Origin of the sequence: Ochrobactrum sp. RH2CCR150 (assembly GCA_014138095.1) — a bacterium.
Lineage (GTDB): Bacteria > Pseudomonadota > Alphaproteobacteria > Rhizobiales > Rhizobiaceae > Brucella > Brucella gambitense.
The window spans coordinates 1-56,176 of record JACGXE010000021.1 but is presented as its reverse complement, the minus strand read 5'-3'; the positions used below and the strand labels follow the sequence as shown (position 1 = coordinate 56,176).

The following is a 56,176-nucleotide window of genomic DNA, read 5'->3' as shown; positions in this document are numbered from 1 at the left end:
TTCAGGTCCTGAAGGAAAAGGACAAGGAGGCCACCAGCACATCGTACATGTGGGCCTATCGCAGCGGCGAGGACAGTGACGAGCCAATCGTATTGCTCGACTATCGGCCGGGGCGCGGCCAGATCCACCCGCAGACCTTCCTTGGTGACTACCGCGGCATACTGGTGAGCGATGGCTACACAGCCTGGCGCACATTGAATGGCGCAACCCATGTGGGATGCATGGCTCACTCCAGGCGGCGCTTCGTTGATGCCCTCAAGGCGAGAAAGAATGGCGGAGGCCCGCCGGAGCAGGCTCTCAGGTTCTTCGAGCAGCTCTACCGGATCGAAAGGCAGGCGCGCGAGATAAAGCCCGACGCCGGTGAAACGCAGGCAGAGTGCATTTACCGCTTCCGGCAACAGCACAGCTTGCCTGTCCTGAACGCTCTAAAGACTTGGCTCGATAACATCGCGCCGAAGGTCGTACCGGATACCAAGCTCGGCGATGCTGTGTCCTACACCCTGAACCAATGGGATTACCTGACGCGTTACACCAGCGACGGCAGGATGCCGATCGATAACAATATTCTGGAACGTGACATCAGAGTTTTTGCGACTGGAAGAAAATCGTGGCTGTTCAGCGACACTGCTGACGGAGCCAGGGCCAGCGCAGTGATCTATAGTTTGATGCTGACATGCCGCGCCTGTGGCGTCGACCCTCTGATCTGGCTGCGGCACGTGCTCACTGAGTTGCCGCAGCGAGACGACGACGCCGACATCGGCGACCTGCTACCGATCAACTTCTCGAAAACCTCCGCCGCCTAACGGAGCCGGATATCGCTACCGATGCCAGGCGGCTCTAGCGGTGCCACAGCCGTCAATGCGCATCGAAAATCGCGCTTACCGTTATCCAGCACGGATCAGCCCCACAATCAACGCGAGGCTGGCAGGCCTGCCGAAATCGGTCTGCGCGATTGCGTGGAAACCAACAGGTATTTGTCTTGGAGAAGTTGAATGGCAAAAGGTCGCCGATTTCGGCCGCTTCGTCGTAAGCCTCCGGTGGAGGCCGCAGGTCAGGCCGCTTGAGCGTTGACTGTCGGAGGCGTCCAATTCCAAGGAAGCAGTTGCTCCAGCTTGGTCATCGGCGTGTCCGCGATACGGGCAAGGACATCGGCAAGCCACGCCTGGGGATCGATGTCGTTGAGCTTTGCCGTCATGATTAGCGTGGCCATGAAGGCTGCACGATCTGCACCGCGGTCTGATCCGGCGAAGAGCCACGACTTTCTGCCGAGCGCAAAGCCTCTGAGCGCTCGCTCGGCGGCGTTGTTCGTCAGGCAAATCCGGCCGTCGTCCAGGAATGACGTGAAGCCGTCCCATCGCTTGAGCATGTAATCAATCGCCTCGGCGACCGGGGAACTGCGTGAGAGTTTTGCCCGCTCGGTTTGAAGCCAGGCCTGAAGATCATCAACGAGCGGCCGGCTTTCCTTGCGGCGACGATCCAGGCGTTGATCGGCCGTAAGAGCGTTGATCTCCCGCTCGATATCAAACAGGCCGTCGATCCGTTTGACAGCTTCGAGCGCCATGGGTGAGATCGGCGCGGCGTTCTTTCCACGCTTGGCGTTTGCGGCAATGTCGGCGAGCACGAAGAACTTGCGCCGCGAGTGTGCCCAACAGAGCGCCTGGGTCAGCGGATCGGGATCGCGATCAACCTTGAACAGCGGATTGTAGCCGCCATAGGCGTCCGCCTGCAGAATGCCGGTGAAGGTCTTCAGGTGGCGCTCCGGATGCTCCTGCCGTCGATCCCGCGAGGCATAATAAAGGGCGGCCGGCGGTGAGAGCCCGCCGAATGGTCGGTCATCCCGGACATAGGTCCATATGCGACCGGTATCGGTCTTTCCCTTGGCCAGGATCGGCACGGTTGTGTCATCACCATGCAGACGTTCGGCAGCAAGGACATGCGCCTCGATCAGGGAGTGAATGGGCTTCAATGCCGCGGCACATGCTCCAACCTGATCGGCCAGCGTCGATAAGCTGAGGTCGACGCCCTCGCGGGCGTAGCGCTCGCTCTGGCGATTGAGCGGCTGGTGCTGGGCAAACTTCTCGAACAGGATCATCGCCAGCAGGTTCGGCCCTGCAAAACCGCGGGGCGTCACATGGAAGGGTGCTGGTGGCTGCGTAATCTTCTCGCACTCGCGGCAGGTGAACTTCTCTCGCACCGTCTGGATAACCTTCCAATGGCGCGGAACGACCTCCAGGGTCTCGGTAATGTCCTCACCGAGCTTTGACAGTTTAGCCGATCCGCAGCAGGCGCAATTCGTGGGAGCGGCGACAATGATGCGTTCGCGCGGCAGATGTTCAGGAAACGGTTTGCGTGATGGGCGCTTGCGCTCGAAGGCTTTGACGGCTGAGGCTTTGGCTGCGATCTCCGCGGCCAATTCATCTTCACCGGCGTCCGCTTCCAATTCCTCGAGTTGCAGTTCCATCTGCTCCAGGAGCCGCGCCTTACGCTCGGACCGGCTGCCGTAGAGTTCACGGCGGACCTTGTCGATCTCCAGCTTCAGCCGAGCGATCAGCGCTTCGGAATGCGATACGAGTGCCTTTGCACTGGCGGCTTCTGCCTTGGCGGTTGCCGCTTCTGCTTCGGCTGTAACACGTCGAGCGCGTTCCTGGGCCAGCAGTGCAAGGGCACTGGCAAGGTCGTCCGGAAGCTCTTCGGTCGCGTCGCTCATGACAGGATGGAATCATATTTGACCCCATCATTCCAGTGTTTTTGCTTATCCGGCCGACGTCGGCCGCCAGGTCTTTTGCGGCATCCGCCAGTCGATACCTTCCAGCAGATAACCGAGCTGCGCAGGCGTGATCACCACCGTGCCATCGGCCGCTGATGGCCAGATGAAGCGGCCACGCTCCAGCTTCTTCGTGAACAGGCAAGCGCCCTGGCCGTCATGCCAGATCACCTTGATCAGGCCGCCGCCTCGGCCACGGAATACGAACAGGTGACCGCACATCGGGTCGCGCTTCAGCACCTCCTGCACCATCAAGGACAGACCGGGGAAGCCCTTGCGCATATCGGTATGGCCTGTCGCCAACCAGACCTTCACGCCCACAGGAACCGGAATCATCGCAGCCCCAGCACGCAATCGAGAATCCGGCCAAGCGCGTCCGTGTCAATATCACTATCCACACGGACCCGACGGCCCCGGCCGAGCTCGATCGTTACATCGCTGCGCTTCCGACGAGGGTGGGATGTGGTGGGCGCTTCCAGCTGAACGGGAGAGACTGTCGAAGCGGCCTCGGATACGATCACCGGCACCAAAGTCGCCGTATCAGACCTTGGCTCCTCGATCCGGCAAAGCTCTTTGCGCCAACGGAACAACTGGCTGACATGGATGCCGGCCGCGCGGGCAATCTCGGAGATTACCGCGTCTGGCTCAAAGCAGGCAGCGACGAGGCGCTCTTTATCTTCGCGTGACCAGCGCCGACGGCGCTCCACGGACGTGATCACCTCAATTGGATGCTTCGTCATATGACTACTCCTAGTGTTACCACTAGGACTGGCAGTCAGCAGGCCGTCATCGCAAGACGGCCTTCACCGTGGGCTTACGCTTCGTCCCGCTGCGGCAACTCTGTAAGCACGTGGCTTAGCCAGGTGAACGGGTCGACGCCGCAGGCGCGGCGAGTCAGCATGAGGCAGCAGGTCAGGCTCAGTGCAGTCAGTGATCATATAATGGGGCTGAATAGCTAAGCTGCAGAAATTATAAAGATACCCGCAACGATGACACATGATCCGACGAGATGCTTATACGTAAGAGGTTCACCAAAAGCGTAGTAGGCGGCAATGGGCACGATGAGAAATCCCAAGGCCATAAATGGATAGGCTTTGGAAAGAGGAAGCGTTCTGAGTGCCCATATCCACAGCAAGGTGGAAATGCCGTAAAGCGCTAAAGCGGAGAAAAAAAAGATACGAACATTTGGATCGAGTATCAACGAAGTGATACCTGATAGCTGACTGCCGACTTTCTTGAATAAAAGTTGCCCAGCTGCCAAAAAAACAACGCAAATCAGAACGAAAATATAATCCATTACTTTCTCTTTTGAAGCGGAATATTCGGTCTTGAAGTACTGTCAACTACGACGAAGTTGAGAAGTAACTGAAACCCTAAAATGATCGGCAGTGCTGCCGCCATTACGGTGCCCGCAGTTGCTGGTATTCCACTCTGCCATGTATCAAGCCACTTTATCAATCCAAATATAAGACCAAAAGAAAACAAAACGGTTCCGAATAAAAGCTCTATGGATCCGACATTGAAGTCTCGTAAATAATACTTATAAGCAACTCTCTTGGTCAAAAGGAGTAAATGTTTTATGCTGAATTCAACCAACGATTTGGCAGAAGATAAGTGACTCGTTTCGTTGCCATAGACGGCTTTCATGGGAATATCCACCGCCACGGCGCCAATTATGTTCAACCGAAACAACATGTCCGTTTCGAAAAAGTATCGTTGGCTTATTTTATCGATTTGTAGCAATTCATATGCGTCTTTATGTAATGCTGTATATCCATTCGTTGGATCGAAGAGGTCCCAATATCCGCTGGATAATTTAGTAATAAATGATAGGCCCAAATTTCCTACCCGTCTAATAAATGGCATTTCCTGGATATCATCTGGATAATAAAAGCGATTTCCCTTTGTGTAATCTGCCAATCCGCTCTGTATCGGATTTGTAAATTTATTTAATATAGACGGGTCCATTTGTCCGTCACTATCAATTTTTACAACTATATCAGCGCCATCTTGGAAGGCTTGTTTATAGCCGGTTATCATTGCTCCACCGACGCCCTTGTTATCTGCGTGCCGAAGAAGTGTTACTCTATTATTATTTAATGCTTCAACCGAATGATAAGTATCGTCAGGGCTTGCGTCATCAACAACGTATATTTTTTTTACTGCATTCGGGATCTTACCAATCACGTCCGCAATTGTATTTTGCGCTTTAAACGCTGGGATTACCACGGCAATGTGCACATTAGCCTCGCTTTTTGCTCAAGAGATACGTGAGCTAATAAGAAAGCGCAAGAAGGAGCTTGCGGTGTGACGGGGGAATTTGGCCGGGCGTGGGTGCCCATTGATATCTTGTCGATTTAGTGGAAAGTGCTCGCGATGTGAACGTGTTTTGTTCGCCGATATACAAGTGTATACCCACGAGGCAGCTTGATGAGTTTGAAAAGAATGCAAGCTTTGGACAACGACGAAACGGCATTGAAGGTTTTGACGGTTTGCGTCGTGCTGGTGGCGATAATTTATGTATTGTTGGGGCTCACGCCTTCTCATTACTCAATAGCGCTTCAAAATTTCGGAATTGATTCGAAACCATTGTTTGGAAAGGCTCGGGCAATCCGATCCGACGAATGGGCGGTGTTGACCCCGTATTTTCAAATAGCAGTTTTGGGGCAAGGTGGCGTAACGGACGTTATTTCACCATATCAAGAGTCACTTAAGGCGGTTTGGCCGCTTCCAATTTTGGACTGGTCGTTGATATTTAAGCCGCAGTTGTGGGGGTTTTGGGTTTTCCCGCCTGCAACAGCATTTTCGCTGTATTTCGCATGTCTATGGGTGAGTTGTGTACTCGGCTATACGTTATTGGCACGCATGCTCGGAGCCAGCGCATTAATTTCCTTTTTAGGTGCTGTGGCTCTGTATTCATCACATTTTACGCAGGTGTGGTGGACAAGCCATGCGGCAACGTTTGCGTTCGCGCCGTGGCCTTTGGTAATTTATTTGTGGAATATCAATCCCGTTAAAAAGCTTCTTCTTCTCTATTGGGCGATAGCCGCTTGGATATTCTCGGATTTTTATCCGGCGTTCATTATTCCAGGCGGATTTGCGCTCCTTATTCTTTTGCTCGTATTCCGCCGTGATTTGGTCTGCGTAAAGGGAGCGTTCATTGCGATAGTCGCAATGCTCTCGGCTGCCGCTACAGTTTATCTATATTTTGGCGAGATAATTAATATTATGAAAGCCACAGAATATCCAGGCCAACGATTGGCGAGCGGAGGTGGAGTATCGGGTTCTCGCATTATCGCTCATATATTACCATTTTTTACAACAACGCAATTCGCGACGTTTCTGCCTAACTCGAATGAATGCGAAGTCGCGGTTGTGTCCACTCTCATACCTTTGATTTTCCTCTGTTTTGTTAATCTTGGTAAAGCTATTGATTACGTAAGAGGGAATGTAAAAAACGTAATTATAGCCATCATTGGACTATCGATGATGTTTTCTTGGATGGTCTTTCCTATACCTGCGGAGTACGGGCGTCTTCTAATGTGGACGAATGTGCCTGGGACCAGAATGGTTTGGGGTTTTGGACTTTTCCTGACCATTTATTTGGTCGTTTTATCGTCCATTATTGGTTTTTCGTTCTCTTGGCTGCGGTTTTCGGCTTTCTGCGCCATTTTGATAGGGGCGTGGTTGGCGTCAAAGATTGGCTTTGCAATGACGAGTTCTGTTTACGAGGTCACGCCGCTTCGCGCACTCAAACGCAGCTGGTTCGATTGGATAGCAATTGTTCCGTTTGGCATTATCGGCGTTTTAATAATGAGCAAAATGAGGCTGGCAAAAAAGCCGGAGGTTGCTCTGTTTGTAGGAGCGACAATATCTGGATTAGTAACGTTCGGTACGTTCAACCCGTTACAGCAGGCTTATCCGATCTTTAATCTGCCTAACTCAGACTTTCTGGCAAAACTGCGTGCAGACGCGAAGACTAACCCAAATGGCTGGGCAGTTGTGCCAGGTGTGTATGGAGCGACAATCAATGGTGCAGGCATTCCAGCCATAAATCACGTTCTACTGTCGCCACAACAAAAGTTTTTTAAACGCTTTTTCAGTGACTTAGACGATACTGCGTTCAATCACGCTTTCAATAGATATGAACATGTGGTTCCCAAAGAGGGGCTCTCTCAACCACACGTCCCACAAAATGACGTAGTATTAGTACCACTACAACGGTTCACTCAGAGCGTCGAGAAGCCTTAACCGGCTTCGCGAAGTGGCAAATCGGCTAAATAGGTAAGCCATAATGCTTACAATTGAATCCGCAAGTGGCGTTATAATCTAATTCTTGGCGATTTAAAATCGCGGTGGCCAAGCCAACGAAAAGTCAGACTGATCTAGCGCTAGATTGGGATTGTAGGACGGATCTTTCCAGGTATCGGTATTCCAGATTTCTTTCATATATTGGACTTCTGACATAAATCGTCTTTTTTTCTCGGGCGCGTCATCTAATCCGCGGGTTGCTGATTCATGATGGTATAGCTCTGCAAAAGGCGTCCAAATATTTCGATATCCCGCAGATTGAACTTTAAGGCAGAAGTCGACGTCGTTGAATGCAACGGCTAAATTCACTTCATCAAGCCCACCAACCTCATTGTAAATGTCCTTGCGAATAACGAGACAGGCTGCAGTCACTGCGCTCAGGGTTTGGATCAAGCTTGCGCGTCCAAAGTAACCAAGCTCGGTCCGCTTAATACGGGAGTGTGCATGCCCAGCAACTCCTCCTAAGCCAACAATGACGCCTCCATGCTGAAGGGTGTCATCTGGATACCAGAGTTTCGCTCCAACAGCACCAACGCCCGGTTGAGATGCGATGCTTAACATCTCGGATAGCCAATTTGGCGAAATGACCTCTATGTCATTGTTAAGGAGGCCGACATACTGACCTTTGGCTTGTTCCACCGCAGCATTATTTAGTGCGGAATAGTTGAACGGGCGCTCGTCACGCAGAACTCTAATCCGCTTGTCATCTTTGATCGCTGCGAAATAAGCAAGTGTATCGGGGTCGTCGGAGTTATTGTCGACGATGATAATTTCATAATTGGTGTAGGTGGTTTTCTCGACAATGCTATTAATGCACTGCTTGATGAGGGAAAGTCCGTTGCGGGTTGGTATGATCAAGCTGACCAGCGGCATATCATTTGGTAGTGCATAGTGGGTTCGATACATGCCAAAATCCAGCAATTCGGCCTTGGCGGCAACACCAGTTCGCTCGAAATGGTCATCGAGTGTCTTTTGCCCCGCAAGCAGAGCATAATTCTTGTTGCTGCCTGCCTGCGCAGTGCTGTCCGAGTGGCTTCTCCAATGGTAAAGGATTCTCGAGACGTGGACGATCTGTTCAGGGCTAAGCGTCTCAATCACTCGCATGGCTAGATCATAGTCTTGCGACCCTTCAAAACCTTCACGAAAGCCGCCTATCCGCTGTACTAGGTCTCTCTGATAGGCACCTAAATGACTGACCATATTATGCGATAGGAAAAGGTCCGGATTCCAGTCGGATTTGAAATAGGGATCAAAACGCCTGCCAGTTTCATCAATCTTGTCTTCATCGGAATAAATAATCCGAGCTTTGGGGTTGGAATTGATCGTATAGGCAATATGATACAGAGCGTCTTCTGGAAGAAGATCGTCTTGATCCATCAGTGCCAACCAATCGCCTGTGGCGCTTTCCATGGCACTGTTTGAAGCTGCTGAAATATGTCCGTTTTTTTCCCGAAAGATGACGTGGATACGTTGGTCACTTTTCTGAAGAGCTTCCAATTCTCGTCTGACGTCGGGGTTGGGTGAGCAGTCATCTGCGATGCATAGCTCCCAATTGGGATAAAGCTGTTTCCGTATGGAATCGACTGCTTCTCGCAGCCAATCCAAATTGGCATTATACACCGGCATAATGATGGAAATTGTGGGTTTCACCAGCATGCTGTCGATGCTTTTACCAATCCTGTCTCGATCAGATTGATCCAGCGAACCGTATAAGCGTATCCATTCGAAATAATCATTTCTATCGACGATTTTTCCGTCCAAGGAAACCTGCACCTGGTTTCCAGGGACATTGGCGCGGCGCCAACGTCGCTTGAGACCGGAAAGCCCCTCGGTTTTGTACGTATCCAGCGCCTTGGAAGTAATGGCTTTGAAGCCTCCAGCACGGCTAATGATGCTGGGCAGAGTTCGCATTACATGTGCCGTCCGTCGACTTTGGCGACCAACATATCGATAAGGCGCAGTTAGTTGCCAACTTCTGGATGAGAGCAAATCTTCATATCTCTGGCGTTCAAGTTCGATTTCTTCCTGAAGCGCGTTCTTTTCATTCTCATATCTCTGACGCTCCTGATGGATTTCTTCCTGAAGAGTGTTCTTTTCAGTCTCAGATCTCATTAAATCTGCTTTAGCTTCATCAGAGATCGCTTTTAGTCGTGTGTGCTCGCGGTTTAGACAGTCATATTGTCTGTCGCGTATTTCAGAAATACGCTTTATTTCATCAGAATTCTTGCGCTGGAGTGCCTTTACGAGCTCAAACGCGTTGCTGGTGCGGAGTTTCTTCGTTTCGTCAGCGGTGAGACCGGCTTGTTCAATGGCGCTGACAAAATCGCTAGCCGTTCTATCGGCATTGAAAAGGACAGAATTTAAATAGCCTAGGCGTGCATATAGCTCCTGGATTAAAAGCTTTTCTTCCGGATTAGCGTTATTAACATCCGAAAGAAGCCCGGGAGCCTTCGTTCCCACCATCAGAACACCAAGGCCGTTGCCGTGAGAGAATTCAAACGCTGGGTACTGCGCTTCTAACTCTTTCCAAAATTTCCAGACGCCAAAATCAGAACGCTGAACGCGTGTGTCGTGAAAAAGCACGACTCCGCGATCAGACAATGAGCTTTTCCAAGTCTCAAAATCTTCTGCTACGTCCTCATATCTATGCCGACCATCAATATGTAGTAAATCTACTGATCCGTCTTTAAATTGTGGCCTGGCATCATCAAATCTGGACCGTATCATGACTCCAATGTCAGGATATCGGGCTTGGAGTTCACTCTTCAGTGAATCATGGATTTGAGATGAGTAAAATCCAGCGTGCTCGTCCCCTTCCCAGGTGTCAATCGCGTAGATTTGTGTTCTCAATCCTGTAGCCTTGGCGGCTTGACACATAGAAAGGAACGAAAATCCGTTGTGGGTGCCGAGTTCCACGACACTTCGTGGTCTCAAAGTATCTACCAGCCAAAATACAAAAGGAGCATGTTCTAACCATGCCGAAAGGCGAATATGGTCAGAAGGCATGAACGATTTAGAGTTAAAGTACATAACGCGCCTATATGCGAGTGGTGAGGTCTCGTTAGAAAGTATCGCTGCAATGTTGAATAAGTAAGTGTCGAATTTTAGACGAAAAGAAAGCCGTGATCTTTATAAAACTTTAAACCAGATCGCAAAAATTGCCATATATGCCAATGGCCTTTTTTTGCCGCGTGGCCGCCCATATGGACGATTTCGACGCTGGGAACATACGCTATCTTTGTGATGCGGCTTGTTCTCACGGACAAATCGAAATCCTCGAAATAGAGGAAATACCTGGGATCAAAACCACCCGTCTTCACGAGTACGTCACGACGAAACAGCATAAAGCACCCGCTCACGATAGGTGGATTCCAGAATTGTTCATTCTGGGTTTCCATGCGCATTTCGTATCGCTGCAATCTGTTATCGAAAAAACTCTGAATGCTTTTCGGTGCAAAACCACGGAGCAGGAGATCAAAAACCGCAGGGTAACGTTTGCACAGATACTGACGTTTGCCGTCTGGCCAGAAGGCGCGCGGTGAAAGCAGTCCACAATCGGGATGTGCCTGCATGAAGTCGATGGCATTGCGTAAGGCTAGATGGTCCATCTGAATGTCGGGATTAAGGATGAGATGAAACTCGCTCATATCCGACAGAGCCAGATTGTGCGCGCGACCGAAGCCGACATTACCTTGCCCATGAAAAACACGCGTCGGCCAGCCTGGGAGCTGCTCTTCAACAATTGCAGAGACGCTATCTTGGCTCGAATTGTCGATGATAGTGATAACAACGGATGTTGGATCGAAGGGGGCTAAAGCAGTTGCAAGCGCTGCAAGCGTGGCGCGAAACTCGTTTAAATCCGGGTTGAATGTCACGATTGAAATCGTGAGCATCTGGGTTTTATTCAAGTCTTGCCGGGCAGCGGTTTCTATCAAGGCGTTACTTTCGACCCATTCGGTTGATGACGCCGTGCCACAGACCCAGCGTCATCATTTTCGCGTGGCGCATTCCATGCGGGACAAAAAAGGTGAAAAAGAGATACTGGCGAATTAGGCGCCAGAGAAGCACAATTTTCCACGAAAAAGACAGCCATGGTCGGCGGCAAAGCCAGACGGCATTGCGGAAATGATAGTAATGTCTGAGAGGGCTATGAACGGGGATACGTCGACCGCGGAACTTTATCCACTGGTCTCCAAGCGTGTGTTCCATTTTGGCATCGAAAACGCCGAAACAATAGTAGCCTTTTTCGCGTGCGCGCAAACCCCATTCGATATCGACGTAATCGATGAACATGCCTTCGTCCATGAGGCCAACGGCGTCGAAGCTTTCTATCGGCGTTAGGCAGCCAGAGGCGATGAGGAAGTCGGTTTCCACAAACGCATCAAGGGGCTTCCGTTCGCGACGCTTCAGCTTCAGCCCATCCAGATATACGAAGGCTGCAGCCTCTCCTTGCCGGGCGTCGATATAGGAAGGGCCGACACCTGCCACGTGAATGCCTTTTGCAGCCAGTGTTTTCGCTACGTTCAGAAGCTCGGCCACCATGTTCGGGGCAGGAATGCTGTCCTGATCGAGAAGAAGAACATAGTCAGAGCCGATTTCCTTGGCGCGTTCGATGCCGACATTTTGCGCCTTTGCGATACCGAAATTCTCACCGAGTGCTATCAGTTCAATATCGGGCTGATCTTTCAAAATGAGCGCGAGATCGTCGTGGGGTCCGTTGTCCACGACAATGAGGTGGCCTAGTTGAGGAGTGACAGCGCCGATTAACTTCTTTAGCGGCTCAACATCGGGATTGAATGTGACGATAATCCCGGTCACTCGCGTTGTAGTATTATCGCTTTTTTGACAATCAATAATCATGAATGTTGTTCGTTTGTCGCTCGCTATTCAAGGCAGCATAATGGTTCGGTATTCCAAAAAAAACTTGCCTACAAGCTTCTTTGCGTATTCCGTCGCCAAATCATGGTCAAAGTGCTAGGGCAATAGCCAGCATTCCAATGTTGTTAAGGGAAGTTACATGAAGGGCATTATCCTGGCTGGAGGAAGTGGTACGCGGCTATATCCTCTCACAATAGCCGTTTCTAAACAAATCCTTCCGATTTACGACAAGCCGATGATCTATTATCCGCTGAGCGTTCTCATGCTCGCGGGGGTTCAGGATATCCTGATCATCTCGACGCCACAGGATCTGCCGCTATTCCAGAAGCTCTTGGGCGATGGCAGCGAGTTTGGCGTGAATTTTTCTTATGCTGAGCAGCCGCATCCCAATGGTCTGGCCGAAGCCTTCATCATCGGACGCGAGTTCATCGGTAATGATAGCGTCGCGATGATTCTCGGCGATAACATCTATTTCGGCGACGGCCTGTCCAAGCTCTGCGAGATTTCGGCAACCGCGACGAAAGGTGGTACCGTGTTCGCCTATCACGTCGATGATCCTGAGCGCTATGGCGTCGTGGATTTTGATAAGGCGACGGGCAAGGCTTTATCGATTGAAGAGAAGCCTGCAAAGCCGAAGTCGCATTGGGCGGTCACTGGGCTCTATTTCTACGACAATCAGGTTGTCGATATCGCCCATTCGATCAAGCCGTCCGAACGCGGAGAGCTGGAGATCACGACCGTTAATAATATCTATCTTGAGCGCGGTGAACTGAATGTGCAGCAGCTCGGACGCGGCTATGCCTGGCTCGACACCGGCACGCATGACAGCCTGCACGAAGCGTCGTCATTCGTGCGCACAATCGAAAAGCGCCAAGGAATCAAGATTGCCTGCCCCGAGGAAATCGGTCTGGAAAAGGGCTGGATTTCGGGCGATGCCGTGTTGGAACGGGCTGGCAAACTGGGTAAAACCGAATATGCGGCCTATCTGCGCCGCCGTGTAAACGAACTAGGAAATAAATAATGGAAGTTCGCTCGTTTGGTCTGGATGGAGTATTCGAAATCATCCCGCGTAAATTCGGCGATGACCGCGGCTTCTTCTCGGAAACCTACAATGCCAAGTCATTTGCCGAGGCTGGGATCGATCTGCAATTTGTGCAGGACAATCACTCTTTTTCGGCAGCGAAGGGCGTGGTTCGTGGTCTTCACTACCAGTTGCCGACGCGTGCGCAGGACAAGCTTGTCCGCGTAATTCGCGGGGCGATCCTGGACGTCGCTGTCGATATCCGCAAAAGCTCGCCGACATTCGGCAAGTGGGTCGCGCTGGAAGTTTCAGCAGAAAAGTGGAACCAGATTCTGGTGCCCAAGGGCTTTGCCCACGGTTTCATGACGCTCGTTGAGAACACCGAGGTCATCTACAAGGTTACGGATTATTATTCGCCGGAACATGATCGCTCAATCCGTTTTGACGATCCGGCTATCGGTATTGAGTGGCCGCTTCCTTCTTCGGGCGTCCAGCTCTCCGACAAGGATCAGAAAGCGCCGCTTTTCGCCGATGCAGAAGTTTTTGCTTGAGGAATGATATGAATATTCTCGTCACTGGCGGTGCAGGCTTCATCGGTTCGGCTGTATGCCGTCATCTGGCCGCCGACCCGAAGGTCAATGTTCTCAATCTCGACAAGCTGACCTATGCGGGCAATCTCGCATCGCTGCGTCAGATCGAAAACCACCCGAACTACAGTTTCCTGCAGGCCGATATCTGCGACGATAATCTCATTCTGGACACCCTGCGTTCGAATGATGTCGATGTCGTCATGCATCTGGCTGCCGAAAGCCATGTTGATCGTTCCATCGACGGTCCGGCGGCATTCATCGAAACCAATATCATCGGCACGTTCCGCCTGCTCAATGCCGCTCTCGCTTATTGGCGCGAACTGCCGGAACCGCGCAAGTCGAACTTCCGCTTCCACCACATCTCGACCGATGAAGTGTTCGGCGATCTGCCGTTCGACAGCGGCATTTTCACGGAAGAAACGCCCTATAAGCCATCGTCGCCCTATTCGGCATCGAAGGCTTCTTCCGATCATCTGGTCCGCGCATGGCACGAAACCTATGGTTTGCCGGTGGTTCTCTCGAACTGCTCGAACAATTACGGGCCGTTCCATTTCCCGGAAAAGCTCATTCCGCTTGTCATCCTGAACGCGCTCGATGAAAAGCCACTGCCGGTTTACGGGGCAGGGGCGAATGTGCGCGACTGGCTTTATGTTGAGGATCACGCCCGCGCGCTGGCTTTGGTCGCGACGACCGGGAAAATCGGCGAAAGTTACAATATCGGCGGACGCTCGGAACGCACCAATCTCAATGTCGTGGAAACGATCTGCGCAATTCTCGACAAGAAGCGCCCGCGCGCCAATGGCAAGAAATACGGCGACCTAATTACATTTGTAACGGATCGTCCGGGTCATGACCGCCGTTACGCTATCGATGCCTCGAAGATCGAGCGTGATCTCGGATGGACCCCACAGGAAACCTTCGAAACCGGCCTTGAGAAGACCATTCAGTGGTATCTCGACAATGGTTGGTGGTGGGAGCCAATCCGCAGCGGCACTTATGCCGGTGAGCGTCTTGGCGGTGGTGCGGCCAAAGCAGGTGCCGTATGAAGATACTCGTCACCGGACGGGAAGGGCAGGTCGTTCAGAGCCTTCTGGAAAAGACCGCAGAGCGCCCGGATCTTGAAGTGATTGCTCTTGGGCGGCCGGAACTCGATCTGGCTGACCCCGAAACGATCCGCAAGGCGATTGTCGATGCCAAGCCCGATGTCGTCGTTTCGGCTGCGGCTTATACGGCTGTGGATCAGGCTGAGGATGAGCCGGAAATCGCTCTGGCGGTGAATGCGGCTGGTGCTGCTGCTGTCGCCGAAGCGGCGAAGGCATGCGGTGCGCCGGTCATTCATCTGTCGACGGATTATGTCTTCGCCGGCGATAGCGATAGGCCCTATGTCGAGACTGATCCAACCGGTCCTCGCAGTGTTTATGGCAGCTCCAAGCTTGAAGGTGAAAGGCTGATTGCCGCGGCGCATCCGCGGCATATCATCCTGCGCACGGCCTGGGTTTACAGCCCGTTTGGCAAGAATTTCGTCAAGACGATGCTGCGTCTCGCTGAAACCCGCGACAGCCTGTCGGTCGTTTCCGACCAGTGGGGCAATCCGACTTCCGCGCTTGATATTGCTGAAGCGGTCATCCGCGTGGCGGATCATCTGGCGGCAAAGCCGGATTTTGCTGGCTATGGCGTCTATCATCTTGTTGGTACGGGCGACATCAACTGGAGCGGTTTTGCGCGCAGGATTTTCGCTGAAAGCGCAAAACATGGTGGCCCAACCGCCGAAGTGACGGATATTGCCACCGCAGACTATCCCACAAAGGCGGCGCGCCCTGCCAATTCGCGTCTTTCGACGGAGAAGTTCAGTACGACATTTGGCTGGGCGATGCCGAATTGGCAGGTTTCGCTGGCGGATGTCGTGGCGCGCCTGTCGTAACCAATTAAGTCTGAATTAGAGAAACGCGGTGCGGTTGATGACCGTCACCGCGTTTTTTGCTTTGCGCAAATATGTTCGCTGCCTTATGGCTTAAACACTGACTGAACTGTTAGTGCATAATCACCCGAAACGCGAGAGCTGTTCGGATATGACAGTGCGGTTAGAGTTCAGTGAAAAGCATGCGGTCTGGAGTGCCGCGCACAACACCGGTGAGGAGCATTAAACGTGAGCAGCAATGAAACTTTCGCCTCGGGAACATTTGTCGGGCGAGCATGGAGCCCGACGGCCAAGGGGCCGGTTCTGGTGACTTTGCGCGAAGGGCGCGTCATCGACATTACCACCAAAGCTGCACCGACAATGCGCGATCTGCTCGAACTGGACGATGCGCTGGCTCATGCGCGCGCAACCGCCGGACAGGATATCGGTTCGCTCGAAACCTTATTCTCCGGCAAACCCGGCGATGAAAGCATGCTGCATCTTCTGGCGCCAAACGACCTGCAGTCCATCAAGGCCTGCGGCGTGACCTTCGCCCGCTCCATGATTGAACGTGTGATCGAGGAACGTGCGGCCGGTAATCCCGATCTTGCTTTGAAAATCCGCGAGCGCGTGGGTGCAATCATTGGCGACAGCCTGCGCAACCTCAAGGCAGGCTCGGAAGAGGCGGCCCGCGTCAAGGCGGCGTTGATCGAAGAGGGCGTCTGGTCGCAATATCTGGAAGTCGGCATCGGCCCGGATGCGGAAGTCTTCACCAAGAGCCAGCCCATGTCAGCGGTCGGTCATGGCGCCGAGGTTGGCCTGCATCCGATTTCCACCTGGAACAACCCCGAGCCGGAAGTGGTGCTGGCGGTCAACAGCCAGGGCCAGGTCAAGGGCGCGACGCTCGGCAATGATGTGAACCTGCGTGACGTTGAAGGCCGCTCAGCCCTGCTGCTCGGCAAGGCCAAAGATAACAATGCGTCCTGTTCGGTTGGCCCGTTCATCCGCCTGTTCGACGAAACCTATTCGATGGAAGATGTGCGCTCTGCGGAACTGGCGCTGAAGGTCGAAGGACCGGATGGCTATGTTCTCAATGGCCGCAGCACCATGAAGGAAATCAGCCGCGATCCGCTGGATCTGGTTGCGCAGACCATCGGCAAGCACCATCAGTATCCGGATGGATTCGTGCTGTTCATGGGAACTTTGTTTGCGCCGGTCGAAGACCGTGACACGCCGGGACAGGGCTTTACGCACAAGATCGGCGATGTGGTCACCATCTCCAACCCGCAGCTTGGCGCTCTCACCAACACGGTGCGCCTGTCGACCGAATGCAGCCCATGGCGGTTCGGCTCGTCGCATCTGATGCGCAATCTCGCATCGCGCGGCCTAATTTGATTTTATCGATATGCGCGGCGGGCAAGCCGCCGCGCATATAGCCCTCAATAAGGGCTGTCGACTTTGCCCATCTCGACATAGACGGTCTTGATCTGGCTGTAATGCGCAAGGGCTGCAACGCCGTTTTCGCGCCCGATGCCGGATTGCTTGTAACCACCGAATGGCACTTCAACCGGCGTCAGATTATAGGCATTGATCCAGCAGGTGCCTGCCTTGATCTGGCCGATAACGCGGTGACCGCGCGCGATGTCTGCGGTGAATACGCCTGCCGCCAGACCGAATTCGGTATCATTGGCCCGTGCGATAACTTCATCCTCATCCGAAAATTCGAGAACGCTCATGACCGGTCCGAAGATTTCTTCGCGCGCGATGGTCATGGTGTCGGTCACGTCGGTAAAGACGGTCGGTTCGATGAAGTACCCCTTGTCGAAGCCCTGCAGCTTGGGAATGCCGCCGCCGCAGGCAAGCGTTGCGCCTTCAGCCTTGCCCTTTTCGATATAGGAAAGAACCTTGTCGCGTTGGGCGCTGTTGACCAGCGGCCCCATCTGGGTGGCCTCATCCAGCGGGTCGCCAATGCGGATTTTGCGCGTGCGCTCGACCAGCCTTCCGACAAAACGCTCGCGAACCTTCTTGTGCACGAAGACGCGGGTGCCATTGGAACAGACCTGACCCGTCGAATAGAAATTGCCGAGCATCGCACCACCGATGGCGCTTTCGAGATCGGCATCGTCGAACACGATTATGGGCGACTTGCCGCCGAGCTCCATCGTCACATGCTTCAGATGTTCGCCCGCCTGCGCCATAATGCGCTTGCCGGTCGGAACCGAGCCGGTCAACGACACCTTGGCCGTCTGGCGATGGTTGACGAGGGCCGCACCTACATCACCGAAGCCCTGAACGACATTGAAGAGACCATCGGGCAGTCCGGCTTCCTGATAGGCTTCCGCCAGAGCTAGGGCCGATAGCGGCGTGTTTTCCGACGGCTTGAAGATGAAGGCGTTGCCCATGGCGAGCGCCGGAGCGGATTTCCACGCAGCGATCTGGATCGGATAGTTCCAAGCGCCGATGCCAACGCAAATGCCCAGCGCTTCGCGCCGTGTATAGGCGAAGGAACCGCCCAGTTCCACGAATTCACCGTTGAAGCCGGAAATGATGCCGCCGAAAAACTCCAGCGCATCGGCAGCCGAGGCCGCATCCGCAACCAGCGTTTCCTGAAGCGCCTTTCCGGTATCGAGCGTTTCGAGCTTGGAGAGCTTCTTGTTCTTCTCGCGCAGAATTTCCGCCGTCCGTCGCAGAATGCGGCCCCGTTCCACAGGCTTCAGCGCCGCCCATGCTTCCTGCGCTTTCATCGCAGCCGCATAGGCAGCTTCGATCACGCTTGGCGTGGCGGAATAAAGCTTGGCAATTTCTTCGCCGGTCGCCGGATAAATGACGGGAAGCGGCTTGCCAGCTTTGTCTTCCACAAACGAGCCGCCGATGAAGTGCGAGGCTTTGGGTTGTGCTTTCATGGTGTATTCCTTCGAAAAGAAGGGAATATGAGAGTAGGGGAATAAGGGAGTATGTTTGAGCGCAAAACACGACCTGACATACTGCCTTATTCCCCTATTCCCTTACTCCCCTAAAAAATTACCTGTCCGAAACCTGCCAGCGCGGATTGATCCACGGTTCCTGATTGGAGCGTGCCAGCGGTGTGCGACCAAGGATATGATCGGACGCTTTTTCGCCGACCATGATCGATGGCCCGTTGAGATTGCCATTGGTGATGCGCGGAAAGATGGATGAATCCGCCACGCGCAAGCCATCGACGCCGATCACCCGGCATTCAGGATCAACCACCGCAAACGGATCGTCAACCGCACCCATCTTGACCGTTCCGCACGGATGGAACGCGCTTTCGACATGCTCGCGGATGAAAATGTCGATTTCATCATCGGTCTGCACCTTCGCACCGGGCTGGATTTCCGCGCCGCGATAGGGGTCGAAGGCCGCTTGCCCGAATATCTCGCGCGTCAGTCGCACGCAGTGGCGGAAATCGGCCCAGTCGTCTTCATGAGACATATAGTTGAATTTGATGACAGGCTTTTCACGAGGGTTGGCCGTGCGCAATGTCACGCTGCCGCGCGACTTGGAGCGCATCGGGCCGACATGGGCCTGAAACCCGTGCGATTGTGCTGCCGCCTTGCCGTCATAGCGGATGGCCACCGGCAGGAAGTGATATTGAATATCAGGATATTCCACGCCCGCTTTCGAGCGCACGAATGCTGCGGATTCGAAATGGTTGGTCGCGCCGTCACCGGTTTTGAAGAACAGCCATTCGGCCCCGATCTTCGCTTTCGAAAACAGGTTCAGCTTGGAATAAAGCGTGATGGGTTGGGTGCATTCCTGCTGGATATAGACTTCAAGATGGTCCTGAAGGTTCTGGCCCACGCCCGGGCGATCGGCCACCACTTCAATGCCGTGCTCCTTGAGATGCGCTGCCGGGCCAATGCCGGACAACATCAACAGCTTCGGCGAGTTGATCGAGGAAGCGGCAATAATGACTTCACGGCGCGCGCGAATGGTCGAGAAGCTGCGCCCCGATTCGATCTCCACGCCGACAGCACGCTTGCCTTCAATGACGATCTTGCGCGCCAGCCCTTTGACGAGCTGCACATTCGGGCGCTTCAGCGCCGGTTTCAGATAGGCATTGGCTGCGGACCACCGACGACCGTTGTAGATCGTCTGCTCCATGGGGCCGAAGCCTTCCTGCTTCTCGCCGTTATAATCTTCGGTCACTTCGAAGCCGGCCTCATGACCTGCTTCGACGAAGGCGTGAAACAGCGGATTGTCGCGCTTGCCGCGCTGGACATGCAGCGGTCCATCGGTTCCGCGCCAGCCTTCCTGCCCACCTTGCGCATTTTCCATGCGCTTGAAATAGGGGAGCACATCGGCATAAGCCCAGCCTTGCGCGCCGCTTTCCGACCAGAAGTCGTAATCGCGCGCATGGCCGCGCACATAGACCATGCCGTTGATCGAGGACGAGCCACCCAGCACCTTGCCGCGCGGCGTGACAAGGCTGCGCCCGCCAATATGCGGTTCAGGCTCGGTGGAAAACCCCCAGTCATAGGTTTGCATATTCATCGGAAAGGAGAGGGCGGCGGGCATCTGGATCAAGGGCCCGACATCCGGCACGCCATATTCAATGACGATCACCGAATAACGCCCGTCTTCTGACAGCCGATAGGCCATGGCCGAACCTGCGGATCCTGAGCCGATGATGACGAAATCCGCTTCCATACTCATGTCTCCACCGAAAGCTGAACAGAAATATAATCTTCCACCAATGTGACGGCGGATTGGGCATCGGGCGCGTCGGCACCCAGTGCGTGACGAATGTAAAGCCCGTCGATCATCGCGCCCGCACCTTCGGCGATGCGGTGTGCCCGATCCCGCCCCGTAAGCTGCTCCAGCGCAAAGACCAGATTGGAATGCAGGCGGCGCGCATAAATGCGCAAAAGCCGCCGCGTGTCTTCCGACTGTTGGGCGTGGACATAGAAAGTCAGCCAGGCGGCGATGGTTTCCTGGGTGAACTGCGAGGCGGAGAAATTGACGGCGATGATGGCTGCAATACGCTCGCGCGGCGTCTCGGTCTGCTTCACCGCGTCATTGAGATCATGGCCCAGCTCGCGCAGCAGATGGCGCATCGTGGCGAGAATGAGCTTGTCCTTGCCGCCGAAATAATGATGCGCGAGCGCAGGTGAGACGCCCGCTTCATGGGCGATCTGCGCAACGGTCACGTCCAGCGAACCGCGCTGTCCGATGGTGCGTATGGCAGCGTCGATCAGTTCACGCCGCCGCAAGGGTTCCATCCCGATCTTCGGCATCGTCTCAATCCCTGTCCGGTTTCCAGGTCTGTTGCTCTTATTTTATCTTTGATTGACTCATCAATCAATAAAAACTCAAGCCTGTGGGAAATGCGGTTTCAATGCTGAAGCTTGAGCGGGGAGAAGACTTGCCGGGGCGTTATGTGCCGCTTACATTCATTAAATGAGCAGAGCTTTTACAAAAGAACAGGATGATGCGCCGACCGATCTCGGTGAGCGTCCGGTGAGTCCACACCGCAATCTCGTCACGCCGACCGGCCTGAAGATGATGGATGATGAGATTGCCCGCCTTCAGCGCGAGCTAGCGGAAGCGAACGTCGCCGCTGAGCGCTCGGCTATCGCGCGTATCTCGCGTGACCTGCGTTATTGGACAGTGCGCCGCGAAACGGCGGAGCTGTCAGTTCCGGATGCCGATAGCGACGTGGTGCGGTTCGGTATGACGGTAGAGCTGGAAAATCTGGACGACGGCCAAACCCGCATCTGGACGATTGTCGGCGAAGACGAGGCTGATCCGTCCAACGGCAAGATCTCGCATGTCGCACCGGTCGCCATCATGCTGTTCGGCAAACCGGCTGGCGATGTGCTGAAAATCAACGGCAAGGATTGGGAAATCGTGTCGCTGAAAGCCTAGGCTTCCAGCGACACACTATGATCGCGGAAGAAAGCGGCAGCGCCGCTTTCGTCTACTTCGCTGGTTGATACCATCAGAACCAGTTGAATCACATCTTCTTGCCCGGCCTCAAGGCTGTAGCTGTTGAAATAGAGAAACAAGTCCGCTGCGGCGAGGCCTGTTCGTTTGTTGCCGTCTATAAACGGATGATTTTTCAGTAAGCCGAACAGATATGCCGCTGCTAGATCGAAGAGATCGGGCGTGCCATAGGCTTCTTTTTGAAGTGGACGGGCGAGTGCAGAATCCAGCAAGCCTGAATCCCGTATGCCCGCCGCACCACCGTGCAAGCGTAGCTGCTCCTGATGCAGCGCCTCGATAAAAGACCGCGAATGAAAATCAATCATTTCGCGAGGACGCGATAGGCCGTTTCGTACTTCTTCATCCGCTCGCGTGCGACCTGCATCTTTTTCTCAAAGACATCCGGATCATCTGCGCTGCGCGTCAGTTTCAGACCGTTCTCGTCTTCGATCAGAACGAGCGTATCTCCCGCTCTCAAATTAAGCCGGTCGAGCACTTCCTTGGGCAGGATCACGCCTTCGGAATTGCCGATCTTGCGCAAAGTGACGTTCATGGCTTTTCTCCTATGTTATAACCGATGATATAACATAGTTGCGCCCTTGTCGAGCGGCCGTTTACAGCCAGCCCTTGCGGCGGAAATAATAGAGCGGCAACAGGGCGGAGGCGATCATCAGTCCGAGCGCCATTGGATAGCCCCAGGGTGACGTCAGTTCCGGCATGAAGGAAAAGTTCATGCCGTAGATAGAGGCCACCAGCGTTGGCGGCATGAAGCCCACGGCAGCCACCGAGAAGATCTTGATGATGGCGTTTTGCTCGACGGAAATCAGTCCAACGATGGTGTCGAGCAGGAAGGTGACCTTGTTGGACAGAAAGTCCACATAAGCGGTCAGCGATTGCATGTCGCGTTCGAGCGACTTGATCCAGGAGCGCGTTTCCTTCTTGCCGGTCGCGGGATTGCTGGTTGCCGAGAGGTAGACCAGCATGCGGCTGATGCCTGCGAGACTTTCACGCATGCGCGACAAAAACGTTCCCTGACCACCGATCTGGGTCAGGATGTGCCGGAAATCCTGCGTCGTCATCGGCCGCGCCTTTGGCTGGCGGCGATAGATCGAGTGCGATGCGGCGTCAATTTTACCGGCCACGCCTTCCAGAATATCCGCCAGGCGGTTGGTCGTGGCTTCGGTAATGCCAAGCATGATCGAAAGCCCGGTGCATTTGGCAGAAATCAGCCCGTTGCCGGGCTTGGTGGAGCGCAGAATATAGGTCGTGAAGGATTTGGGGTCCGCATAGCGCACGGTGATCAGGCGTGAGCCGTGCAGAATGAAAGTCACTGGCGCCAGTTCACGATGGTCGAGATCGACCGCATGGAGAATAGGCACTGTGAGATACTGCGCGCCGTTTTCCATATAGAAGCGGCTCGATTCCTCGATCTCCGTCATGTCTTCACGGGTGGGGATCGAAATGCCGGTCCACGCTTCGACGATGTGATCTTCGTTGACGCCGGGTGTGGAGAGGTCGATCCAGATCACGTTATCAGGTAATGGCGTGCCCGGTTCGATTTCCGTTTTTTCGAGATGGTCACCGGAAAGGCTGTAGAGCGTGATCATGCTGGCACCTGCTGGCTGCGTATGAAAATCCAATCTGCGCGAGAATTCTTAGAGCATTTTGAAGCCAATTGAAAACATTTGCCTGCACACAAATGTGGGATTAGCGCTGCACTGTGGCTTTGGCAGCAGTGGCACATCCATGTCTGTTGACAGTTCGGTCCGCCCCCGTTAATTCATCAAGTCATCCGATGAATTTGGGGTGCCTATGAAGACGGTCTCACGCAAAAGCCTGACGGAAGCAGCGACGCAATCCATTCGTTCCGAAATCACGTCGGGTCGTTGGGCCGTGGGCGAGCAATTGCCGAACGAAGCCCAGCTTTCGGCGCGGCTTGGCGTCAGTCGCGGCACGGTGCGCGAGGCTGTCAGGGCGCTGGTGGCGCAAGGCATGCTGGAGACGCGGCAAGGCTCGGGCACCTATGTACGCTCGAAGACCGACACGGCGCGCAGTCTCAATCGCATACGCCATACGAGCCTGCGCGACAGGCTTGAAATGCGCGCCGCGCTGGAAGTCGAAGCTGCGCGCCTTGCCGCGCAGCGCATCACGCCGCAGACGATTGCTCATCTGGAAGCCGTGCTGGCCTCACGCGGATTGCGCGAAGATACTGACCGGATGACATTCGTCGAGCGCGATTTTGCATTCCATGAAGCCATCGCTGCCGCTTCCGGCAATCATGCACTGATCGAGGTCTATGGCTTCTTTTCCGCATCGATCCGCGAATCCATTGAAGCCACATTGGACGGCGAACTGCCGGAGCCGGACTTTGAGGCGCATCGGCAGATCATCGAAGCCATTGCCACCGGCGACCCGGACAAGGCCAGCGCGACGGTTCGTCGTTTTCTGGCCCCCCTGATTGAAGAACTGGAAAGGTTGCTCGCATCATGAGCCGCATAAACGCCGTGCCGCCCACAGCACGGGAGGAACACACCATGACATCTCAGGTAGAGCAGCCAGAGCCACTCGTCGACGCAGAAGCGGACAGTGTGCCGCCGCCATTGGTGCCCGAAACGCCGAGCAAGGCCACGCGCATCCTGCTGGGGCTGAGCCTCGTGCTGATTGCCGCCAATCTGCGTCCGGTCTTTTCCAGCGTTTCCGTGCTTCTGCCGGAAATCATCGATGGCACCGGCATGTCATCGCTCGCCGCAGGCGTGCTGACTACCTTGCCGGTTGTCTGCCTTGGCGCATTCGCCCCGTTTTCGCCGCGTCTTGCGCAGCGTTTCGGAGCCGAGCGTGTGCTTCTGGCGGTGCTGGCGGTCTTGACCATTGGTACTGCGCTGCGTGGTCTCGGATCTTTCTGGTCGCTCTATATGGGCGCAACGCTTGCTGGTGCGGCGATTGCCATGGGCAATGTGCTGCTGCCGGGTGTGGTGAAGCGCGATTTTCCAAAAACCGCTGCGATCATGACCGGCCTTTACACGATGGCGCTTTGCGGCGGAGCGGCTTCCGCGGCTGGCTTCACGATCCCGATCAAAAACATGCTCGGCGGTTCGTGGAATCTTGCTCTGGCGTTCTGGGCGGTTCCGGCTGCGCTGGTGCTCGTGCTGTGGTTGCCGCAGGCGCTGCGCAGCAAACACAATGTTGCGCATTCAGGCTTCCGCGTCGTTGGTCTGTGGAACGATGCGCTTGCCTGGCAGGTGACGCTGTTCATGGGGCTGCAGTCGTCAACAGCCTATATTGTGTTCGGCTGGCTCGCGCCAATCCTGCGTGAGCGGGGCATGAGCCCGGCTGCGGCGGGCGGTCTGGTGTCGTTTTCGATCATGGCGCAGGTCGTGACATGCTTGCTGATACCGTCGATTGCCGTGCGCCAGAAAAGCCAGAGTTTCATCAATGTGTTTCTCTGCGCCTGCGCATCGCTTGCACTGATCGGTTTTCTCTATCTGCCGGAATGGAGCTTTTGGCTTCTGGCCATCATTCAGGGCATCGGGCAGGGCGGGCTGATCGCGGCTGCAATGATGGTGATCGTGCTGCGCTCACCGGATTCGCACACGGCGGCGCATCTGTCCGGTATGGCGCAATGCGTCGGCTATATTCTCGCGGCCATTGGCCCGCTGCTGGTGGGCGTGATCCACAGCGCCACGGGAAGTTTCGCCGCCTGCGGTCTGTTCTTCGCAGTGCTGGGATTGGGCGCTGCCGTCAATGGCTGGCTTTCAGGACGCGCCCGCCATGTCGGGGCGAGGACTGTGCAAAAGGATGCATAAACAAAAACCCCGGCTATCAAGCCGGGGTTTTTCGTTGCGAAATGTATGTACTCAGATGAACTGGCCGAGACCCGGGATCGAGCCGATCACGGCATCGACAGGCTCGTCGCCAGCCTTTTCCTTGGCGAAGCGGATTGTTTCCTTGGCAACGCCGGAAATCTCACCCATGCCGAGACCCGCACCCATGAGCTGCGAGCCGAGGCCCATCACGCCGCCCATCAGATTGGACAGGAAACCGCCGCCCTTGACCTGTGCAACGGCTTCGGTAGCACCGGGGATTGCGGCCAGAAGCTGCTGAACCTGCTCCTCCGGACCTTCTTTCTGAAGGAATGCGAGGATCATGCCGACAGACTTTTCCGCCGTCGCGGCATCGATGCCGACATTCGAGGTGATGCGTGCGATCAGTTCTTCCATGGAAACTCTCCCAAAAATCTTACGTTTACGTAATATGCATTCTCGCTATCGCTTTGCAAGCAGGTCCGGATCAAAATTATAGGGAATTTTTTCAGCTCTTATGACAGCAAAAACGGTTCTCTATCCGCAGCGTCGGCTTTATCGTTGTCGCATGACGGGACGGCGTCTATATCTGACAAGAGTGCGGCTCTGGATGTGCCGGTCGAAATAAGGAGCAAATCGCCTAATGACTGCTGACGACGCTATTTTTCTTGGCGCAAGCCGCAAGCCTGACGATTCCTACCAGCAGCCGGAATATCTGGCGCTGAAATATGGCAACAGGCACGGTCTGGTCACCGGCGCGACGGGTACGGGCAAGACCGTGACCCTTCAGGTGCTGGCGGAAAGCTTTTCCGCTGCTGGCGTTCCGGTCTTCTGCGCCGACATCAAGGGCGATCTGTCGGGCATTGCCGCTGTCGGCGTGGCGAATGACGGCCTGACCAAGCGGGCCGAGGAAATCAAGCTCGATCCTTATCAGCTGCGCGCATCTCCGGTCATTTTCTGGGACATTTTCGGCGAGCAGGGCCACCCGGTTCGCGCCACCATTTCCGAAATGGGGCCATTGTTGCTGTCGCGTCTCATGAACCTGACGGAAGCGCAGGAAGGCGTGCTCAACATCGCCTTCCGCCTGTCTGACGAAGAGGGGCTTCTGCTGCTCGATCTGAAGGATCTGCAGGCAATCCTCAAGGAAATGGCGGAGCGTTCCGCCGAGCTTTCGGGTAAATACGGCAACGTCAACAAGGCGTCGGTTGGTGCGGTGCAGCGGTCGTTGCTGGTGCTGGAGCAACAGGGTGGCGCGAAGTTCTTTGGCGAACCGGCTTTGACAATTGCCGACCTGATGCGCACGACGACGGATGGGCGCGGCGTGGTCAGCGTGCTTGCCGCCGACAAGCTGATGATGAGCCCGCGTCTATATTCGACCTTCCTGCTCTGGCTGATGTCGGAACTGTTCGAGGCGCTGCCGGAAGTGGGCGACCCGGACAAGCCAAGGCTCGTCTTCTTCTTCGACGAGGCCCATCTTCTGTTCGATGAAGCGCCCAAGGCGCTGGTTGATCGTGTCGAACAGGTCGTTCGTCTCATCCGTTCCAAGGGCGTCGGCGTCTATTTCGTGACGCAGAACCCGCTTGATGTGCCGGAAACAGTGCTGGCCCAGCTTGGCAACCGCGTGCAGCATGCGCTGCGCGCCTATACGCCGCGCGAGACCAATGCGGTGAAAACCGCCGCCGATACGTTCCGTCCCAATCCGGACTTCAAGACGTTCGACGCGATCACCAATCTTGCAACCGGCGAGGCGCTGGTCTCGACCTTGCAGGCCAAGGGCGTGCCGTCCATGGTGCAGCGTACATTGATCCGCCCGCCATCGTCGCGCATCGGCCCGTTGACGCCGGAAGAGCGCGCCAAGATCATTGCCGCAAGCCCGGTTTCCGGCCAGTACGATACGCTTGTGGATCGCGATTCCGCATTCGAGATGCTGGCGCGCAAGGCGCAGAACGCGACGGTCGAGCAGCAGAAAACCAAGCAGGAAGAGGAAGGCGGCGGCGGAATACTGGGCGATCTTCTCGGCACTGCATTGGGCACGGGCAAGCGCTCCGGTCGTCAGACCGTTGCGGAAACGGCCATGAAGTCCGTCGTGCGTACGGTCGGCAATTCGCTGGGTCGCGCATTGGTGCGCGGCATTCTCGGCAGTTTCAAGAAATAAGGGAGTAGGGGAATAGGGGAGTAAGGCAGTATGTTGCCCTCCCCATTCTTTCACGCTGGTGCTCTGGAAGAGCTGCGTGAATCCACCCAATAATGGGTTATTCGACATTGCTAATGTCGATTTACGGCAGAGAATTTTCTGCCTAATGTCCGCTTGCCCGATCTTGGGCGGGGCGGGATAACAGCATGAAACTATTGAAAATTTTTGGCATGGCGTCCGCCGTGTTCTTGACGTTTGCCGGTGTTTCAAAGGCCGACGATCTGGTCTTCAAACTGAAGAACGGCACCAACTCCCCATTGACCCATTTCTATACGTCGCCGGTCGGCGTCAACAATTGGGAAGGTGAAGTTTTCGGCGATCAGGTTCTGGAGCCGGGCGAAACCATCGAAATCACCATCGCTGACGGTCGCCGCGTTTGCAAATACGACATGCGGTTCGAATTTCAGGATAGTGACGACCTCGACACCACCACCGACACGCAAGACTTGTGCGAACTCGGTTCCTATACGATCGAGGAATAGTTTAGTTTAGGCGGGGGCGCCGCGGCTGGGTCGAAAGGCCCGGCCGCTTTTTTATATGTTGAAGAGTTTTTTGGCCGCGCCGTGCATGCCCTTGCTGATCGCCGCAAATTTCAGCGCTTGCCACTGACGATAATCCTGCACCAGCGTGGCTGAGATCCAGCAGTCACCGCGGTTGCCGGGGCGTTCCCATCCGATCAGCCCGCCATCGCGCGCGCGCGCCAGAATCCGCGCCGTGTTGCTCTGCGACATGCGATAGCGCGTCGATATGGCGTTGGAGGTGACTTTGCCGATCCATGCCCGGTCGCCGGAAAATGTCCATGGAGCGCGGGATGCAACATCGTGCAGGATGTTGTTGCCGGATTCCGAATGGGTGAAATTCGCGATGCTTGGCTGCGGACGGCACCAGTCGCTATTGTGCAGCACATCGCGCGTCATGATCGGTTGGGCATAGCGCAACATGTCTGGATGGCGGAGCATAAGCGCTGCCCGGTTGCCGTTATCCATACGGTCGATTGCAATGAGATGGGTGGTCAGCCACAGGCGGATCAGCTCTTCCGTGGCAGTGCAGGCGCGGAAAAGATGCTGCCTGCGATCCCGGGTCGGAAGCGGTTCGATGAAATTGTAATGCCGGGTTTCCTGAAGAAAGGCCAGCGTGGTGTTCTTGCTGGCAATCGGCGTGCCTTTCAGGAAGTTCAGCAGATTGGTCGGTGAGATCGGCGGATTGAGCGGATCGGTCTGGTGTTCGAAATGCACTGCGAAAGTCGCCTGACTCAGTAGCCATTTCTGCATATCGGAAAGATAGCGCACCTCTCGCGGCAGCTCAGCCGTGATGGCCAGAAGTTCACTGGCGGTCGTTTGCAGGCAATCGTGAAAGCGCTCGTTGCGGACAAGGTCCGCAGGATTGAATATGGCCGGTATGTCGATATCGGCGAGAGCCGCAGCTGCTGTATGCATGATGATAAGCTTGCATCAGGTGGAGTTTATTGCCGCTAATATATTTCCCCGTTTTGAACAAGGTGAAAACGCGCCGGATCGGAAGTCTCTCTGACGCAGACTGCTTAAAAGAAAACCCCGGAGCAGGGGATGCTCCGGGGTTTTCTTTGGAATTGTCTCGTCCGTCTTCGTCTTACATGACGAGGATAGGCGACTTCGGCGGCACGCGATCATAAAGATCGATGATATCCTGATTGAGGAAGCGCACGCAGCCCGACGAAACCGCCTTGCCGATGGACCACCATTCCGGATTGCCGTGCAGGCGATAGAGCGTGTCCTTGCCGTCCTGGAAGATATAGAGCGCACGCGCACCGAGCGGGTTCTTGAGGCCTGGAGCCATGCCGCCATTGGCAGCACTGTACTGGACCAGTTCCGGCTGGCGGGCGACCATTTCATCCGGCGGCGTCCAGCGTGGCCACTGGCGCTTGTACTGGATCACAGCGCGACCGGACCATGCAAAACCTTCGCGACCGATACCGACGCCATAGCGCAGCGCCTGACCGTTATCGAGCACAAGATAGCAGAAGCGGTTGGCAGTATCGATGACCAGCGTGCCGGGCATTTCGCCGGTCGGGTCCTGCACGACCTGACGCAGATAGCGCTTGTCCATCTTCTGGATCGGGATTGCCGGAAGCTGAAAACCGCCATCATTGACGGAAGCATACATCTGCTCCCAGCCGCCAAAGGACGAATCCACATTGGCCTGCGGCGTCCTGTTGATCGGGTTGCCCGACGCATCGACGTCGATGATAGGTACATTCTGTCCCAACTGGGCGCAACCGGCGAGACCGGCAGCCGCAGTGGCAGTCATTGCCGTCAGGAAAGAGCGGCGGGTGAGGGTCGTTTGCATAAGAAAACCAGATTAGTGACGGGAGGGTTATGAATACAGCAATCAGGGTTAACGAAGTGCGACCAAACCAGATGTGGTAGAGGCGCGGTAGGAGGAAGGCACTGACCTGGGCGGTGTTTTTCGCCAAGTCTCGAATTCGACTGATCGGAAAACGCCTTAGAATTGTGGCGTCGAGCCGGTCTGAATACGGCCTAAACGTGGCGAAAAGCCACCAGCAGGGCGCGTGTTGCAGCCACGCCACAATTTTGCGGGCAATCGACCTGTTTGTCGAAAGCCGGATAATTCAAATTTTAGTGAAATACCCAATTAGTTCTGCGCGGGTGTGTGCGCTTTCAGCCAAGAAGCTGGAGACTCGGCAGAATGAGGGCAGGTGGGAACTGACGATACTCATCCGGCTGGTTCGACCGATTGATCCAGACGCCGCGCATGCCAAACTTGACCGCACCTGCCACATCCCACCGATTGGAGGATTGAAAGGAGATAGCGGAAGGATAGAGCCGCCATTGCATGGTGATCAGCTCATAGGCTGAAGGCGAAGTCTTGTATTTGCGCACGGCATCAACCGAAACGACATCATCCAGCAGAACGTCGAGTGCAGCCGACTTCACGGCGGCTTCCAGCATGGCGGGAGAACCATTGGAAAGGATGGCAAGTCGCGCGCCACGATCCTTGAGGTGCTTGAGCGCGGCTGGCACTTCCTGATAGCAGTCGAGTTTCCAGTAAGCGTCGAGCAGGTCGTTGCGCAGCGATGGATCAACGGACGGATAGCGCGCAAAGGCGAAATCGAGAGAATCTTCCGTCAGTTTCCAGAAATCGCTGTAAGCGCCCATCAGGCTCAGCACCCATGAATATTCAAGCTGCTTGGCGCGCCAGAGTTCAGAAAAGGCACGTCCATCGGGACCAGCCTTGTCCGCATGCCGCCGAACTGCCGAATGGACATCGAACAATGTGCCATAGGCATCGAAGACATAGGAACTAATTGCTCCGGACACGGTTACTCCTTTACCGATGCGGTGATGCGGAAATTCTCAATGGGGTTCATCCTACTGTGATTTCAATAATATTTCATTGCCGCTCACGCGGTTGGGGCCTATGTAGAGTCCGCACGCTATTTATCGGGTAGGCAACACATTGCCCGCCGCGCGTTGAGAGATAAAGAGGAGAGTTTCCAATGGCTTTCGAACTGCCCGCCCTTCCATATGACTACGAAGCACTTGCGCCTTTCATGTCGCGTGAGACGCTTGAACTGCACCACGACAAGCACCATCAGGCTTATGTCACCAACGGTAACAAGCTGCTTGAAGGCTCCGGCCTTGAAGGCAAGAGCCTGGAAGAGATTGTCAAGGAAAGCTACGGCAAGAATCAGGGCCTCTTCAACAATGCCGGCCAGCACTACAACCACATCCATTTCTGGAAGTGGATGAAGAAGGACGGCGGCGGCACGAAGCTGCCGGGCAAGCTTGAAAAGGCAATAGAATCCGATCTCGGCGGCTACGCCAAGTTCCGTGAAGATTTCATCGCAGCTGGCGTCGGCCAGTTCGGTTCGGGCTGGGCATGGCTCTCGGTCAAGGACGGAAAGCTGGAAATCTCCAAGACCCCGAACGGCGAAAATCCGCTGGTTCATGGCGCAAAGCCGATCCTCGGCGTGGATGTGTGGGAACACTCCTACTATGTCGATTACCGCAACCTGCGTCCGAAGTATCTCGAAGCTTTCGTCGACAGCCTGATCAACTGGGACTACGTTCTGGAAATGTACGAACAGGCATAATGCCAAGGCATTGATGCTATGAGATGAGCCCCGCCAAAGCGGGGCTTTTCTTTGGGCGCTTGTCGACGCTTGGAATTCTCAAGATTGCTTGTATCTCATACAGATACGTTTTGAGGATGTTGGAAATTAAATAGTACTTTTTTACTCAAGTATTTCACGTTATCGTGATGTGAATGTATAAATCTCCGTAAAGAACGCGTTCTACTTTTACAGCAATCGATATGTTCGATCCGATCATTGCAATGGCAGGGATTGTATCGGATATTCGGTCAAGGGACGAGTTTTGTTTATTTAAATGCGGAGGACTACATGCGTTTGTTTTTTCCTGCACTTGGTTCTGTGGCAGTGCTCGTCGCCAGTATCGGGCTGGCGCAGGCTGACGCGATTGCGGATCGTCAGGCCATCATGAAAGATATGGGCCGCTCGTTGGGCCAGATCGCACCAGTCGTCAAAGGTGAGAAGCCGTTCGAGGCCGCTGCCGTTCTGGCTGCACTTGAGAAGATCGACGCCGACGCCAAGAAGCTCGATGTCGATACGCTGTTTCCGGCCGGTTCGGACAAGGGCGATACGGAAGCTTCGCCGAAAATCTGGGAAAACAAGGACGAATTCGTCAAGCATGTCGAAAAATTCCGCGCCGATGCGGCAGCTGCTGTGGCTGCCAAGCCGCAGGATGTCGATGCGCTGAAAACGGCATTCCAGCAGGTTGCCTCCAATTGCGGTTCCTGCCATCAGGCCTTCCGCGTCAAGAAAAACTGATAGTCTTCGACAAGATCGGCAGTTTCGCTTGATAGTGAAACTGCCGCAATGGAATGGGTAGGATGGTCCGCAAACTGGCATATGCCGCGGGCGCTGTGCTTGTCATCGGCGCTGCCGCCTTCTGGATTCTGACCACACCGCAAAAGGTGGATAGCGCCGTTCTGGCTTCAATGAATCCCGGCGATGCTGTCAAAGGCGAGCAGATTTTCTGGGCGGGCGGCTGCGCGTCCTGCCATGCTGCGCCGGGTGCTGCGGGCGATGCGCGCAAGGTGCTTGCAGGCGGCCATGAGCTGGTCTCGGATTTCGGTACCTTTATCGTGCCGAACATCTCGCCATCTGAGCAGGGGATCGGCACCTGGACCATACAGGATTTTGCCAATGCCATGCTGAAAGGCGTGGGCAAGCAGGGTGAGCATCTCTACCCGTCCTTTCCTTACACATCTTATACCCGCATGAAGCCGCAGGATGTGGCCGATCTCTATGCCTATATGAAGACGTTGCCCGCATCGGACAATGTCGCGGCACCGCACAAACTTGGCTTTCCGTTTAACATTCGTCGCAGTCTTGGCTTCTGGAAGCACCTCTACCTGTCGGATGCCCCGGCAGTTGCTATCGCCGACGCATCGGACCTCGTGAAGCGCGGCCAATATCTGACCGAAGCGCTTGGTCATTGTGGCGAGTGCCATACGCCGCGCAATATCATTGGCAGTCTGCAAACCGGTCAATGGCTGGCGGGTGCGTTATCGGCAGAGACAGGCAGCGACGGTAAAAAGAGCGTTGTCCCGAATATCACGACGGGCGAGGGCGGCATCGGCGACTGGAGCGAAAAAGATATCGCTTATGCGCTGCAAAGCGGCTTCACGCCCGACTTCGATTCGCTTGGCGGATCGATGACCGACGTGGTATCGAATATGGCGCATCTGACCGAGGCCGACCGCAATGCAATCGCGGCCTATCTGAAAGCCATTCCCCCACACGCGAACGGCTATAAAGCGCCATAGCAGAGCTTAGAGCGCCGATCTGATTGAATCAGATCGGCGCTCTAATTCTTTGTTTTAACGCGCATCTTTGCCGAAAACCGTTTCACACTTTTCGGGATGCTCTCTATGCAGTCTTGATTTCTTCCAACTCGAGTTCCTCGATCATGGTTTGCCGCATGACGAATTTCTGGATTTTTCCGGTAACGGTCATGGGGAACTGATCGACAAAGCGGATATGCGCCGGGATTTTGTAATGGGCGATCCGCTGCTGGCAAAAGCTGACCAGTTCTGCTTCATTCAGGCGTCCATCCTGACTGAGCTTGACCCAGGCGCAGATGACTTCGCCGAACCGGCGGTCGGGAACGCCGAAAATCTGTACATCGCTGATCGCTGGATGGGTAAACAGGAACTCTTCGATCTCGCGGGGATAGATGTTCTCGCCGCCACGGATAATCAGATCCTTGATGCGGCCGACTATGTTGCAATAGCCTTCCGCATCAATGGTGGCGAGATCGCCCGTATGCATCCAGCCTGCGTCGTCAACAGCGCCTGCCGAGCTTTGCGGATCGTTCCAGTAGCCGCGCATGACACTGTAGCCCCGCGTCAGCAACTCACCCTTTTCGCCGCGCGGAACAATCCGTCCGTCCGCATCGATAATCTTCACTTCCAGATGCGGGTGAATGCGGCCGACAGTTGAAACACGCCGTTCCAACGGGTCGTTGGTCGAACTCTGGAAACTGACGGGGCTTGTTTCTGTCATGCCATAAGCGATGGTGATTTCGCTCTGGTGCATTTCATGGATCACCCGGCGCATGACTTCGACCGGGCAGGGCGATCCGGCCATGATGCCGGTGCGCAGGGTCTGAAGATCAAACTTTGCGAATTCAGGGTGCTCCAGCATGGCGATGAACATGGTTGGCACACCATGCAGCCCGGTGCAGTGTTCATCCTGCACGGTTTGCAACGTCAGAAGCGGATCGAAGCTGTCATTCGGGATCACCATGCAGGCGGCATGGGTCATGCAGGCGAGATTGCCGAGCACCATGCCGAAGCAATGGTAGAACGGCACCGGAATGCACATCCGGTCCTGTTCGGTCAGGCGCATCGCTTCGCCGACAAAGAAGCCGTTGTTCAGAATATTGTGGTGGGAGAGGGTGGCGCCCTTGGGACTGCCCGTGGTGCCGCTGGTGAACTGGATATTGATCGGATCGTCAAATTGCAGCTCTTCCGAGAGCTGTTGCAGTTCGTCACGCGCCGCATCATCGCCAGCCGTGGCGACCGCGTCGAAATTCATCATGCCATCGGTCTGTTCTTCGCCAAGGCGGATCACACAGCGCAAGGCAGGCAGGCGCTGTGACACCAGATGGCCTGGACGGGCACTGTCGAGTTCCGGCACGATGGAGCGCAATATATCGAGATAGTTGCTGGTCTTGAGCGATGGCGCGAGGATTAGTGCCGCGCATTCAACCTTGGCAAGCACATATTCCAGTTCATGCGCCCGGTAGGCAGGGTTGATATTGACGAGGATCAGGCCCGCTTTGGCCGTGGCAAACTGCGTCAGTATCCATTCCAGATTGTTCGGCGACCAGATGCCGACCCGTTCGCCGGGGCGCAGGCCAATCGCGAGAAGACCTGCCGCAAGGGCGTCAACGCGGGCGTTCAATTCTGCATATGTCAGGCGGATATTCTGGTGGCGGACGACCACGGCTGGCCGGTCAGGGTACTGTTCTGCGATGCGGTCAAGATGATTGCCGATCGTATCGCCGATCAGAAGCCGGTCACTCGCGCCATGAACATAGCTCGCCTGCTGCATATTCGATCCTCCCAAACCGATTTCAGCCCCCCGATAGTGTTCCGCTCTTTCCCGTCACGCGACCGTGCTTCGGATAAACGCATCCTCCGACAATGATATTGCCATTCTATGGTGCTGCAAAAAATTGCAGTTTCTTGGACCAATTTTAGCGCTACAGTTGCAAATTCGTCAGGCCGTGGCGAAACGAGTGATTTTCGAGCACCGGAGCGGAGCGTACGTTTGGGTACGTGAGCACCGGCGCGCAGGAAATTGCTCGTTGCAGTCCGGTATGGCGAAGAATGCAACTGTAGCGCTAGCGCTTGGTGCAGCGGGCAACCGTCGCCGGGCCGGCATTGGTGTATTTGCTCTGCATTGTGTAGAGCCAGCCCTTGCATTCCGACACGCTGGTAAAACAGCGCACGCGATCCACCGGAACAATTCCGTCCATGGTGACCATGGGGGAATCGTCAACGCCGCTGAATTGGCCGAAGATAATGCCGCTGCCGCGCGGCGGAGCGCTGCAACGCCGTCCGGCATATTCGCTCACATCCTTGCGCACTTGTGCCTGTACGCCTGTGGTGGCGGGCACAAGGGCGGGAAGCGCCAGCGCAAGGCTCGCCAGAAAGGTCACGCATCCGGTTTTCATGATCCAATCTCCGTGACGATATTCAATAGGCAATAGTATAGGGCGTTGAAGGCCGGACGTGTAGCTTATTCTAACTTGCTCCAGCGAGATGAAGCCGCTGGAGCGTGATTGTGTATCAACCTTCGAAGCCTGGAACTTTGCCGACGACTTTCAGTGCAAAAGCCTGCGTATAGGCAACTTCTTCCAGCCGCGAGAAACGACCTGAAGCGCCCGCATGGCCTGCATCCATATTGATGCGGAACAGGACCGGATGGTCATCGGTTTTCAGTTCGCGCAGCCTGGCGACCCATTTCGCCGGTTCCCAATAGGTGACACGGGGATCGGTCAGGCCCGCGACAGCCAGAATGGCAGGATAGGCCTGCGCTGTCACATTGTCGTAAGGCGAATAGGCAGCGATGGTGCGATAATCCGCTTCCGAGGCAATCGGGTTGCCCCATTCCGGCCATTCCGGCGGGGTGAGCGGCAGCGTATCGTCGAGCATGGTGTTCAGCACGTCGACGAACGGAACTTCCGCGATAATGCCACCGATGACTTCCGGCGCGAGATTTGCAATCGCACCCATCAGCATGCCGCCAGCCGACCCGCCATGGGCGACGATGCGGTCATGGCTGGTGAAGCCTTCACCGACCAGATGCTTTGCGGCGGCGATGAAGTCGGTGAAGGTATTCGTCTTTTTGTCACGCTTGCCGTTTTCATACCAGGCGAAACCCTTGTCCTTGCCGCCGCGAATATGCGCGATGGCATAGACGAAGCCGCGATCCACCAGTGACAGGCGCGACGTGCTGAAGCTTGCCGGAATGGTGATGCCGTAGGAGCCATAGCCGTAGAGAAGGCACGGGGCAGAGCCGTCCAGCTTGGTATCCTTGTGATAAAGGATAGAGACCGGCACCAGCTCGCCATCGGCTGCGGGCGCAAGAATGCGCCGCGTCACATAATCGTCGATCACATGACCCGACGGCACTTCCTGCGTCTTCAGGAGCGTCCGCTCGCGCGAGCGCATATTGTAATCGAAGAGCTGTTCCGGTGTCGTCATCGACGAGTAGGAGAAGCGGATGACGTCAGTGTCATATTCAGCGCTGCCATGCAGACCGAGCGAATAGGCTTCCTCGTCAAAGGCAATGGCGTGTTCTTCACCGGTCTTGCGATCCCGGATGACGATACGCGGCAAGCCGTTGTCGCGCTCGATCCAGACAAGATGATGCTTATAGGCGGAATGGGACAGGATCAGCCGGCCCGGCTTTTCAGCCACCACTTCCACCCAGTTTTCCGGCTGCGGCGCGGTGGCAGCCGTGCGCATGATCTTGAAATCCTTGGCGCCATCGGCATTGGTCAGGATGAAGAACTCCTCACCGCCCGGCGCGATATCGTATTCCGTGCCGGTTTTGCGGGCCATGATGAGTTGCGGCTTGGCCGCAGGATCATTGGCGGGCAGCAACCAGCATTCTGACGTTTCGTGGTCGTGAATATCGATGAAGATATAGTCGTCCAGCGCAGAACCGCCGACGCCGAGGACGAAGCCCGGATCCTGTTCTTCAAAGATCAGTCGGTCTTCGGACTGTTCGGTGCCGATGCGGTGATAAAAAACCTTCGACGGGCGATGGTTTTCATCGAGACGCGTATAGAAGAAGCCGGCGCTTGCCGCATCCCACGTGCCGCCGCCATTGGTATCGGTGATGATATCCGAAAGCTCGGCCATGGTCGTGAGATCGCGAACTTTCAGCTTGTAGAATTCCGATCCCTTGTCGTCATATCCCCAGATCAACAGATCGTGATTGGGAGCGTGGTCCGCCGAGGCAAGCCGGAAATAGGCCTTGCTTTCGCCTTCCTTGTCGCCGTCGAGCAGGATCGTTTCCGCACCGCCATCGCGCGGTGTGCGGATGAAATAGGGCTGCTCCCCGCCGGTGCGATAGGAAACGCCGTAAGCATAAGGACCATCCCTCGACGGCACGGAGGAATCATCCTCCTTGATGCGTCCGCGCATTTCCGCAAATAGCGCCTTCTGGAGCGCTTCGGTGTTCTGCATCAGGCTTGTCTGATAGGCGTTTTCAGCATCGAGATGCGCGCGAATTTCCGGCGCCAGAACCGATGGGTCCTTGAATACGTCCTGCCAGTTGTCTGCGCGAAGCCAGGCGTAGTCGTCTATGCGGGTAATGCCGTGACGGGTGTCCTTATGTGGATGTTTCGGGGCGTGCGGAGGCTTTGGCAGCGAAGAGGTCTCAGACATTCAGAAATCCAACGAACATTGTTTCAAATTGTTGCGGGTCACTTTAACGACCCTTTTTAAGGCGGATGTTGATGCATATATAGTTTCGGGCATCGCCGAAAGCGAGTTGATTTCAATGAAATATATTTAAGTTATGCCTTTTTCGCGCCCGATTTTAGAGGCAGTGCTGCAATTGGTGAAATGTGTTTGTTTCGACTCGTCAGATCATAGCAACAAGCAAAAGACGGTTGTTGATTTTGGTTATACAAACTAAGCGTGCCGTACGTTAAGACTATAAACGGTTGCTTTATCGGCAATAAACGATGCGCGTCACGATTGAGCCGATGAAATCGCCGAGGCTGGATTTCCATGGAAAGGCTTTGTTTTCACTCTTTTTATTTGTGGCGTGAAGAATAATAGGCTATTATTAATGTAGTTTCGCACAACAATTCTATTGCAAAAGACGATAGCAGTTGTTAAGTGCGGTCATAAATGAGCTAGGCAAAGTTCTGAGATACGCAATCACGACTTCAGATGTGTCATCGATGCCGAAAGTTGCGGAAAAACAAAACGATAAGAAGTAATAAAAGGAAAACCGATGGAAAATCTGGATACGCACGACGAAAGCGCAGAACTGCTTCTGAGCCTGACCGCGGATGTTGTCGCTGCTTATGTTGGCAATAATTCGATTCGTGCGGGTGAGTTGCCGATGTTGATCGCAGATGTTCACGCTGCTTTCAAGCGCCACGTTGAACGCGAAGAAGCGCCAGTTGTCGTCGAAAAGCCGAAGCCTGCCGTCAACCCGAAGAAGTCGGTTCATGACGACTACATCATCTGCCTCGAAGACGGCAAGAAGTTCAAGTCGCTGAAGCGTCATCTGATGACCCACTACAGCATGACCCCGGAACAGTACCGCGAAAAGTGGGATCTCGATCCTAACTATCCGATGGTTGCTCCGAACTATGCTGCTGCTCGTTCGCGTCTGGCAAAGAAGATGGGTCTCGGCCGCAAGCCGAAGGGCGCTTAATCAGCGATCCTGACGGCGCATCGCGAGAACTGTGAAGCGGTTTTTGTGTAACGATGTGCTGGACTGAAAAATTAAGAGCGTGCCCGATCTGCTACCGGCAGGACAGGGCGCGCTCTTTGCGTTTCAGGGGTAACTGTTTTGACGAATATCCCGTCGCGCAGTTTATCTTTGTGAAATGGCGCGGGTCGTCTCATGCAATCTCGCACCTTTGCTTATGACTGCCGTTCGACCCCCTCGTATGAATGCCTCTTCTTTGACCGTAACCTTGTCGTGCTCCACGCGCCGCGTCGCAAGCGCCAAGCCGCTCTTTGCCTTCAAGCCTGTCGAGCGCCTGCTTCAGGGCGATGTGGCGATTGAGATCGTAGCTCCAGTGGCCGTTGGTGCCCTTGAGGCGCTCACGCTCGATCAGTCGTGTCAGGCGGCGCACCGCCTGCTGCGTTTCCGGTTCTGATGCTTGCTCAAGCCGGTCAATGTCGATTCCCGCCATGATTTGCAGAGCCGCACGTTGCATGGCGCTCATCCGGTCTCGTTCACGCTCAGTAAGAAAGGTTTTGCGGGCCTGTTCCAGCGCTATTTTCATGAACGTCATCCTTGTTTGTTTATGCAAACAGGATGGGTGAATTCTGAATGGTGTGGATAATATTCCTACAACCTGAGAAGACAATTTGACGGGCGCGCAGCCATGCCGTTTATTATTTGTGTTGGTGCGCACGCATACGGATAGGGAAAATCTCTATCGAAAGCAATTTGATAGGAAGTGTCGGCTGGATGGTCGCCGTATCTCGCGAGCATGGATAGCGAAAAGCGTTCTTTAGCGGTACCGCTCCGACCATCCCAAAGTCTATCCCGCAAACTTATCCTCCCTTGCAATTTCCTCATTATAAGAAGATATTCCTATTCAGATGAGGGAAGATGAATGTCTTTGGAACTATCGGATGTCATTCATACACGGGCGGATGCTTTTGAAGCGTTGCGGTTGATCGCGGCCCGGCATGAGAGGCCCCTTCTTCTCGACACGGTTGAAGGAACGACGGATCGGGAGCGGGAGGAGCACAGTGTGCAATTGTGCGAGACGCTGATCGACCTTCTGGTGGCGTCGTTCGGTGTGGACGGCAAGGAGCTGCGCGCGCCGACGCGTTGTCGGCGTAATGTGGCGCGCATCCGGCAGATCGGGATGTATGTGGCGCATACATCGTTCGGTCTGGCGATGCGTGAGGTTGCGGTGGGCTTTGCGCGAGATCGCACGACGGTGATGCATGCCTGCCACCTCGTGGAGGATATGCGCGACGATGTCGATTTCGACGCCATCGTGACCGCCTTTGAGCGCATCGTGAATTCGGCTTTTTCGACCTGGAGGATGGCGGCATGACCACACAGTTTTCGACGTCCGAAATGCGCGTGCTGCGTTTCCTGAAGACAGGGGCCTGCGAGATGCAGGATTCGGTTCGCGAGACGCATATGCTGCTGGTCGGCGAGCAGGGGTCGATTGCTGTTGCCCGGGGTGAAATGGCCGCCATGTGCAGCAAGGGTTTGCTTCAGATGGAAGGTCAGAAGCTGGCCCTTTCCGGCAAGGGGCGTGGGAGCGCAAGATCCACCAGAAAGACGCGGCGCGAACCAATAGCAAGTGCCACTCGGGTGACAACGCCGGTTGAACTGGCATCGGGTGAGACGGTCGAGGTTAATCTGGCGGAATCGCCGCTGGCCATGCTCTATCGACGCAAGGGCGCGGATGGAAATGCCTTCATATCGGAGGATGAGTTCCACGCCGGGGAACGCTTGCGGGCGGATTTCACGCGGGGATCGCTAATGCCGTCAATCACATCGCGCTGGGATATCGGCGTGGGCGGCGGCGGGCACAGTGGGGCAGGCGGCATGGCGGAACTGACCGATATTGCTCTTGCCAGTCGAATGCGGGTGGAGCGGGCGCTGGAGGCGGTCGGGCCGGAATTGAATGGTGTACTGCTTGATGTCTGCTGTTTCCTGAAAGGGCTGGAGCGCGTGGAGCGCGAGCGGCAATGGCCGGTGCGCTCCGGCAAGGTCGTATTGAAAACGGCCCTCGCCATGCTTCACCGACATTACAACCCGCCGCGCGAAAGCGACCGTCGCCGGGGCGTGGTGCTGCATTGGGGTGCGGATGGTTACCGCCCGGCAGCGCGGCCTCAAATGGGCTGAGGCCGCGCGCGGACTGGTCACACCGCCTTGCTTTTCTTAGCGAGGGAACCAGCGATAATCAGCTTTTGAATATCGCTGGTTCCCTCGTAAATGCGGCAGATACGGGCATCGCGATAGATACGTTCGACGGCGAAGTCCTTGAGATAACCATAGCCTCCGTGAACCTGAATCGCTTCCGAGGCAACTTTCTCGGCAATCTCGGAGGCGAAGAGTTTTGCCATCGCGGCTTCCGTCTTGCAGGGCTGGCCGGCATCACGCAACCGGGCGACATAATGCAGATAGCTGCGGGCCACCTCGATCTGCGTCTGCATTTCCGCCAGCCGGAAACCGACCGCCTGATGCTCGATGATGGGTTTGCCGAATGTCTGGCGTTCCAGCGCATAGGCATGGGCATGGTCGAAGGCCGCCTGCGCGAGCCCAAGCGACTGCGCCGCGATGCCAAGGCGACCGAGTTCCAGCGTGCTCATCGCCAAGGCATAGCCGCCGCCGACTTCACCGAGCACGTGGTCGTCAGCGACGAAGACATCATCAAGCTGCACCTGACAGGTTTCCGACGCGGCGAGGCCGAGCTTGTCTTCGATGCGCACGCAGACATAGCCCGGTGCAGCCGGGGAAACCAGAAACGCTGTGATACGACGGCGCGGATCATCGCTTTCCGTTGCTGCAAAAATAATGGCGATATCGGCGGATTTGCCATTCGACATGAATTGTTTTGCGCCGGTGAGACGAAAGCCTCCATCGACCCTGACAGCCTTGGTGCGGATCGCAAAAGCATTGGACCCGGCTTCCGGTTCGGTCAGGCCGAATGCGCCGTTGAAGCGCCCTTCCGCCAATGGGCGCAGATAGAGTTCTTTCTGCCGGTCGCTTCCATGCACGCGCAAAGGTGTCGAAATGAGACCATTATGCAGCGCCATCATCGCGCCGATGCTGCCATCGGCGGCGGCGATTTCTTCCAGCGCCAGCACATAGCTCAGATGGTCGGTTGCAACGCCGCCCCATTCCTCGGCAACCAGCATGCCGAGAAAGCCCAGTTCTCCCAGTTCCTGCATTTCGGTGCGCGGGAAATAATGGTGTTCGCGATCACGCATGGCTGCGGTCGGGGCCAGTTTTTCACGGGCGTAGCTGCGCGCACTGTCGCGGATCATCCGTTGTTCGTCGGTCAGCAGGCAATCATGCGTCATGGTTGGTTTCCTTCAAAAGCGGCTGCGGTTGCAGTGTCAGGCCGTGCAGCACGCCGTCACGCACAAGGCATTCGATATCCTCGGCAGAGAGTTCCAGTTTTTCATGCAATATGTCGGCGGCATGAGCGCCCAGTGCTGGCGGTGGTGTGGGGGCGGGGCAATCCATGCCGGAGAACCTGGCCGGTTGGCGCAGAACGCGGACCGGGCCGCTGGTCGAGGCGACTTCCGGCAGCAGTCCACGCGCACGCACCTGTTCGCTGCCGGTCGCATCGGAGACGGAAAGCACCGGCGAGCAGGGCACGTCATGGGCCTGCAAGGCGTCGATCACCTGTTCGACACGCAGGGCCGTGCTCCACGTCTCGATGATGGTCTTCAGTTTGGCGTGGTTGTCGTTGCGCGCTGTCGCTGTGGAAAAACGTTCGTCGGTCGCAAGCTGCGGTTGGCCAAGGGCCTCCGCCAGACCGGCAAACTGTTTTGAGCTCAAAACGGCAATCGTCAGATATCCGTCCGCTGCAGCAAAGACGCCGAAAGGTGCGCTCAAAGGATGGCGGTTCCCAACCCGTTTCGGCGGTTTGCTGCCATAAAGCTGCTGGGTCAGTGCTGCAGGCAGAAGATTGAACAGGCAATCATACATGGCGACATCAACAAACTGGCCCTTGCCGGTGCGTTCGCGGGCAAGAAGTGCGGCCAGCGCCGACCAGGACGCGAAAAGCCCGGCTGTCAGGTCGGCAACGGATTCACCGGTCATCATGGGCGGTCCATCGGGTTCACCGGAAATATCCATGAAGCCGGTCACTGCCTGCACAACGAGATCGTAAGCTGGCAGATTGCCCATCGGGCTTTGCTGACCGAAGCCGGAAATCGCGACATGGATCAATCGCGGATTGTCTCTGGCAAGCTCGGCATAGCCAAGACCCAGCCGATCCATCACGCCGGGGCGAAAATTCTCCACGATAATATCGGCATTCTTTGCCAGTTCGCGGACGATGTGTCGTCCGCGCTCTTTGCGCAGATCAATGGAGATGCTCTTCTTGTTGCGGTTCATCAGCAGGAAAAGGCCGCCGCCATCGGCTGTACCGGGGGTGATGTGGCGGTAATCGTCGCCTTCCGGACTTTCGATTTTGATGACTTCCGCACCAAGATCGCCAAGCAAGGCCGTGCAGAACGGCCCGGCCAGAACGCGCGTGAAATCCAGAACGCGAATTCCGTCGAGGCAAGGAGCCCTTTCGTTGAACATGTTCGTATCCCCTTATTGTTTAATTTAAGGGAGGCTAAACGCAGTTCAGTAGCGGAAAAAGAATTGAAATCGAGCAGTCATTATAGGAAAATCCTTTAATGATATCGCTTCGCCAACTCCACTATTTCGTCACTTCCGCCGAGGCTGGCAGCGCGACGGGCGCTGCCGAAAAGCTTAACGTTTCGCAGCCCTCCATATCGGCGGCAATCCGCGATCTGGAGCGGGATCTCGGACAACCGCTTTTTGAGCGGCGGCAGGCCAAGGGGCTGGAGCTGACACCTTTCGGCAGTCGCAAGCTGCAAGAAGCGCGGCTGCTACTGGCGGGTGCTGAAGATTTTGCCGTATCGGGCAAGGGCGAGGGCGCAGCGCGGCTGACGCTTGGCTATTTCAGCACGCTGGGTCCGGTCTGCATTCCGGGCATATTGGGCCATTTGAAGCAGGTGTTTCCCGATATGCGCGTGAAGCTGCGCGAGTTCGATCTGGAAGGCATGGCGCGAGCGCTCGAAAAAGGCATTGTCGATCTCGGCATCACCTATGATGTGGGTCTGCCGGAGACGGTCACATGGGAAACCATGCTGTCTTACGCACCGCATGCGGTGCTTCCGCCGGATAGTCCGCTGGCCACAAAGAAGAGCGTGACCCTGGCCGAACTGGCGCGCTATCCGTTCATCCTTGTCGATCTGCCGCTCAGTCGCGAATTTTTGCTGGTGCCGTTCTGGCAACAGGGTCTGTCGCCCAATATCGTGCTGCGGACCACATCGGTGGAGATGGTGCGCGGCATGGTGGCGAATGGCCTTGGCGTGTCGCTGCTTTTCACGCGGCCCGGCCATGATTTCAGCCATGATGGACGAAAGGTCGTGTGCCTGCCAATTGAAGACGAAACGCTGCGCCAGCGACTGGTGCTGGCCTATCCGAATGGTGGGCCTGCCACCCAAACGGCGCGGGAAGCCATGCCTGCAATCCGCGACTGTTTTGCCGCACGGTCATTTCAAGCGGGGCCAGAAAGCGCTGATTGACAGTGACCGAACGTCACCTTATCGCAGGGGATAAAGCCGGTGCGAACTGGCGGGGAAAATGGGGAGAATTTGCATGTCGTCGACTATCCGGGATCGGCTGGAAACTGTGCTGGCGCGGCTTGAAGCCCGCAGCGATCACGAGCGTGTTTTCAGCAAGATTTATACGGAGTGGGCGCGGGCGGAAGCAGATGCCGCCGATGCGCGCCTTCAGGCGGGTCAGGCGCTCGGTCCGCTGGATGGCCGCATAGTTTCGATCAAGGATCTCTTCGATGTTGCGGGTGAACCGACGCTGGCAGGATCAGTCGTTCGGCGTACAGCTGCACCTGCGATCAAGGATGCGACAATTGTGCAGCGTCTGCGCGATGCGGGCGCGGTGATCGTCGGCAAGACGCATATGACTGAATTTGCGTTCACGCCGGTTGGTCTCAATCCGCATTATGGCGAGCCGGGCAATGCCGTCGATCCGACGCGCATTCCGGGTGGTTCGTCGTCCGGTGCGGCGGTCTCGGCGGCTGAAGGTACCAGCGAAATCGCCATCGGATCGGATACGGGCGGCTCGGTGCGCATTCCAGCAGCCTTGAACGGTATTGTCGGTTTCAAGCCAACGGCGCGGCGTATTCCGCTGGATGGCGCTTTTCCACTGGCGCCGTCGCTCGATTCCATCGGGCCGCTCACCAGGACCGTGGCCGATGCCATTTTGACCGATGCCGTGATGGCGGGCGAAGCGCCGGTTCTGCCTGATGCTGTGACGCTTTCCAATCTGCGGATTGCGGTGCCGAGGGGCTACCTTCTTGACGCGATGGAACCGGATGTGGCTGCGCATTTCGAAGCGTCGCTGGCGTCGCTCGAAAAGGCAGGCGTGAAGCTTGTCGATATCATGCTGGATGATCTGATCCAGCGCTGGCGTGAGGCAAGTACGTCCGGATCAATTGTCGGCATTGAGGCAAGCCGTGTTCATGCCGACACATGGCTGCGCGACCCTGACGCCAATGTCGATCTGCGCGTGAAGCGTCCGCTATCGGTGCGCCTGCAAGTGCCGGACGAGACTTATCAAGCCATGGTGGCAACCCGAAATCAGCTGATCCGCGAGATGGATGAGCGGTTGAACGGCTTTGATGCATTCGCCACGTCTGCCACGCCGATTGTCGCGCCGACGATTGAGTCTGTCAGCCACGACGAGGACGAATATGATCGTGTGGAAGGACTGACGCTGCGCGACACGCAGGTCGGCAATCAGTTCGACCTGTGCAGCATCACGCTGCCGATGCCGGGCATGAAGCTGCCGACAGGCCTGATGCTGACCGCACGCGGCGGCACCGACAAGCATCTGCTTGCAGCTGCTCTGTCGGTGGAAGCTTTGTTAAGCTGAAAGCTTTGCCGCTTCCGCCTCACGGCGGATGCGGGCGACCATGGCGCGCAGACCGTTTGAGCGCTGCGGCGTGAGATGCTCGTCAAGGCCGAGCGTCTTCAACACGCTTTCCGGCTCGATGGCGAGGATTTCCGAAGCTCGTTTGCCGGAATAGAGCGCAAGAACAATGGCGACGAGGCCGCGCACGATATGCGCATCGGAATCGCCCAGAAACTCGATCACTGGGTCTGCACCGCTATGCGGCATGGTCTTGAGCCAGACCTGACTGACACAGCCCTGAACCTTATGTTCCGCATCGCGCGCGTCGTCCGGATAAGGCGACAAATCTTTGCCGAGATCGATGACATAGCGATAGCGATCTTCCCAGTCGTCGAGAAATTCGAAGTCGGACATGATGCTATCGATTGTGGTCGTCATGATACTCGCCTGAAATGCCATCTTTGCGGTGTTGTGCCGCTTATATAGTCATGAATGGCGGCGAGGTCACGGGAAAGATCACTGTTTTGCAGGGATCGCGCCCGTGGTCCGGCGATCCAGCGCCCGCAAGGCCGCCGCACGTGAGGTCGGGATCGGGATGGTGCTCAAACCGCTTGTTTGAGAAGCGGGTTGCCCGGACAGGATTTCGGAGACCGTCATTTCGGGCTTTTCGGCGACGGCTACGGGTTGCGCATCAACAGGCGCTTCCTTTTTGTTACCAAAACGCTGGCTCAGATAATCGAGCATCTGGCCGCTGCCCTTGAGCAAACCGCTGCCAGCGCTGGAAATCAGCGACGTGCCATTCTCGCAGAAACTCGGATTGTCCACGCAAAGCTTGCCGATCTCGATGGCCGTTTTACCATTGGCCAAAAGCTGATCCACGGTGCTCCGCTCACCGTTCGCAACACCCTGTGCCTCACCGCGCGTCTGTGTAACAGCAACAGGCTTTTCGGCGCTTTTGTTTTCCTGTTCCGCTGGGAAAAAGCGCGGCATTACAATGAATGCCAGCGATAGCCAGAATGCGGATTTGATGAGGAAACGGATCATGGCCTTGTTGCTGCTGCACGCCTTTAATTAATCGAACAATGTCGCCAATGTCCGATGAAATCGAAAAGATTCCGTAACCGCGCGATTCGCAATTCTGTGATGTGTGGGTTGCGAGGCGGAAGATTGTGCCATCTTCGCGCTTTCGTACAAGCGATCGCTACCCTCTGTTTACCATAGGTCGAAAAGCACGGCCCTGATGATGCTTATCTGCATTCATGGGCATCGTTTTATCGTTTCCTTAAAGCCTCACCTGCAATCTGATCATCGCCGGGAATGTTCCCTTCAGAATGTTGCCGGCTGATGAGTATGTGTATGAGTTTGAGTGAGTAGGGCACGTTGAACGCCATTCTTTTGAAAGCAGCTAAGACCGTTCGCACTGGCGTGCAGACGCTCGGCCGTTTTTACGAACGTTTTTGTCGCCGCTGGGTGATCAAGCCCGATGCGACGGCCATGCGCGTTGTCGGCTCGGTCATTGCCGTGCCGGTGCTGCTTGTCGCTGCCGTGCTGGCATCCGGCCTTGCGTCGAACCCGACAGAATTTGCCATTCTTGCTGCCAGCTTTGTCGGTATGGCGATGATTTTCTGCGCTCTCTCGCTGATGGGATTGAGCGCTGCCATTCTTGGAACATTGAATTTCACCGCCTATGGCGCTGGGCTTGCTACCATTGGCATGGTCTCCAGCAGCGATGCCGCCTTGTGGCTGATGGCAACCGCCTTGCCGCTGGAAATCTGGCTTGTCAGCCGCAAGCCTGCCGCCGCAATTGCTGGCGCTGCTGCGGCCCTTGCCATTGTCAGCGCTTTTGCGGCGACGAGCGGCGGCGTGATCGCCGGTGGTTCGCTGGCATCCGTCACAGTGCTGGTTCTTTATGCAGCAAGCCTTGTCGCACGCAGCGTGGGTCTAACCGTCAAGCCGCAGCATAGCGAAGCTGTCGCACCCCAAGTCGCTGTTGCCGAAGGCGACGTGCAGTTCGTGCTCGATGCAGAAGGCGTCATCGCATCTGTTGGCAACAAGACCGCAAAGCTGCTTGGCATGCAGCCAAAAATGCTGGAGGCGACAGCACTGGTCGACCGCGTTCACGTAGCCGACCGCGTGCAATATCTGTCGCTTCTGGCCGATCTGCGTTCAGGCATCGCGTCCCGTTGTGTCGATATTCGTTTGCGCTCCATCGAAGCGGGCAGCTCGGTTTTCCGCGCCTATCGTCTGGAAGGGCTGAATGCCGCTGGCGTAATCACGTTGGTCGGGCGGTCGCTGGAAGGCGAACAAAAGCTTCTGGATGAAATCGCAACCTTGAAGGCCGAGCTGGAATCGGAGCGCGTCGGCAAGGGCCGTCTGCTTGCTTCGGTCAGCCATGAACTGCGCACGCCGCTCAATTCCATTATCGGCTTTTCCGACATGCTTTCGCATGGGGTGGGCGGCCAGCTCGCCAATGAAAAGCATCGCGAGTATGCCGGTCTGATCCACCAGTCGGGGCATTATCTGCTGGAACTGGTGAATGCGGTTCTCGACAATTCGCGTCTGGAGACCGGCACTTACGGTATTGCGCCGCAAAGCTTTGCCTTCCGCGACGCGGTAGAAATGTGCACCTCCGTGCTGCTGCCGCAGGCAGAAAAGAAGGGCGTTGCCTTCTGTCATCGCGTTGGCACCGGCGTTGGCGAACTGACGGCTGATCGTCGCGCGGTGCAGCAGATCCTGCTCAATCTGGCGGCCAATGCCGTGAAGTTCACCGAGACCGGCGGTTGCGTCACCATCGACGCCGCCCGTGTCATGGCTGACGGTCGCGCCATGCTGGAAATCAGCGTTTCGGACACCGGCATCGGCATCGAGCCGGAAGACTTGCAGCGCATCGGCATGCCTTTTGTGCGCGCCGACAACAGCTATACGCGCGCGCAGGAAGGAAGCGGCCTTGGACTATCGGTGGTCAAGGGCCTTGTGGAATTGCATCAGGGATCGATGAACCTCAAGAGCTGTCCCGGCGAAGGCACGGTCGTGACCGTCCGCCTTCCGGTGGCGGGTCCGCACTATCTCGCGGGAGATGACGAACAACAGGAACTTGGCACGGTGATAGACATGCACCGTCACCAGGGAGAAAGGCGCAATGACTGGCAGAACGACGAAGACCGGGAGCAGAACCCAGAGCGGGTCGCAGAACAGATCCACACGCAGACCCGCAAAACAGCGTAGTCTGGGGGCGCGGCTCCTTAAATTCTTCTTCAACTCGGCCTCGGCACTGGCCATCGTTGCCGGTGACTTTGTCGTGCGCAATCCGGTTCTGACCGGCGGGGCGACGGCGTTTCTCGTGGTGATGAGTTTCGTTTCCGCCAACGCGCTCTGGTATCAGCCGGAGGCGCACAATGCCGTGTTCTTCCGCACAAGGCCCGATTTTGTTTTCAAGCCGACGCCGCGTGCGGTTCTGCCGGGCAACGCCGCCGCCAGTCAGCCGGGAGCAAAGCCCGTCGAGACTGCAACAGTCGAACTGCAGCCTACCGGCAATACGACCGCGCAGGGCGTGAGCGATGCCGACCTGTCGGCAGATCGCATGCATGTCACCGCGACGGACGATATGCTGCCAGCGCTCGCACCCAATGCCGATCTGGAGATCGCCCGCCTGCAGCAGCGTCTTTCCATGCTGGGCGTTTATAAAGGCCCGGTCGATGGATTTACCGGCCCGCAGACCCGTGAGGCTGTGGATCGCTGGCGCGCCTTGCAACAAAAGCTCGGCGTGCAGCAAGCTAGTGTTCCAGCACAGGTCGAAAGCCCGACGCCTGCTCAACAGGATGAGGTTGCCAGGGCTATCGAAGTGGTGGCCGTGCCGACGCCGCGTCCGCAACTATCCGAGCAACCGGCTGTGTTGAAAAGCGAGACGCCTGCAAAGACGAAGCCCGATCTCGCAGCCTATCAAAAACCGGTTCAAAAGAAGGAACCGACTGTCGCTGCGGCAGGCCCGGCGGAGAAAATCTCATCGCAGGATATCATCCGCGTGCAGGCCGGGCTGAAAGCTTTCGGCAATGATATGGTGCCGGTCAATGGCCAGCAGGGCAAGGCGACGGAATCCGCCATTCGCGAATTCCAGAAGCTGTTCAACCTGCGTCAGACAGGCGAAATTGATTCCACGCTCATCGCCAAGATGCGTGAAATCGGGCTCATCAGCTAGAAGCATTTCCAGCAAAAGTGAGAAGCGGTTTTGCGTCGGATAATGCGTAAGAAAAAAGTATTTACGCGACCATGCGACTGACATCGGATTTCTGGGTTTCTGCATTGATCCGCCGGGTGCAGGGCGAGGACGGCTTTGCCTATCTTGCCCGGCGCGGATCGACGGAAGCGGGCGCGATCTTCATCAAGGTCAGCTCACGTTTCGGCAGGTGCGATCTTTATTCGCCCGCGCCGCAGACGTCCTATGAGGAAGACAATGATGGCGAGCGCAAGTTCCTGCGTATTCTCCACGATGCCGACGACATGGCGGCAGGCGACCGGATGCAGCGGGAAATCCGCTTCGATCCTGACCTTTGGCTGGTCGAACTGGAAGATGTGGCTGATGCGTCTCTGTTCTTCGCCATCGCGTAGGACGGCGAGACCTTCTAACTTTACTTGACGAGCCGGTTATCCGCAGCGGGTGCATCGCTATTGGCGGCATCCGCCAGCGGCTCGTCATCATCGGCCATTTCACGCAGTTTGCTGCGCAGCATGGCTGACATATCCTCGGCTTTCCAGCGGCGCACGAGCGCCATGGCTTTTTCCCGGTCGATGGAGCGGTAGATATGCACGAACTCGCGCAGGCCGTCGCGGTCTGTGTCGATGGTACCCAGAACGGCGGTCATCACCAAAAAGCATTCGGCGGCGGGCAGGCCAAGCGCCTTTAGCGCGATAGGCAGATGCGATTCCGGCCATTTCCCGATAACGGCATCGGCGCGCTCAAACGACAGATCAAGCGCATCAGCCAATGCATTGCGGAAAAACTGGCTGTCGATCAGAAGCGAGGTCTCGATCAGCCGGTCGGAACCGAGCAGGGTTCCCGCATTGAAGAATGGCTGCTGCAGCGCACGCGCCAGACGTTCCGAACTGCCGCCGCTCATCAAAGGCGCTTTGGCTGCCGACAGATCGGGAATTTGCGGTTTTTCAAGCGGCTCGGCTTCGATGTTCGCAAGGTTGTCTTGCAGCGTCAGCGTGCGGTCGATCACCGAATCGGCGAAGCTGCGCAGCACGCCTTGCAGCAGAATGTCGCCGGACTGGCGACGGGCAATGGCGCGGGCATGGGCAAGGCCGTTTTGGCCGATAAGATCGATCAGGTCGCCCGGCCGCAACAGCGGCGAGCGCAAAAGAATGGGGGCGGAGATTTCCACCGGCTCGGCGGCAAGTGCCAGCACGACGCGGCGTGGGGCTTCTTCCAGTTGGGAGAGGGCATTGGCCGCATGACGCTTGCCGCGTGTGGTCGCGCATTGCAAAAGCGGCATCACCAGATCTTCAAGCTGCTGCATGTCCTGACGACCGGGGCGCGTGATACCGGCAAACGCAGAAATAGCGGCCGCCAAAAGGTCGTCCGCCTTGCTCCCCGCTTTTGAATTCGACGGGCTCCGGTTGCCTGAAATTTCCTCCAGGGCGCGGAACTGATCATTTGTCACGCAGAATACTCCGGTAGGCATACACTCACTGCCATCAAGGTCCCCGCAATGGTCAGCACACCGGATAATAGGCACGAAGCCTTAGCAACTCATTAACCGTGCCGCAGAAGATTTGGGATCGCGGCAGGCCGCATTCAGCTGCCCTCGAAAGGTGCACACTGGGCCGCGTCGAAGAAGCGTTGCACCTCTTCTTTCCAGGTCGCATCCGGCATGAAGACACGCAGAACGGCGGCACCTTCGCCGATATTCTGCTCAACCGCCAGAGACTGCGCATCGATCTGCGAACCGTCCGCCTTGAGGCTCGCCATGCCGACAGGGTCCGCGATGATGAGATCGAGCTTGCGCTCGTTGGAGACGTTATCGTTGATGCTGTAGAGATTGTCGCCGTTTGGTGCATAGATCGACAAGGACCAATAGGGGACAATGCCCGTGGTGGTCATATGAACGGGCCCATCCGCCAGATCGAAGCGGCAGGTCGCTTCCTTGACCAGCGGGTCCCGGTCGCTGACCGGGCCTTTCTTTTCATCAAGTGCAAAGAAACGATAGGGGGTCGTCGCATTTTCAATGCGCGCCCAGGCATTCGTGTCCGAGTAAACCGGAACGAGCAACAGGACACAGATGTGGACGATGGCCGCACCGACGAGACCAAGCAGGATGAGGCGGATGAAACTACCCATGATTGCTATCCATGGCAGTCATCCCCTGTGCGCACAAGGGCAGGCATGACGAGATCAGACAGGCCCGACGAGCTTGCGGCGGGCGTGTCATAGAGCGTCATGGCGAGAACGAGCCCGCCATGGCCTTCGACGGGCAACCAGTTTCCGGTGCGGGCATCGGGGCCGATGGTGATGGAAACGCTGCCGTCATCTTCATACAGGACTTCCTGTGAATGAAGTGCTGCTTGCAGGCCATCACGCGGCCTGATCGGGTTGAGGTTGGGTGCCGCCGGATAGATCGTCCAGAACCGCGCCGGTGGCGTGGCTCCCGTCAGGCGATAGGTGCAGCCGCGCTGCAAGTCGCGCCCGCTACTGTCGCGCCGGGCATAGAAGGGTAAGCCTTCCGCTGTGCCAAGCGCCAGATAGGCCTTGCGGGCCGAGCGAGCGCGGGAATAGGGGTCGGCATCAGCCGTTCCGTCGTCGGGAAACGCCGTCCATGCGCCAACCTGCAATTCCCCGAAACCGTTGAAGCGGTCGAGAATGAAATGGACGCTGAAAATGCCCCCGCCGAGCGCAATCGCCAGTACAAAAGCGGCTTTGAGAATGGTTTTAAGCATGGGTTGCGCGCTTATATCCTCAAAGTACTGAAATCTTGGTCCGCTCGGCAATCTTTGGCAGAGGCGGTGCGGCCATGAAACGCTCATGCAACTCCTTGAGAACCTTTGTTGCCATGGGTGAAAGAACCCGCGGCGGCGCAGCCATGGTTTCTTCCGGCTTGGCGTTGGCCACCTGCGGCACCGGGTTTTTCGGTGGCGCGGGGAAGGGCGGCGTCACGCCGGGTATCGGCTTCAGTTCGACGTTTTGATGCGCATAGGACATCATGCGCTGCCAGGCCATGGCAGGCAGAATGCCGCCGGTCATGTCCTTCATTGGCGTGAAATTATCGTTGCCGAACCAGACTGCTGCCGTGAAGTTGCCGGTGAAGCCGACAAACCATGCATCGCGATAGTTCTGGGTTGTGCCGGTCTTGCCGCCAACGCGCGTCATGGGCAGCGCGGCGCGACGGCCTGTGCCGCGTTCCGGCACCTGAACCAGCATCGAATTCATTTCAAAGGCTGCCTTTTCCGACAAGGCGCGGTGCGGCTTGGGCGCATCGCGGGTGAAATCCCACAGCACGCGACCGTCCGAAGAAACGATCTGCGTAAAGGCGTGGCGATTGCCTGCCATGCCGGCATTTGGAAACACATTGAAGCCGGTGGCCTGATCCATCACCGTCATTTCGGATGTGCCGAGCACCATCGTCTTATGCGATGAAATCGGCGATTCCACGCCCATGGCCTTGGTCAGCGCCACGACCGGCGCGGTGGTCAGATAATCCTTGGCAAGGCGCACCGGCACGCTGTTCAGCGAGCGCACGAGCGCCGTCGTCAGATCAACCCGGCCCGCAAAGCTGCGACCGTAGTTGCGCGGCGACCAGTTGCCCCAGCTGACCGGCGCATCCGAAACGATGGTGTTGGGTGTCAGGCCCTTTTCCATCGCTGCCGCATAGACATAGGGCTTGAAGGACGAACCTGCCTGACGCATCGCGCGGGTGGCACGGTTGAACTGGCTTTCGCCATAGTCACGCCCGCCGACAAGCGCGCGCACTGAACCATCATTGGCGAGAACGACGGTTGCAGCTTCCGCCACATTATATTCCTTGCCGAACTGGCGCAGGTGATATTCGAGCGACTCCTCTGCTGCACGCTGGATATTGCTGTCCAATGTGGTGCGAACGATCAGTGTGTGCTGCGGTATTTTCCCTGCGACGCGCTTGACCTCGTCAAAGGTCCAGTCGAGGAAGTAGTCAGGGCTTTCATTCTTGGCGCGGTCGATAACGCTTGCCGGATGGCGGCGAGCAACGGCGACCTGACCTTCGCTCAGGAAACCGCTTTCCACCATATTGGACAAGACGACATTGGCGCGTGCACGCGCGGCAGGCAGATTGACATGCGGCGCGAATTTGGCTGGCGCCTTGAAAAGGCCAGCCAGCATAGCGGCTTCGGCAAGCGAGACATCCTTGATATTCTTGCCGAAATAGAATTCGGAAGCGGCTGCAATACCGAATGTGCCGCCGCCCATATAGGCGCGGTCGAGATAGAGCTGAAGGATTTCCTTCTTGCTCAGATTGCTTTCCAACCACAGGGCGAGGAAGGCTTCCTTTATCTTGCGTTCCAGCGTGCGTTCGTTGGAAAGGAACAGGTTTTTTGCAAGCTGCTGGGTGATGGTCGAACCGCCCTGCACAACGCCATTGGCGCGCATATTCTGGCTGAGTGCACGGCTCAGGCCCCAGAAGTCGATGCCATAATGGTCGAAGAAGCGGCGGTCTTCCGTGCCCAGAACTGCCTTGATAACGTGATCCGGCAATTCGTCGATGGGGACGGCCTGACGGTGCAGAATACCGCGCTGGCCGATTTCATTGCCGTAACGGTCGAGGAAGGTGACGGCATAGTCATCCTGCGCGCGCCAGTCTTTCTTGGTCTCCTCGAAAGCGGGCAGCGCCAGCATGAGCAGCACAACGGAACCCGCAACGCCAAGCGTAAAGCCTTCGTCCAGAACCTCGACGACAAAACGCCTGAAGCCGCGCACGCGAAAGCGGCGCGAAAAGATGGTGATGTTTTCCCACCATTCGCCCAGGCGGAAATGCAGATTGTACAGGCCTGAATCGATCCAGGCGTCGAGACCAATCAGGCGTGAAACCCGGAAGGGTTTCCGCTGCTTTTTTCCGGAATCTTTGTCTGCCGTGTGACGCATAAACTCTGACTTCGGCACTAGAGAATTGGGAAATGCACTGAACTTGCTCTTTTATTATAGCAAACTAATAGGCCACGAGCCTAGTGGGTGGAAGTTGACGTTTGGTTGCCAGCCGACAAATGAGCAAAAATTTAATGACAATAGTGAAAAGCAAGCAGAAACATGAAGTTGCCCGCTAATTTATCATGCTGGCTTACAACATTGAGGTGAAGCCGCCGCTCGGGCGTGTCGATTGCTTAAGTGTCTGCTAGAATAGCGATCTTAACTGCTACAACACAAAATAGGAAAATAATCCTTGACTGCGTAACGGTATATGTGTAAGCATTCGGTATGGTCGAAGAAGTGTTGGCCCTGAGCAACGGTTGCCCAGAGCTAATTATTTGTAACCCCGCAGGCGCTCTTGCTCGCGGGGTTTTTCGTTCTGGGTATGTGGTACTGCACGTCTCCAGCATAAAATAAGCTCCTGCCGTCCATTGCAGATCGCGGCCGCCCGTTGCTTAGCACCGTCAAGAGTGTGGAAGCTCAAGGCGCTTGATCAATATTGGGGATTTTCATGAACAATTTGAACGATATGCTTGTTTCTGCCGTCGCATCGACATGGTTCGTCAAAGTGGCAGGTGCAGTTGCAGGGGCAGTGGTGTCACTTGTTTATACTTTTCCCCGAAGCAGACGGGAGATGGGCGCTCGCTTGGTCGTTGGTGTAATATGTGGGGTAATTTTCGGTGGTGCGGTTGTGGAGTTGCCCCATAAAAACCGGACATTTTCAGGATTGAGCATTTCGGCTCAGGAACTCTCGTGGAGATTGATATCCTAAAGCCTTGTGCGGGTGAAGATTGTTATAGTGCTCGAACCATGATGGCAGTTGAGCCATGACAGTTTCGGCGTCCGGCGTCGGGTTGATCCGGACATAATCGCGCTTGAATGTTTTGACGAAAGCCTCAGCCATTCCATTTGACTGCGGGCTGCGCACTGGTGTTCTGCACTGTTCCATACCGATATCCCGGAGCAGGGACGCGGTGTTTTTCGCAATGAAGCATGAACCATTGTCGGTAAGCCACTGGATGGGCTCTGCCAGCATATTGATGCGCCCGAAGCGGTTTTCTACCGCCGTGATGACAATATCCTGTACATCTTCGCTCTTGATGCCTTCTGTCGTGGCCACATGAGCGATTGCTTCCCGGTCACAGCAGTCGAGCGCAAATGCAACGCGGACCT

53 protein-coding genes and 3 pseudogenes (1 of these 56 cut by a window edge) are annotated in these 56,176 nt (G+C 56.0%); 24 read left to right on the top strand and 32 right to left on the bottom strand.

Annotated features, from left to right (window positions below):
* A pseudogene (locus tag FHW03_RS24220) lies at nt 1-803 on the top strand (IS66 family transposase) (it extends 428 nt beyond the left edge of the window).
* 248 nt (nt 804-1,051) lie between these two features.
* Here FHW03_RS24220 and FHW03_RS24215 read toward each other — a convergent pair.
* The 6 genes and pseudogenes from FHW03_RS24215 to FHW03_RS24190 form a co-directional block, all read right to left on the bottom strand.
* Nucleotides 1,052-2,707: an IS66 family transposase gene (locus FHW03_RS24215; RefSeq protein ID WP_182522988.1), complete on the bottom strand. Its 1,656-nt coding sequence runs from the start codon at nt 2,705-2,707 to the stop codon at nt 1,052-1,054.
* Nucleotides 2,708-2,752: 45 nt separating this feature from the next.
* On the bottom strand, nt 2,753-3,100 hold the full coding sequence (gene tnpB / locus FHW03_RS24210; protein ID WP_182522987.1) for an IS66 family insertion sequence element accessory protein TnpB: 348 nt from the start codon (nt 3,098-3,100) through the stop codon (nt 2,753-2,755).
* The gene (locus tag FHW03_RS24205) at nt 3,097-3,504 is read right to left on the bottom strand and encodes an IS66-like element accessory protein TnpA (protein WP_104680309.1); all 408 of its coding nucleotides are present in this window, start codon (nt 3,502-3,504) and stop codon (nt 3,097-3,099) included. Before FHW03_RS24205 ends, tnpB begins: the two co-directional genes overlap by 4 nt.
* Nucleotides 3,505-3,578: 74 nt before the next feature.
* A pseudogene (locus FHW03_RS24200) lies at nt 3,579-3,671 on the bottom strand (transposase domain-containing protein); the annotation flags it as partial.
* A 48-nt stretch (nt 3,672-3,719) separates the two neighbouring features.
* Complete coding sequence (locus tag FHW03_RS24195; protein WP_182522986.1) at nt 3,720-4,061, bottom strand: EamA family transporter; 342 nt, start codon at nt 4,059-4,061, stop codon at nt 3,720-3,722.
* Nucleotides 4,061-5,005: a glycosyltransferase family 2 protein gene (locus FHW03_RS24190; protein ID WP_182522985.1), complete on the bottom strand. Its 945-nt coding sequence runs from the start codon at nt 5,003-5,005 to the stop codon at nt 4,061-4,063. Before FHW03_RS24190 ends, FHW03_RS24195 begins: the two co-directional genes overlap by 1 nt.
* A gap of 189 nt (nt 5,006-5,194) precedes the next feature.
* On the opposite strand from FHW03_RS24190, the gene FHW03_RS24185 reads away from it, so the two are divergent.
* A complete protein-coding gene (locus FHW03_RS24185; protein WP_182522984.1) occupies nt 5,195-7,015 on the top strand; it encodes a hypothetical protein in 1,821 nt (606 codons plus the stop codon).
* Between the two features lie 93 nt (nt 7,016-7,108).
* Here the strand turns inward: FHW03_RS24185 and FHW03_RS24180 are convergent, their stop codons facing one another.
* The 3 genes from FHW03_RS24180 to FHW03_RS24170 all read right to left on the bottom strand — a co-directional run bounded on the left by FHW03_RS24180 (nt 7,109) and on the right by FHW03_RS24170 (nt 11,935).
* Nucleotides 7,109-9,991 carry a glycosyltransferase gene (locus FHW03_RS24180; RefSeq protein ID WP_182522983.1) on the bottom strand — a complete coding sequence of 961 codons (2,883 nt, stop codon included), beginning with the start codon at nt 9,989-9,991 and terminating at the stop codon, nt 7,109-7,111.
* 188 nt (nt 9,992-10,179) lie between these two features.
* Entirely contained in the window at nt 10,180-11,010 is an 831-nt protein-coding gene (locus FHW03_RS24175; protein ID WP_377515650.1) for a glycosyltransferase, read from the bottom strand.
* 4 nt (nt 11,011-11,014) lie between these two features.
* Nucleotides 11,015-11,935, bottom strand: a complete 921-nt coding sequence (locus FHW03_RS24170) for a glycosyltransferase family 2 protein (protein WP_210277411.1) — start codon at nt 11,933-11,935, stop codon at nt 11,015-11,017.
* Between the two features lie 157 nt (nt 11,936-12,092).
* On the opposite strand from FHW03_RS24170, the gene rfbA reads away from it, so the two are divergent.
* The 5 genes from rfbA to FHW03_RS24145 all read left to right on the top strand — a co-directional run bounded on the left by rfbA (nt 12,093) and on the right by FHW03_RS24145 (nt 16,856).
* Nucleotides 12,093-12,974: a glucose-1-phosphate thymidylyltransferase RfbA gene (gene rfbA / locus FHW03_RS24165; protein ID WP_182522982.1), complete on the top strand. Its 882-nt coding sequence runs from the start codon at nt 12,093-12,095 to the stop codon at nt 12,972-12,974.
* Nucleotides 12,974-13,525: a dTDP-4-dehydrorhamnose 3,5-epimerase gene (gene rfbC / locus FHW03_RS24160; protein ID WP_182522981.1), complete on the top strand. Its 552-nt coding sequence runs from the start codon at nt 12,974-12,976 to the stop codon at nt 13,523-13,525. The genes rfbA and rfbC overlap by 1 nt, the downstream gene beginning before the upstream one ends.
* 8 nt (nt 13,526-13,533) lie before the next feature.
* The gene (gene rfbB, locus FHW03_RS24155; protein WP_182522980.1) at nt 13,534-14,610 is read left to right on the top strand and encodes a dTDP-glucose 4,6-dehydratase; all 1,077 of its coding nucleotides are present in this window, start codon (nt 13,534-13,536) and stop codon (nt 14,608-14,610) included.
* A complete protein-coding gene (gene rfbD / locus FHW03_RS24150; RefSeq protein ID WP_182522979.1) occupies nt 14,607-15,485 on the top strand; it encodes a dTDP-4-dehydrorhamnose reductase in 879 nt (292 codons plus the stop codon). Before rfbB ends, rfbD begins: the two co-directional genes overlap by 4 nt.
* Nucleotides 15,486-15,710: 225 nt before the next feature.
* Nucleotides 15,711-16,856, top strand: coding sequence for a fumarylacetoacetate hydrolase family protein (locus tag FHW03_RS24145; protein ID WP_182522978.1), 1,146 nt, complete (start codon nt 15,711-15,713; stop codon nt 16,854-16,856).
* Nucleotides 16,857-16,900: 44 nt separating this feature from the next.
* On the opposite strand, the gene betB is transcribed toward FHW03_RS24145, so the two are convergent.
* The 3 genes from betB to betI form a co-directional block, all read right to left on the bottom strand.
* On the bottom strand, nt 16,901-18,364 hold the full coding sequence (gene betB / locus FHW03_RS24140) for a betaine-aldehyde dehydrogenase (RefSeq protein WP_182522977.1): 1,464 nt from the start codon (nt 18,362-18,364) through the stop codon (nt 16,901-16,903).
* A gap of 118 nt (nt 18,365-18,482) precedes the next feature.
* Nucleotides 18,483-20,132, bottom strand: coding sequence for a choline dehydrogenase (gene betA / locus FHW03_RS24135; protein ID WP_182522993.1), 1,650 nt, complete (start codon nt 20,130-20,132; stop codon nt 18,483-18,485).
* Nucleotides 20,133-20,134: 2 nt separating this feature from the next.
* Entirely contained in the window at nt 20,135-20,719 is a 585-nt protein-coding gene (betI, locus tag FHW03_RS24130) for a transcriptional regulator BetI (protein WP_182522976.1), read from the bottom strand.
* Between the two features lie 163 nt (nt 20,720-20,882).
* Between betI and FHW03_RS24125 the strand changes: the two genes are divergently transcribed.
* A complete protein-coding gene (locus FHW03_RS24125; protein WP_182522975.1) occupies nt 20,883-21,350 on the top strand; it encodes a GreA/GreB family elongation factor in 468 nt (155 codons plus the stop codon).
* On the opposite strand, the gene FHW03_RS24120 is transcribed toward FHW03_RS24125, so the two are convergent.
* The 3 genes from FHW03_RS24120 to FHW03_RS24110 form a co-directional block, all read right to left on the bottom strand.
* Entirely contained in the window at nt 21,347-21,733 is a 387-nt protein-coding gene (locus FHW03_RS24120) for a type II toxin-antitoxin system death-on-curing family toxin (protein WP_182522974.1), read from the bottom strand. The genes FHW03_RS24125 and FHW03_RS24120 overlap by 4 nt on opposite strands.
* Nucleotides 21,730-21,960, bottom strand: coding sequence for an AbrB/MazE/SpoVT family DNA-binding domain-containing protein (locus FHW03_RS24115; RefSeq protein WP_078340198.1), 231 nt, complete (start codon nt 21,958-21,960; stop codon nt 21,730-21,732). The genes FHW03_RS24120 and FHW03_RS24115 overlap by 4 nt, the downstream gene beginning before the upstream one ends.
* A gap of 61 nt (nt 21,961-22,021) precedes the next feature.
* Nucleotides 22,022-23,014: a magnesium transporter CorA family protein gene (locus FHW03_RS24110; protein WP_182522973.1), complete on the bottom strand. Its 993-nt coding sequence runs from the start codon at nt 23,012-23,014 to the stop codon at nt 22,022-22,024.
* Between the two features lie 205 nt (nt 23,015-23,219).
* Between FHW03_RS24110 and FHW03_RS24105 the strand changes: the two genes are divergently transcribed.
* Nucleotides 23,220-23,897, top strand: coding sequence for a FadR/GntR family transcriptional regulator (locus FHW03_RS24105; protein ID WP_182522972.1), 678 nt, complete (start codon nt 23,220-23,222; stop codon nt 23,895-23,897).
* 44 nt (nt 23,898-23,941) lie between these two features.
* The gene (locus tag FHW03_RS24100; RefSeq protein ID WP_377515643.1) at nt 23,942-25,210 is read left to right on the top strand and encodes a CynX/NimT family MFS transporter; all 1,269 of its coding nucleotides are present in this window, start codon (nt 23,942-23,944) and stop codon (nt 25,208-25,210) included.
* Nucleotides 25,211-25,261: 51 nt separating this feature from the next.
* Here FHW03_RS24100 and FHW03_RS24095 read toward each other — a convergent pair whose 3' ends face one another.
* Nucleotides 25,262-25,624 (bottom strand): DUF2267 domain-containing protein, encoded by a 363-nt coding sequence (locus FHW03_RS24095; RefSeq protein ID WP_182522970.1) that lies wholly within the window; start codon nt 25,622-25,624, stop codon nt 25,262-25,264.
* 226 nt (nt 25,625-25,850) lie between these two features.
* Here FHW03_RS24095 and FHW03_RS24090 point away from each other — a divergent pair, with 226 nt between their 5' ends.
* Nucleotides 25,851-27,362: a helicase HerA-like C-terminal domain-containing protein gene (locus FHW03_RS24090; protein ID WP_182522969.1), complete on the top strand. Its 1,512-nt coding sequence runs from the start codon at nt 25,851-25,853 to the stop codon at nt 27,360-27,362.
* Nucleotides 27,363-27,571: 209 nt separating this feature from the next.
* Entirely contained in the window at nt 27,572-27,883 is a 312-nt protein-coding gene (locus FHW03_RS24085; protein ID WP_377515656.1) for a hypothetical protein, read from the top strand.
* A gap of 51 nt (nt 27,884-27,934) precedes the next feature.
* On the opposite strand, the gene FHW03_RS24080 is transcribed toward FHW03_RS24085, so the two are convergent.
* From FHW03_RS24080 to FHW03_RS24070, 3 genes are all read right to left on the bottom strand, one after another.
* Nucleotides 27,935-28,837: a hypothetical protein gene (locus FHW03_RS24080; protein ID WP_182522967.1), complete on the bottom strand. Its 903-nt coding sequence runs from the start codon at nt 28,835-28,837 to the stop codon at nt 27,935-27,937.
* Nucleotides 28,838-29,009: 172 nt separating this feature from the next.
* The gene (locus tag FHW03_RS24075; RefSeq protein WP_182522966.1) at nt 29,010-29,726 is read right to left on the bottom strand and encodes a L,D-transpeptidase; all 717 of its coding nucleotides are present in this window, start codon (nt 29,724-29,726) and stop codon (nt 29,010-29,012) included.
* 332 nt (nt 29,727-30,058) lie between these two features.
* Complete coding sequence (locus FHW03_RS24070) at nt 30,059-30,718, bottom strand: haloacid dehalogenase type II (protein WP_377515639.1); 660 nt, start codon at nt 30,716-30,718, stop codon at nt 30,059-30,061.
* Between the two features lie 179 nt (nt 30,719-30,897).
* On the opposite strand from FHW03_RS24070, the gene FHW03_RS24065 reads away from it, so the two are divergent.
* The 3 genes from FHW03_RS24065 (at nt 30,898) to FHW03_RS24055 (ending at nt 33,251) form a co-directional block, all read left to right on the top strand.
* Nucleotides 30,898-31,494: a superoxide dismutase gene (locus tag FHW03_RS24065; RefSeq protein ID WP_182522965.1), complete on the top strand. Its 597-nt coding sequence runs from the start codon at nt 30,898-30,900 to the stop codon at nt 31,492-31,494.
* 309 nt (nt 31,495-31,803) lie between these two features.
* The gene (locus tag FHW03_RS24060) at nt 31,804-32,250 is read left to right on the top strand and encodes a cytochrome c (protein ID WP_182522964.1); all 447 of its coding nucleotides are present in this window, start codon (nt 31,804-31,806) and stop codon (nt 32,248-32,250) included.
* Between the two features lie 62 nt (nt 32,251-32,312).
* On the top strand, nt 32,313-33,251 hold the full coding sequence (locus FHW03_RS24055) for a cytochrome c (RefSeq protein WP_182522963.1): 939 nt from the start codon (nt 32,313-32,315) through the stop codon (nt 33,249-33,251).
* Nucleotides 33,252-33,354: 103 nt separating this feature from the next.
* Here FHW03_RS24055 and FHW03_RS24050 read toward each other — a convergent pair whose 3' ends face one another.
* The 3 genes from FHW03_RS24050 to FHW03_RS24040 all read right to left on the bottom strand — a co-directional run bounded on the left by FHW03_RS24050 (nt 33,355) and on the right by FHW03_RS24040 (nt 37,892).
* Complete coding sequence (locus FHW03_RS24050) at nt 33,355-35,043, bottom strand: AMP-binding protein (protein WP_182522962.1); 1,689 nt, start codon at nt 35,041-35,043, stop codon at nt 33,355-33,357.
* 292 nt (nt 35,044-35,335) lie between these two features.
* A complete protein-coding gene (locus tag FHW03_RS24045; RefSeq protein WP_182522961.1) occupies nt 35,336-35,668 on the bottom strand; it encodes a metallophosphoesterase in 333 nt (110 codons plus the stop codon).
* A gap of 115 nt (nt 35,669-35,783) precedes the next feature.
* Complete coding sequence (locus FHW03_RS24040; protein ID WP_182522960.1) at nt 35,784-37,892, bottom strand: S9 family peptidase; 2,109 nt, start codon at nt 37,890-37,892, stop codon at nt 35,784-35,786.
* A 577-nt stretch (nt 37,893-38,469) separates the two neighbouring features.
* On the opposite strand from FHW03_RS24040, the gene FHW03_RS24035 reads away from it, so the two are divergent.
* Complete coding sequence (locus FHW03_RS24035; RefSeq protein WP_182522959.1) at nt 38,470-38,898, top strand: MucR family transcriptional regulator; 429 nt, start codon at nt 38,470-38,472, stop codon at nt 38,896-38,898.
* A gap of 307 nt (nt 38,899-39,205) precedes the next feature.
* Here the strand turns inward: FHW03_RS24035 and FHW03_RS24030 are convergent.
* Nucleotides 39,206-39,478: pseudogene (locus FHW03_RS24030) on the bottom strand (cytoplasmic protein); the annotation flags it as partial.
* A 342-nt stretch (nt 39,479-39,820) separates the two neighbouring features.
* Between FHW03_RS24030 and FHW03_RS24025 the strand changes: the two are divergent.
* Together FHW03_RS24025 and FHW03_RS24020 are read left to right on the top strand one after the other, a co-directional pair.
* Nucleotides 39,821-40,267: a helix-turn-helix domain-containing protein gene (locus FHW03_RS24025; protein ID WP_182522991.1), complete on the top strand. Its 447-nt coding sequence runs from the start codon at nt 39,821-39,823 to the stop codon at nt 40,265-40,267.
* Nucleotides 40,264-41,070: a DUF6456 domain-containing protein gene (locus FHW03_RS24020; RefSeq protein WP_182522958.1), complete on the top strand. Its 807-nt coding sequence runs from the start codon at nt 40,264-40,266 to the stop codon at nt 41,068-41,070. Before FHW03_RS24025 ends, FHW03_RS24020 begins: the two co-directional genes overlap by 4 nt.
* A gap of 17 nt (nt 41,071-41,087) precedes the next feature.
* Here the strand turns inward: FHW03_RS24020 and FHW03_RS24015 are convergent, their stop codons facing one another.
* A complete protein-coding gene (locus FHW03_RS24015) occupies nt 41,088-42,251 on the bottom strand; it encodes an acyl-CoA dehydrogenase family protein (RefSeq protein ID WP_182522957.1) in 1,164 nt (387 codons plus the stop codon).
* Complete coding sequence (locus tag FHW03_RS24010) at nt 42,241-43,488, bottom strand: CoA transferase (RefSeq protein ID WP_182522956.1); 1,248 nt, start codon at nt 43,486-43,488, stop codon at nt 42,241-42,243. Before FHW03_RS24010 ends, FHW03_RS24015 begins: the two co-directional genes overlap by 11 nt.
* Before the next feature lie 98 nt (nt 43,489-43,586).
* Here FHW03_RS24010 and FHW03_RS24005 point away from each other — a divergent pair, with 98 nt between their 5' ends.
* Entirely contained in the window at nt 43,587-44,504 is a 918-nt protein-coding gene (locus FHW03_RS24005) for a LysR family transcriptional regulator (RefSeq protein WP_182522955.1), read from the top strand.
* A gap of 73 nt (nt 44,505-44,577) precedes the next feature.
* Complete coding sequence (locus FHW03_RS24000; RefSeq protein WP_182522954.1) at nt 44,578-45,873, top strand: amidase; 1,296 nt, start codon at nt 44,578-44,580, stop codon at nt 45,871-45,873.
* Here FHW03_RS24000 and FHW03_RS23995 read toward each other — a convergent pair.
* A complete protein-coding gene (locus FHW03_RS23995) occupies nt 45,865-46,290 on the bottom strand; it encodes a SufE family protein (protein ID WP_182522953.1) in 426 nt (141 codons plus the stop codon). The genes FHW03_RS24000 and FHW03_RS23995 overlap by 9 nt on opposite strands.
* Before the next feature lie 78 nt (nt 46,291-46,368).
* A complete protein-coding gene (locus FHW03_RS23990; protein WP_182522952.1) occupies nt 46,369-46,896 on the bottom strand; it encodes a hypothetical protein in 528 nt (175 codons plus the stop codon).
* Nucleotides 46,897-47,232: 336 nt separating this feature from the next.
* Here FHW03_RS23990 and FHW03_RS23985 point away from each other — a divergent pair, with 336 nt between their 5' ends.
* The 3 genes from FHW03_RS23985 to FHW03_RS23975 all read left to right on the top strand — a co-directional run bounded on the left by FHW03_RS23985 (nt 47,233) and on the right by FHW03_RS23975 (nt 50,457).
* Nucleotides 47,233-49,077, top strand: coding sequence for a HAMP domain-containing sensor histidine kinase (locus tag FHW03_RS23985; RefSeq protein WP_182522951.1), 1,845 nt, complete (start codon nt 47,233-47,235; stop codon nt 49,075-49,077).
* Entirely contained in the window at nt 48,992-50,047 is a 1,056-nt protein-coding gene (locus tag FHW03_RS23980; RefSeq protein WP_182522950.1) for a peptidoglycan-binding protein, read from the top strand. Before FHW03_RS23985 ends, FHW03_RS23980 begins: the two co-directional genes overlap by 86 nt.
* 71 nt (nt 50,048-50,118) lie before the next feature.
* Nucleotides 50,119-50,457 (top strand): DUF1491 family protein, encoded by a 339-nt coding sequence (locus tag FHW03_RS23975; protein ID WP_182522949.1) that lies wholly within the window; start codon nt 50,119-50,121, stop codon nt 50,455-50,457.
* A gap of 20 nt (nt 50,458-50,477) precedes the next feature.
* On the opposite strand, the gene FHW03_RS23970 is transcribed toward FHW03_RS23975, so the two are convergent.
* The 4 genes from FHW03_RS23970 to FHW03_RS23955 form a co-directional block, all read right to left on the bottom strand.
* A complete protein-coding gene (locus FHW03_RS23970; protein ID WP_182522948.1) occupies nt 50,478-51,512 on the bottom strand; it encodes a DUF2336 domain-containing protein in 1,035 nt (344 codons plus the stop codon).
* 134 nt (nt 51,513-51,646) lie between these two features.
* On the bottom strand, nt 51,647-52,189 hold the full coding sequence (locus FHW03_RS23965; RefSeq protein WP_182522947.1) for a hypothetical protein: 543 nt from the start codon (nt 52,187-52,189) through the stop codon (nt 51,647-51,649).
* Between the two features lie 5 nt (nt 52,190-52,194).
* The gene (locus FHW03_RS23960; RefSeq protein WP_182522946.1) at nt 52,195-52,785 is read right to left on the bottom strand and encodes a DUF1214 domain-containing protein; all 591 of its coding nucleotides are present in this window, start codon (nt 52,783-52,785) and stop codon (nt 52,195-52,197) included.
* Between the two features lie 19 nt (nt 52,786-52,804).
* Nucleotides 52,805-54,961 (bottom strand): penicillin-binding protein 1A, encoded by a 2,157-nt coding sequence (locus FHW03_RS23955; protein WP_182522945.1) that lies wholly within the window; start codon nt 54,959-54,961, stop codon nt 52,805-52,807.
* Between the two features lie 553 nt (nt 54,962-55,514).
* On the opposite strand from FHW03_RS23955, the gene FHW03_RS26170 reads away from it, so the two are divergent.
* A complete protein-coding gene (locus FHW03_RS26170; protein WP_377515630.1) occupies nt 55,515-55,775 on the top strand; it encodes a DUF6107 family protein in 261 nt (86 codons plus the stop codon).
* Here FHW03_RS26170 and FHW03_RS23950 read toward each other — a convergent pair.
* Nucleotides 55,725-56,176: integrase core domain-containing protein (locus FHW03_RS23950; RefSeq protein ID WP_182522944.1), on the bottom strand; the 452-nt coding region annotated here is incomplete at its 5' end. The genes FHW03_RS26170 and FHW03_RS23950 overlap by 51 nt on opposite strands.

Bases quoted from the DNA above. Each gene is read 5' to 3' on its own strand.
- FHW03_RS23980 (WP_182522950.1), top strand. From the start codon at position 48,992: ATGACTGGCAGAACGACGAAGACCGGGAGCAGAACCCAGAGCGGGTCG.
- FHW03_RS24040 (WP_182522960.1), bottom strand. From the start codon at position 37,892: ATGTCTGAGACCTCTTCGCTGCCAAAGCCTCCGCACGCCCCGAAACAT.
- FHW03_RS24050 (WP_182522962.1), bottom strand. From the start codon at position 35,043: ATGCAGCAGGCGAGCTATGTTCATGGCGCGAGTGACCGGCTTCTGATC.
- FHW03_RS24020 (WP_182522958.1), top strand. From the start codon at position 40,264: ATGACCACACAGTTTTCGACGTCCGAAATGCGCGTGCTGCGTTTCCTG.
- FHW03_RS24010 (WP_182522956.1), bottom strand. From the start codon at position 43,488: ATGTTCAACGAAAGGGCTCCTTGCCTCGACGGAATTCGCGTTCTGGAT.
- rfbD (WP_182522979.1), top strand. From the start codon at position 14,607: ATGAAGATACTCGTCACCGGACGGGAAGGGCAGGTCGTTCAGAGCCTT.
- betI (WP_182522976.1), bottom strand. From the start codon at position 20,719: ATGCCGAAGATCGGGATGGAACCCTTGCGGCGGCGTGAACTGATCGAC.
- FHW03_RS23955 (WP_182522945.1), bottom strand. From the start codon at position 54,961: ATGCGTCACACGGCAGACAAAGATTCCGGAAAAAAGCAGCGGAAACCC.
- FHW03_RS24205 (WP_104680309.1), bottom strand. From the start codon at position 3,504: ATGACGAAGCATCCAATTGAGGTGATCACGTCCGTGGAGCGCCGTCGG.
- rfbC (WP_182522981.1), top strand. From the start codon at position 12,974: ATGGAAGTTCGCTCGTTTGGTCTGGATGGAGTATTCGAAATCATCCCG.
- FHW03_RS24080 (WP_182522967.1), bottom strand. From the start codon at position 28,837: ATGCATACAGCAGCTGCGGCTCTCGCCGATATCGACATACCGGCCATA.
- FHW03_RS24075 (WP_182522966.1), bottom strand. From the start codon at position 29,726: ATGCAAACGACCCTCACCCGCCGCTCTTTCCTGACGGCAATGACTGCC.
- FHW03_RS26170 (WP_377515630.1), top strand. From the start codon at position 55,515: ATGAACAATTTGAACGATATGCTTGTTTCTGCCGTCGCATCGACATGG.
- FHW03_RS24110 (WP_182522973.1), bottom strand. From the start codon at position 23,014: ATGATCACGCTCTACAGCCTTTCCGGTGACCATCTCGAAAAAACGGAA.
- FHW03_RS23995 (WP_182522953.1), bottom strand. From the start codon at position 46,290: ATGACGACCACAATCGATAGCATCATGTCCGACTTCGAATTTCTCGAC.
- FHW03_RS24090 (WP_182522969.1), top strand. From the start codon at position 25,851: ATGACTGCTGACGACGCTATTTTTCTTGGCGCAAGCCGCAAGCCTGAC.
- rfbA (WP_182522982.1), top strand. From the start codon at position 12,093: ATGAAGGGCATTATCCTGGCTGGAGGAAGTGGTACGCGGCTATATCCT.
- FHW03_RS24185 (WP_182522984.1), top strand. From the start codon at position 5,195: ATGAGTTTGAAAAGAATGCAAGCTTTGGACAACGACGAAACGGCATTG.
- FHW03_RS23990 (WP_182522952.1), bottom strand. From the start codon at position 46,896: ATGATCCGTTTCCTCATCAAATCCGCATTCTGGCTATCGCTGGCATTC.
- tnpB (WP_182522987.1), bottom strand. From the start codon at position 3,100: ATGATTCCGGTTCCTGTGGGCGTGAAGGTCTGGTTGGCGACAGGCCAT.
- FHW03_RS24035 (WP_182522959.1), top strand. From the start codon at position 38,470: ATGGAAAATCTGGATACGCACGACGAAAGCGCAGAACTGCTTCTGAGC.
- FHW03_RS24095 (WP_182522970.1), bottom strand. From the start codon at position 25,624: ATGGAAGAACTGATCGCACGCATCACCTCGAATGTCGGCATCGATGCC.
- FHW03_RS24065 (WP_182522965.1), top strand. From the start codon at position 30,898: ATGGCTTTCGAACTGCCCGCCCTTCCATATGACTACGAAGCACTTGCG.
- FHW03_RS24215 (WP_182522988.1), bottom strand. From the start codon at position 2,707: ATGAGCGACGCGACCGAAGAGCTTCCGGACGACCTTGCCAGTGCCCTT.
- FHW03_RS24125 (WP_182522975.1), top strand. From the start codon at position 20,883: ATGAGCAGAGCTTTTACAAAAGAACAGGATGATGCGCCGACCGATCTC.
- FHW03_RS24055 (WP_182522963.1), top strand. From the start codon at position 32,313: ATGGTCCGCAAACTGGCATATGCCGCGGGCGCTGTGCTTGTCATCGGC.
- FHW03_RS24105 (WP_182522972.1), top strand. From the start codon at position 23,220: ATGAAGACGGTCTCACGCAAAAGCCTGACGGAAGCAGCGACGCAATCC.
- FHW03_RS24085 (WP_377515656.1), top strand. From the start codon at position 27,572: ATGGCGTCCGCCGTGTTCTTGACGTTTGCCGGTGTTTCAAAGGCCGAC.
- FHW03_RS24115 (WP_078340198.1), bottom strand. From the start codon at position 21,960: ATGAACGTCACTTTGCGCAAGATCGGCAATTCCGAAGGCGTGATCCTG.
- FHW03_RS24000 (WP_182522954.1), top strand. From the start codon at position 44,578: ATGTCGTCGACTATCCGGGATCGGCTGGAAACTGTGCTGGCGCGGCTT.
- FHW03_RS23975 (WP_182522949.1), top strand. From the start codon at position 50,119: ATGCGACTGACATCGGATTTCTGGGTTTCTGCATTGATCCGCCGGGTG.
- FHW03_RS24100 (WP_377515643.1), top strand. From the start codon at position 23,942: ATGACATCTCAGGTAGAGCAGCCAGAGCCACTCGTCGACGCAGAAGCG.
- FHW03_RS24170 (WP_210277411.1), bottom strand. From the start codon at position 11,935: ATGATTATTGATTGTCAAAAAAGCGATAATACTACAACGCGAGTGACC.
- rfbB (WP_182522980.1), top strand. From the start codon at position 13,534: ATGAATATTCTCGTCACTGGCGGTGCAGGCTTCATCGGTTCGGCTGTA.
- FHW03_RS24045 (WP_182522961.1), bottom strand. From the start codon at position 35,668: ATGAAAACCGGATGCGTGACCTTTCTGGCGAGCCTTGCGCTGGCGCTT.
- betA (WP_182522993.1), bottom strand. From the start codon at position 20,132: ATGGAAGCGGATTTCGTCATCATCGGCTCAGGATCCGCAGGTTCGGCC.
- FHW03_RS24195 (WP_182522986.1), bottom strand. From the start codon at position 4,061: ATGGATTATATTTTCGTTCTGATTTGCGTTGTTTTTTTGGCAGCTGGG.
- FHW03_RS24120 (WP_182522974.1), bottom strand. From the start codon at position 21,733: ATGATTGATTTTCATTCGCGGTCTTTTATCGAGGCGCTGCATCAGGAG.
- FHW03_RS23960 (WP_182522946.1), bottom strand. From the start codon at position 52,785: ATGCTTAAAACCATTCTCAAAGCCGCTTTTGTACTGGCGATTGCGCTC.
- FHW03_RS23965 (WP_182522947.1), bottom strand. From the start codon at position 52,189: ATGGGTAGTTTCATCCGCCTCATCCTGCTTGGTCTCGTCGGTGCGGCC.
- betB (WP_182522977.1), bottom strand. From the start codon at position 18,364: ATGAAAGCACAACCCAAAGCCTCGCACTTCATCGGCGGCTCGTTTGTG.
- FHW03_RS24015 (WP_182522957.1), bottom strand. From the start codon at position 42,251: ATGACGCATGATTGCCTGCTGACCGACGAACAACGGATGATCCGCGAC.
- FHW03_RS24005 (WP_182522955.1), top strand. From the start codon at position 43,587: ATGATATCGCTTCGCCAACTCCACTATTTCGTCACTTCCGCCGAGGCT.
- FHW03_RS24060 (WP_182522964.1), top strand. From the start codon at position 31,804: ATGCGTTTGTTTTTTCCTGCACTTGGTTCTGTGGCAGTGCTCGTCGCC.